This is a genomic window from Pseudoalteromonas sp. PAB 2.2, assembly GCF_001938575.1.
Classification (GTDB): Bacteria; Pseudomonadota; Gammaproteobacteria; order Enterobacterales; family Alteromonadaceae; genus Pseudoalteromonas; species Pseudoalteromonas lipolytica.
This window is the reverse complement of record NZ_LYPI01000024.1, coordinates 1-57,671: the sequence shown is the minus strand read 5'-3', so window position 1 is coordinate 57,671 and position 57,671 is coordinate 1. Positions and strand designations below refer to the sequence as shown.

Annotated in this window: 54 protein-coding genes and 1 rRNA gene; 31 read left to right on the top strand and 24 right to left on the bottom strand. The window is 42.0% G+C overall.

Annotated elements, in window-relative coordinates:
* The first annotated feature begins 61 nt into the window (after positions 1-61).
* Complete coding sequence (locus tag BWD47_RS18940; protein WP_074989751.1) at positions 62-526, top strand: hypothetical protein; 465 nt, start codon at positions 62-64, stop codon at positions 524-526.
* Here BWD47_RS18940 and hemF read toward each other — a convergent pair.
* From hemF to BWD47_RS18910, 6 genes are all read right to left on the bottom strand, one after another.
* The gene (hemF, locus tag BWD47_RS18935; RefSeq protein WP_074989750.1) at positions 523-1,473 is read right to left on the bottom strand and encodes an oxygen-dependent coproporphyrinogen oxidase; all 951 of its coding nucleotides are present in this window, start codon (positions 1,471-1,473) and stop codon (positions 523-525) included. The two genes, BWD47_RS18940 and hemF, sit on opposite strands and share 4 nt — an antisense overlap.
* 2 nt (positions 1,474-1,475) lie before the next feature.
* A complete protein-coding gene (locus BWD47_RS18930) occupies positions 1,476-2,042 on the bottom strand; it encodes an L-threonylcarbamoyladenylate synthase (protein WP_036973653.1) in 567 nt (188 codons plus the stop codon).
* A 35-nt stretch (positions 2,043-2,077) separates the two neighbouring features.
* A complete protein-coding gene (locus BWD47_RS18925; protein WP_036973654.1) occupies positions 2,078-2,647 on the bottom strand; it encodes a type I DNA topoisomerase in 570 nt (189 codons plus the stop codon).
* Positions 2,648-2,754: 107 nt separating this feature from the next.
* Positions 2,755-3,228 carry a DUF494 family protein gene (locus BWD47_RS18920; RefSeq protein ID WP_036973655.1) on the bottom strand — a complete coding sequence of 158 codons (474 nt, stop codon included), beginning with the start codon at positions 3,226-3,228 and terminating at the stop codon, positions 2,755-2,757.
* A complete protein-coding gene (dprA, locus tag BWD47_RS18915; RefSeq protein ID WP_065978271.1) occupies positions 3,221-4,318 on the bottom strand; it encodes a DNA-processing protein DprA in 1,098 nt (365 codons plus the stop codon). Before dprA ends, BWD47_RS18920 begins: the two co-directional genes overlap by 8 nt.
* A 29-nt stretch (positions 4,319-4,347) precedes the next feature.
* Positions 4,348-5,466, bottom strand: coding sequence for a LysM peptidoglycan-binding domain-containing protein (locus BWD47_RS18910; protein WP_036973657.1), 1,119 nt, complete (start codon positions 5,464-5,466; stop codon positions 4,348-4,350).
* Positions 5,467-5,584: 118 nt separating this feature from the next.
* On the opposite strand from BWD47_RS18910, the gene def reads away from it, so the two are divergent.
* From def to trkA, 4 genes are read left to right on the top strand one after another with little or no spacing between them, the layout of a single operon-like run.
* On the top strand, positions 5,585-6,091 hold the full coding sequence (gene def / locus BWD47_RS18905) for a peptide deformylase (protein ID WP_036973660.1): 507 nt from the start codon (positions 5,585-5,587) through the stop codon (positions 6,089-6,091).
* 23 nt (positions 6,092-6,114) lie between these two features.
* On the top strand, positions 6,115-7,068 hold the full coding sequence (gene fmt, locus BWD47_RS18900; protein WP_075594481.1) for a methionyl-tRNA formyltransferase: 954 nt from the start codon (positions 6,115-6,117) through the stop codon (positions 7,066-7,068).
* Positions 7,061-8,350: a 16S rRNA (cytosine(967)-C(5))-methyltransferase RsmB gene (rsmB, locus tag BWD47_RS18895; protein WP_036973662.1), complete on the top strand. Its 1,290-nt coding sequence runs from the start codon at positions 7,061-7,063 to the stop codon at positions 8,348-8,350. The genes fmt and rsmB overlap by 8 nt, the downstream gene beginning before the upstream one ends.
* Positions 8,351-8,359: 9 nt before the next feature.
* Entirely contained in the window at positions 8,360-9,736 is a 1,377-nt protein-coding gene (gene trkA / locus BWD47_RS18890) for a Trk system potassium transporter TrkA (RefSeq protein ID WP_036973666.1), read from the top strand.
* A 90-nt stretch (positions 9,737-9,826) separates the two neighbouring features.
* On the opposite strand, the gene BWD47_RS18885 is transcribed toward trkA, so the two are convergent.
* The 9 genes from BWD47_RS18885 to BWD47_RS18845 form a co-directional block, all read right to left on the bottom strand.
* On the bottom strand, positions 9,827-10,045 hold the full coding sequence (locus BWD47_RS18885) for an EF-hand domain-containing protein (RefSeq protein WP_036973668.1): 219 nt from the start codon (positions 10,043-10,045) through the stop codon (positions 9,827-9,829).
* Between the two features lie 71 nt (positions 10,046-10,116).
* Positions 10,117-10,332: a calmodulin gene (locus tag BWD47_RS18880; protein WP_036973670.1), complete on the bottom strand. Its 216-nt coding sequence runs from the start codon at positions 10,330-10,332 to the stop codon at positions 10,117-10,119.
* 146 nt (positions 10,333-10,478) lie between these two features.
* Positions 10,479-10,691 carry a calmodulin gene (locus BWD47_RS18875; RefSeq protein WP_036973671.1) on the bottom strand — a complete coding sequence of 71 codons (213 nt, stop codon included), beginning with the start codon at positions 10,689-10,691 and terminating at the stop codon, positions 10,479-10,481.
* Between the two features lie 64 nt (positions 10,692-10,755).
* The gene (locus BWD47_RS18870; RefSeq protein WP_036973672.1) at positions 10,756-10,968 is read right to left on the bottom strand and encodes an EF-hand domain-containing protein; all 213 of its coding nucleotides are present in this window, start codon (positions 10,966-10,968) and stop codon (positions 10,756-10,758) included.
* A 470-nt stretch (positions 10,969-11,438) separates the two neighbouring features.
* Positions 11,439-12,101 carry a flagellar brake protein gene (locus BWD47_RS18865; protein ID WP_075594480.1) on the bottom strand — a complete coding sequence of 221 codons (663 nt, stop codon included), beginning with the start codon at positions 12,099-12,101 and terminating at the stop codon, positions 11,439-11,441.
* A gap of 37 nt (positions 12,102-12,138) precedes the next feature.
* Complete coding sequence (locus BWD47_RS18860) at positions 12,139-13,590, bottom strand: TrkH family potassium uptake protein (protein WP_036973674.1); 1,452 nt, start codon at positions 13,588-13,590, stop codon at positions 12,139-12,141.
* A 97-nt stretch (positions 13,591-13,687) separates the two neighbouring features.
* Positions 13,688-14,305, bottom strand: coding sequence for a YigZ family protein (locus BWD47_RS18855; protein ID WP_036973675.1), 618 nt, complete (start codon positions 14,303-14,305; stop codon positions 13,688-13,690).
* A 57-nt stretch (positions 14,306-14,362) separates the two neighbouring features.
* The gene (pepQ, locus tag BWD47_RS18850; protein WP_036973676.1) at positions 14,363-15,685 is read right to left on the bottom strand and encodes a Xaa-Pro dipeptidase; all 1,323 of its coding nucleotides are present in this window, start codon (positions 15,683-15,685) and stop codon (positions 14,363-14,365) included.
* Positions 15,686-15,783: 98 nt separating this feature from the next.
* Positions 15,784-17,670: a transglycosylase SLT domain-containing protein gene (locus BWD47_RS18845; protein WP_075594479.1), complete on the bottom strand. Its 1,887-nt coding sequence runs from the start codon at positions 17,668-17,670 to the stop codon at positions 15,784-15,786.
* A 194-nt stretch (positions 17,671-17,864) separates the two neighbouring features.
* Between BWD47_RS18845 and fadB the strand changes: the two genes are divergently transcribed.
* The 3 genes from fadB to tusA all read left to right on the top strand — a co-directional run bounded on the left by fadB (position 17,865) and on the right by tusA (position 21,590).
* On the top strand, positions 17,865-20,024 hold the full coding sequence (gene fadB, locus BWD47_RS18840; protein WP_065978276.1) for a fatty acid oxidation complex subunit alpha FadB: 2,160 nt from the start codon (positions 17,865-17,867) through the stop codon (positions 20,022-20,024).
* Between the two features lie 4 nt (positions 20,025-20,028).
* On the top strand, positions 20,029-21,195 hold the full coding sequence (fadA, locus tag BWD47_RS18835) for an acetyl-CoA C-acyltransferase FadA (RefSeq protein WP_036973680.1): 1,167 nt from the start codon (positions 20,029-20,031) through the stop codon (positions 21,193-21,195).
* A 155-nt stretch (positions 21,196-21,350) separates the two neighbouring features.
* Positions 21,351-21,590 carry a sulfurtransferase TusA gene (gene tusA / locus BWD47_RS18830; RefSeq protein ID WP_036973681.1) on the top strand — a complete coding sequence of 80 codons (240 nt, stop codon included), beginning with the start codon at positions 21,351-21,353 and terminating at the stop codon, positions 21,588-21,590.
* Between the two features lie 118 nt (positions 21,591-21,708).
* Here the strand turns inward: tusA and BWD47_RS18825 are convergent, their stop codons facing one another.
* The 7 genes from BWD47_RS18825 to dnaA form a co-directional block, all read right to left on the bottom strand.
* Positions 21,709-22,158, bottom strand: a complete 450-nt coding sequence (locus BWD47_RS18825; RefSeq protein WP_036973682.1) for a hypothetical protein — start codon at positions 22,156-22,158, stop codon at positions 21,709-21,711.
* 61 nt (positions 22,159-22,219) lie between these two features.
* Positions 22,220-24,289 carry a glycine--tRNA ligase subunit beta gene (glyS, locus tag BWD47_RS18820; RefSeq protein ID WP_075594478.1) on the bottom strand — a complete coding sequence of 690 codons (2,070 nt, stop codon included), beginning with the start codon at positions 24,287-24,289 and terminating at the stop codon, positions 22,220-22,222.
* 8 nt (positions 24,290-24,297) lie between these two features.
* On the bottom strand, positions 24,298-25,197 hold the full coding sequence (glyQ, locus tag BWD47_RS18815; RefSeq protein ID WP_036973766.1) for a glycine--tRNA ligase subunit alpha: 900 nt from the start codon (positions 25,195-25,197) through the stop codon (positions 24,298-24,300).
* 142 nt (positions 25,198-25,339) lie between these two features.
* Entirely contained in the window at positions 25,340-27,766 is a 2,427-nt protein-coding gene (gyrB, locus tag BWD47_RS18810) for a DNA topoisomerase (ATP-hydrolyzing) subunit B (protein WP_036973684.1), read from the bottom strand.
* Between the two features lie 12 nt (positions 27,767-27,778).
* Entirely contained in the window at positions 27,779-28,873 is a 1,095-nt protein-coding gene (gene recF, locus BWD47_RS18805; RefSeq protein ID WP_065978278.1) for a DNA replication/repair protein RecF, read from the bottom strand.
* A gap of 6 nt (positions 28,874-28,879) precedes the next feature.
* Entirely contained in the window at positions 28,880-29,983 is a 1,104-nt protein-coding gene (gene dnaN / locus BWD47_RS18800; protein WP_075594477.1) for a DNA polymerase III subunit beta, read from the bottom strand.
* A gap of 13 nt (positions 29,984-29,996) precedes the next feature.
* Positions 29,997-31,385, bottom strand: a complete 1,389-nt coding sequence (gene dnaA / locus BWD47_RS18795; RefSeq protein ID WP_036973688.1) for a chromosomal replication initiator protein DnaA — start codon at positions 31,383-31,385, stop codon at positions 29,997-29,999.
* A 506-nt stretch (positions 31,386-31,891) separates the two neighbouring features.
* Here dnaA and rpmH point away from each other — a divergent pair.
* The 4 genes from rpmH (at position 31,892) to yidC (ending at position 34,496) form a co-directional block, all read left to right on the top strand.
* Complete coding sequence (rpmH, locus tag BWD47_RS18790; RefSeq protein WP_008488847.1) at positions 31,892-32,026, top strand: 50S ribosomal protein L34; 135 nt, start codon at positions 31,892-31,894, stop codon at positions 32,024-32,026.
* A gap of 5 nt (positions 32,027-32,031) precedes the next feature.
* On the top strand, positions 32,032-32,454 hold the full coding sequence (gene rnpA / locus BWD47_RS18785; protein WP_036973690.1) for a ribonuclease P protein component: 423 nt from the start codon (positions 32,032-32,034) through the stop codon (positions 32,452-32,454).
* A 129-nt stretch (positions 32,455-32,583) separates the two neighbouring features.
* A complete protein-coding gene (yidD, locus tag BWD47_RS18780) occupies positions 32,584-32,856 on the top strand; it encodes a membrane protein insertion efficiency factor YidD (RefSeq protein WP_036973693.1) in 273 nt (90 codons plus the stop codon).
* Positions 32,857-32,864: 8 nt separating this feature from the next.
* Entirely contained in the window at positions 32,865-34,496 is a 1,632-nt protein-coding gene (gene yidC / locus BWD47_RS18775; RefSeq protein ID WP_036973695.1) for a membrane protein insertase YidC, read from the top strand.
* 56 nt (positions 34,497-34,552) lie between these two features.
* Here yidC and BWD47_RS18770 read toward each other — a convergent pair whose 3' ends face one another.
* Together BWD47_RS18770 and BWD47_RS18765 are read right to left on the bottom strand one after the other, a co-directional pair.
* A complete protein-coding gene (locus BWD47_RS18770; RefSeq protein ID WP_075594476.1) occupies positions 34,553-35,758 on the bottom strand; it encodes a PepSY domain-containing protein in 1,206 nt (401 codons plus the stop codon).
* A 9-nt stretch (positions 35,759-35,767) separates the two neighbouring features.
* Positions 35,768-37,903 carry a TonB-dependent siderophore receptor gene (locus tag BWD47_RS18765; RefSeq protein ID WP_065978281.1) on the bottom strand — a complete coding sequence of 712 codons (2,136 nt, stop codon included), beginning with the start codon at positions 37,901-37,903 and terminating at the stop codon, positions 35,768-35,770.
* A 208-nt stretch (positions 37,904-38,111) separates the two neighbouring features.
* Here BWD47_RS18765 and mnmE point away from each other — a divergent pair, with 208 nt between their 5' ends.
* The 19 genes from mnmE to BWD47_RS18670 all read left to right on the top strand — a co-directional run.
* Positions 38,112-39,476, top strand: a complete 1,365-nt coding sequence (mnmE, locus tag BWD47_RS18760) for a tRNA uridine-5-carboxymethylaminomethyl(34) synthesis GTPase MnmE (protein ID WP_065978282.1) — start codon at positions 38,112-38,114, stop codon at positions 39,474-39,476.
* Positions 39,477-39,621: 145 nt separating this feature from the next.
* Positions 39,622-40,401 carry an isocitrate lyase/phosphoenolpyruvate mutase family protein gene (locus BWD47_RS18755; RefSeq protein ID WP_074989745.1) on the top strand — a complete coding sequence of 260 codons (780 nt, stop codon included), beginning with the start codon at positions 39,622-39,624 and terminating at the stop codon, positions 40,399-40,401.
* A 547-nt stretch (positions 40,402-40,948) separates the two neighbouring features.
* On the top strand, positions 40,949-41,395 hold the full coding sequence (mioC, locus tag BWD47_RS18750; RefSeq protein ID WP_065978284.1) for an FMN-binding protein MioC: 447 nt from the start codon (positions 40,949-40,951) through the stop codon (positions 41,393-41,395).
* A 428-nt stretch (positions 41,396-41,823) separates the two neighbouring features.
* Positions 41,824-43,713: a tRNA uridine-5-carboxymethylaminomethyl(34) synthesis enzyme MnmG gene (gene mnmG / locus BWD47_RS18745; RefSeq protein WP_074989744.1), complete on the top strand. Its 1,890-nt coding sequence runs from the start codon at positions 41,824-41,826 to the stop codon at positions 43,711-43,713.
* Between the two features lie 15 nt (positions 43,714-43,728).
* A complete protein-coding gene (gene rsmG / locus BWD47_RS18740) occupies positions 43,729-44,349 on the top strand; it encodes a 16S rRNA (guanine(527)-N(7))-methyltransferase RsmG (protein WP_036973708.1) in 621 nt (206 codons plus the stop codon).
* A 13-nt stretch (positions 44,350-44,362) separates the two neighbouring features.
* Positions 44,363-45,148, top strand: a complete 786-nt coding sequence (locus BWD47_RS18735; protein ID WP_036973709.1) for a ParA family protein — start codon at positions 44,363-44,365, stop codon at positions 45,146-45,148.
* Between the two features lie 20 nt (positions 45,149-45,168).
* A complete protein-coding gene (locus BWD47_RS18730; protein WP_036973710.1) occupies positions 45,169-46,080 on the top strand; it encodes a ParB/RepB/Spo0J family partition protein in 912 nt (303 codons plus the stop codon).
* A 160-nt stretch (positions 46,081-46,240) separates the two neighbouring features.
* The gene (locus tag BWD47_RS18725) at positions 46,241-46,621 is read left to right on the top strand and encodes an ATP synthase subunit I (RefSeq protein ID WP_036973711.1); all 381 of its coding nucleotides are present in this window, start codon (positions 46,241-46,243) and stop codon (positions 46,619-46,621) included.
* 15 nt (positions 46,622-46,636) lie between these two features.
* Entirely contained in the window at positions 46,637-47,494 is an 858-nt protein-coding gene (gene atpB / locus BWD47_RS18720; protein WP_036973712.1) for a F0F1 ATP synthase subunit A, read from the top strand.
* A gap of 55 nt (positions 47,495-47,549) precedes the next feature.
* Positions 47,550-47,783 (top strand): F0F1 ATP synthase subunit C, encoded by a 234-nt coding sequence (gene atpE, locus BWD47_RS18715; RefSeq protein WP_004335261.1) that lies wholly within the window; start codon positions 47,550-47,552, stop codon positions 47,781-47,783.
* A gap of 42 nt (positions 47,784-47,825) precedes the next feature.
* Positions 47,826-48,296, top strand: a complete 471-nt coding sequence (gene atpF / locus BWD47_RS18710) for a F0F1 ATP synthase subunit B (protein ID WP_036973713.1) — start codon at positions 47,826-47,828, stop codon at positions 48,294-48,296.
* Positions 48,297-48,312: 16 nt separating this feature from the next.
* Positions 48,313-48,846, top strand: a complete 534-nt coding sequence (gene atpH / locus BWD47_RS18705) for a F0F1 ATP synthase subunit delta (RefSeq protein ID WP_036973714.1) — start codon at positions 48,313-48,315, stop codon at positions 48,844-48,846.
* Positions 48,847-48,860: 14 nt separating this feature from the next.
* Entirely contained in the window at positions 48,861-50,402 is a 1,542-nt protein-coding gene (atpA, locus tag BWD47_RS18700) for a F0F1 ATP synthase subunit alpha (protein ID WP_036973715.1), read from the top strand.
* A gap of 59 nt (positions 50,403-50,461) precedes the next feature.
* Complete coding sequence (gene atpG / locus BWD47_RS18695) at positions 50,462-51,322, top strand: F0F1 ATP synthase subunit gamma (RefSeq protein ID WP_036973716.1); 861 nt, start codon at positions 50,462-50,464, stop codon at positions 51,320-51,322.
* 32 nt (positions 51,323-51,354) lie between these two features.
* Positions 51,355-52,740 (top strand): F0F1 ATP synthase subunit beta, encoded by a 1,386-nt coding sequence (gene atpD, locus BWD47_RS18690; RefSeq protein ID WP_036973717.1) that lies wholly within the window; start codon positions 51,355-51,357, stop codon positions 52,738-52,740.
* Positions 52,741-52,753: 13 nt separating this feature from the next.
* On the top strand, positions 52,754-53,176 hold the full coding sequence (locus BWD47_RS18685) for a F0F1 ATP synthase subunit epsilon (RefSeq protein ID WP_036973718.1): 423 nt from the start codon (positions 52,754-52,756) through the stop codon (positions 53,174-53,176).
* Between the two features lie 377 nt (positions 53,177-53,553).
* On the top strand, positions 53,554-54,915 hold the full coding sequence (glmU, locus tag BWD47_RS18680; RefSeq protein ID WP_065978286.1) for a bifunctional UDP-N-acetylglucosamine diphosphorylase/glucosamine-1-phosphate N-acetyltransferase GlmU: 1,362 nt from the start codon (positions 53,554-53,556) through the stop codon (positions 54,913-54,915).
* 138 nt (positions 54,916-55,053) lie between these two features.
* On the top strand, positions 55,054-56,838 hold the full coding sequence (locus tag BWD47_RS18675; RefSeq protein WP_036973720.1) for a choice-of-anchor I family protein: 1,785 nt from the start codon (positions 55,054-55,056) through the stop codon (positions 56,836-56,838).
* 605 nt (positions 56,839-57,443) lie between these two features.
* Positions 57,444-57,671, top strand: a 16S ribosomal RNA gene (locus BWD47_RS18670); the annotation flags it as partial.

Genomic DNA, 57,671 nt, shown 5'->3' with positions numbered 1-57,671 from the left:
GCACTTTATGCACAACTGATAGAGTAGAGAACACTATTTCGCGACAGATATGGACGTTTAAATGAAATATACCCCTACTCTTTTAGTGTGTGCAGGTTTAGTGTGTGCTGGGCTTATTGCCGTTTTGTATGCTTCATTCTCTCGAGACTCACATCCCTTCACTGAAACGGCCTACTCAAACGACCTGCTTTACCACGATGATATTCAGTTTATTGCCAACTCACTGCTTACTTCAGATAAAACAACTAAAAGTGATGATTATGAACAGCTCATTATAAAAGGCTTTGACACATTGATTCAGCACCCTGAATTTTATGAAGTGAAGCTCGACTTTTATGCGTGTGATAACACAAAGTGTCTAACGCAAATCAGTGCTCCCATTAAGACTTCTGAGCATGAGCTGGCTATTTTGAAAAGCGAAATTTTATTTAGCATTTTGGCAGAGCTGCCAAGCAGAAAAAACGTTGTCACCACCGTAGATAATGACAACGCAAAGTTGTTTAGAGTTATTTCAGCACTCGATTAAAGCTGCCACTGACGAGCAATAAGCGCTTCTTCTGTTGTGTTAAGCCATGCTTGTGGGCGTAAATAATATTGATATAGCTTCGCTTCAGGACTATCCACCGCAGGTGCATAGTTATATTCCCAGCGCGCTAATGGTGGCATCGACATCAAAATAGACTCTGTACGCCCGCCGGTTTGTAAACCAAATAAGGTGCCTCGGTCCCACACTAAATTAAATTCGACATAACGGCCGCGGCGATAAAGTTGAAAATCTCGCTGTTGCTCTGTTGTTGGTGTCTCTTTTCGACGCTCAATAATAGGTAAATAAGCGTCTAAGAACCCATTACCAACGGCTTGCATGAAAGCAAAGCTTTGCTCAAAGCCAAGCTCATTTAGGTCATCAAAAAATAAACCACCTACTCCGCGAGTTTCACTGCGGTGCTTTAAGTAGAAATAATCATCACACCAGGTTTTATATTTATCGTAAACACCGTCACCGAACGGCTGACATAAATCATGCGCAACTTGATGCCAATGCTGTACATCTTCAAAAACAGGGTAATAAGGTGTTAAATCAAAACCACCACCAAACCACCAGATAGGCGCTTCCCCGTCTTTTTCAGCAATAAAAAAGCGTACATTAGCGTGACTAGTTGGAATGTGTGGGTTTTTTGGGTGGATCACCAGCGATACACCACACGCATGGAAACTACGACCAGCAAGTTCTGGACGATGAGCCGTCGCTGATGCTGGCATCGAAGCACCAAATACATGCGAGTAGTTGACTCCTCCTTGCTCAATAATATCTCCCCCTTGAATCACCCGCGTACGACCACCGCCGCCTTCTTCGCGCTGCCAATTATCTTCAACAAATGTTGCTTTGCCATCGGCGTTTTCAAGGCCCTTACAAATGCTATCTTGTAGGGCCATTAGGTATGTTTTTACTTGTTGGAGTAGCTCGCTTTGCATGTTTATCCTCTGAATACTTTGCCGGTCATTGCATCTTTAATCACACTAGGTTGACTATTGCCACCGAGTGGCTCATCGACATAAAAATCAACACGATCAGCGAACTCACTTTTAGCGTGCGTAATACTCATCACTGTAGGCTGGCCGGTTAAGTTTGCGCTGGTTGAAACCATTGGTTTACCAAACTGCTGGCAAAGGGCTTTAACAGTTGGATGATTAGTGACACGTACAGCAATACTATCAAACTGGCCTGTTAACCACTTAGGTGTCTCTTTTGCCGCTGGCATGACCCATGTAATTGCACCCGGCCACTGCGAAAAAATATCAGCACGTTTATCCATCGGGATCTTAGCATCATCAACATACTTTAATAACTGACCATAATTATCAGCAATTAAAATTAAGCCTTTTTCAACGGGGCGTTGTTTGATTGCTAGTAGCTTTTCTACAGCAGCTTGATTATCAGGGTCACAGCCAAGACCGAATACTGCTTCGGTTGGGTAAACAATCACACCGCCTTGTTGTAATGCATCAATGGCATTGGCAGGTTGAGCAACAGGATCAGACAAAGAAACTCTCCTAATTTAAGCAAATAACGAGTGTATTAAGATTCTATAAGCTTGTGCATACACGACTTCTGAGGGCATTGTAGCACAACACCCGAGGCCATTTTCTTTTCAGTCATAACAGGCCACTGGCACGCTGGGCATACCTGAGCAACGGGTTTATGGTTCAGTGTGTATTTACATCGAGGGTAGCAGTCACAGGAATAAAAGGTCTTGCCAAATTTATTGCTACGCGCAACCAACTGCCCTTTTTTACACTTAGGGCACGCGGGCAAAGTGGGTGCATCGTCAGCATCTTCATCATGCGCTATGTAGTGACAGTCAGGGTAACCTGTACATCCTATAAACATACCGTAACGACCATTCTTGATCACAAGCGGTCTAGTACACTCGGGACATGCACTGTCTTCGAGTACTTTAATTTGCTGGCTGTCATGATGAGCAAGTGGGCGAATATAGTCGCATTTAGGGTAACTGGCGCACCCTAAAAATGGGCCTGATTTAGAGTGTCGCATAACCAATTCAGAACCACATTTAGGGCAAACCTCATACTCTTTTTCTAACGCATGTTTATCTGCAGAAAAAAGAGAATGGTCGATTTTACTCATAAGATTCCTGTGAGGCTGGCTAATTTTCGCTTAATATACCCAAACTAAGCAAAGATACAAGCAAAGTCGAAAGCGACGAGCCACCATGCTCTGCCAGCGGCAATGCATTAATGAAGCACGTCGGCTGGTTCGTCAAAGATCAGGTCTTCCATTTGCGCATATGCTTGCTCTGAGCCGGGCACATTAAATAGCACCATTAACACCACCCATTTTAAATCTTCTAAATGGATAAATGGTTTATCAAGGGCGCACAATCTATCAATAACCATTTCACGGGTTATTGTATTGATGACACCGATTTGCTCAATAAACATTAAGAAGCCTCGGCATTCTGTGCTCAACATTTGGCATTCGCTATCTGTGTAGATGCGCGTAGCATGTTGTGGCTGCGCATTTAAATAAGGGCACACATCACTTTGTTGCAGATCTGCGAGCTGCTCAAGCCAATCAAGTGCTTTGTAGATTTCAGGTTTGTTAAAACCAGCACGCACCAACTCATCGGTGAGCTCGTTTTCTTCCGTGAAGATTTCAGCTTCGCTATGGATATAGTTTTCAAAAAGATACATGAGGATGTCAAACATATTTATGTCCTCCAAGTCTTATATAACCATCTAGCACTCGTTCGACTTTATCGGCGAGCTCTAGGTCAAGTAACCGAGCTTGTACTTCATCGATTGGTAGTTGGCTGCGTTGAGTTATTACATCCACGCTGGTTACCTCAAACCCTATACTTTTGAACACTGGGCAGTCGAGTTCATCTGCAATAGGCTGTTCTATATTATATAGACTGTTTTCACAAAAAAAGCTCACTTCATCAAGAATGTCACTCACATTTTCAACTAATTTAGCCCCTTGCTTAATTAAAAAATGACTCGCCTCTGAGAGAGGGTTCTTAATTGAACCCGGTACTGCAAACACTTCTTTATTTTGCTCTAAGGCATAACGCACAGTGACTAAAGAGCCGCTTTTTATTTGCGCTTCTACAATTAATACCCCTAATGACAAACCAGAGATAATGCGATTACGACGCGGAAAATTTGTCGCATTGGCAGCGGTTCCTGGCAAAAACTCCGACACCAACAAGCCGCGTTCTGCCACGTGCTTAGTTAATAATTTATGACGTTTAGGGTAGGTAATATCAAGCCCCGTCCCAAGCACTGCAATTGTATTACCACTTCCCGCTAAAGCCCCTTTATGCGCTGATCCATCAATCCCCAGCGCCATACCCGACGTTATCGTCATACCGAGTAATGACAACTGATGCGCAAACTCAGCAGCAATCTCTGACCCCGTAGGGGTTGCATTGCGACTGCCCACTATTGCTATTTGTGGCGACGTTAATAATGCAACGTTACCCAAACAAAATAACAGTAAAGGCGCACTGGCAATGTGTTTCAATAAAGGCGGATAGCAATCATCAAAGTAACAAATTACGGTTAATTGCTGTTGCTTAATAAGGGTTTGGTAATGTTCAACCTGATGCCAATCGGTATTGGTGAGGTTATTAGCTTGGCTTTGTGTTAAGCCTAAACTCTGCAATTGTGCGTTAGTCAGAGCGAAGAGTTCACTCAGTTCGTGTTTTTGGCTTAGCGCTATAAGGGTTTTAACCCCTATCCCTTTACATAAATAAAAGGCAAGCCAGTGAGCTAGCTTGCCTGAATACTGTTCCATGCTCCCTCCTTAGAGCGTCCTCAGAGGAGTTAGTTTATGACGGCATAATCTCCAACTCTAATAGGATGCTGATTTTTTACAATCAGTGCATAACTGACGGTATCGTAAACCTTAAATACCATTAGCTCACCGACTTTCTCCTTTGGCATATGCCATACTTTACTGTCTTCGTCCGCCTCTACACCTAAAAAGTCATTCGTATCAGTGATTAACTTTTCAAGGCTGGTTGAATCTTCGCGATAGCGCGGACCATTTGCGCCATCAAACACTTCTGGAGACTGACGTTGAATATCAAGTACAAAACCAGGTTTAACTTGGTCTGACCCTAAATTTAGCACAACAATATCCATTGTACTAAATTCACGAAGTTCAGTGGCAGACGAAATAATTGTGCCATTCATTGTGGTATCAGGGCGTTTCATTGTGAAGTATGCCGGCAGCAATTGACCATCCATTGCTGGCATCAAGAAATCATTTGGTCTAATTTCTTGTTTAATCAACTCAATTTTCACTGAAGCCGGGATCCCATTAGCAACATCACCGCTTCTAAATGCACGCACAATGGCGACCAACTCTGCTTTATTAGCCAACACTTCTTGTGAAGTCGGGTCAATTAACTCAGAGCCTTTACGATATACTGCATACGCTTCATTTAGGTTTAAGTCCCCTTTTACGTACAGAATATGATCCATCGTGTTCATTTTAGTATTAACGCTGGCACCTAAGATATACGGTTTTTCAGCAATCACATCCGCGCTAATAGCCTGCTCATAACTTAAGTAAGGACGCAATAATTCCAGGGGTAAAGTCGGTACGGCCTGCTTACCTTTCGGAGTTATTCGCCCTTCAGGAGACAGCTTTTTATAGCGCGCATTCTTCACGAGACGCGGATTTCCATCTTTATCGTAGATTAAAGTGAGCGCATCACCGGGGTAGATTAAATGTGGATTAGCAATTTGCGGATTCATTTGCCATAAATCAGGCCACTGCCATGGTTCATTGAGATACACGCCAGAAATGTCCCAAAGCGTATCACCCTTTTTCACAACATATTGTTTTGGAGCATCTTTTTTTATTGTTAACACATCAGCAGATGCTGTAAAAGCGCAGCTAATGGCTAACATAGCCGCAACTAATGGATGTCTCATTTGGCTTCCTTGTGTTGTTTTTAGATTATTATCAACCAAAACCTGTTAAAGGTGAACACGAATGGCTAAAATAAGAGCATACAATACCCTAAATGAATCACAAGTGTAAAAGGTAACTATGGCTAGGTTAGAAGTTTTAAGATTTCCGGATGAGCGTTTACGTACAATCGCGAAAGAAGTACCAGAAGTAAACGACGAAGTTCGTCAAATCGTCAAAGATATGCTTGAAACGATGTATGACGAAAACGGTATCGGCTTAGCAGCTACGCAAGTAGATATCCACCAGCGAATCGTGGTCATCGATGTCTCTGAAGAACGTGACCAACCACTGGTATTAATTAATCCAGAAATAACTCAAAAAGATGGCTCAACAGTGAGCGAAGAAGGTTGTTTATCTGTTCCTTATTCATATGCGAAAGTTGACCGTGCAGAAACAGTCACTGTTAAAGCGCTTAACGAACATGGCGAAGCATTCAGTTTAGATGCTGATGAATTACTGGCTATTTGTATTCAGCATGAGCTTGATCATCTTAAAGGCACCCTGTTTATTGATTATTTATCGCCATTAAAGCGCCAACGTATCCGTAAAAAGCTTGAAAAAGAAGCAAAGCTCGCTGCTAAATAATAAGTTTATCGATAGGAATTTCTGTGACACAACCATTACGCATTATTTTTGCTGGTACGCCAGACTTTGCTGCGCGCCATTTACAAGCACTGATTGATTCAGAGCATGACATTGTTGGCGTGTACAGCCAACCAGACCGCCCTGCGGGTCGCGGTAAAAAACTAAAAGCAAGCGAAGTAAAAGAGCTGGCTGTTGCTCATAATTTGCCCGTTTTTCAACCTGAGTCTCTTAAGTCAGATGAGGCGCTCGCTGAGCTACAAACCCTTAACGCCGACATCATGATTGTGGTCGCGTATGGCTTATTGCTACCTAAAGCAGTTTTAGAGACACCTCGCCTTGGTTGCTTAAATGTTCATGGTTCGATTTTACCGCGTTGGCGCGGTGCAGCACCGATTCAACGTGCAATTTGGGCTGGCGACAATGAAACCGGCGTAACCATAATGCAGATGGATGAAGGCTTAGATACCGGCGATATGCTCCATATTAGTCGCTGTCCAATCGATAGCGCAGAAACCAGCAGTTCACTTTACGACAAGCTTGCGGCACTTGGACCTGATGCGCTCATTAGTACGATAAACCGCCTTGCTGCCGGTGAGATAGTACCTGAAAAACAAGATGACAATCTTGCCAATTATGCGAAAAAGCTCTCTAAAGACGAAGCAAACATTGATTGGACCCAGGACGCAGCACAAATTGAGCGTAATATTCGCGCCTTTAATCCATGGCCTGTTTGCTTTACCCAAATGGCAGGTCAAACGGTAAAGATTTGGCAGGCTGAAATCGTCTCTCACACCGCTGAAGCAGGTAAAATTATCGCCGCTGATAAGCAAGGTATTACCGTTGCCTGCGGTCAAGATGCACTTAAGATCACCCTACTTCAACCGCAAGGCAAAAAACCAATGGCAGTGAGCGATTTTTTAAATGGCCGCAGCGACTGGGTTGAACCTGGCTCAGTATTAGGGCAAAACAATGAGTAATGTTAGAGCACTTGCTGCTGAAACTCTGTATAACGTGGTTGATAAAGGTGCATCGTTAAACCAAGAATTGCCCTTTGCAAGCCAAGGTTTATCGCCAAAAGATAAAGCCTTACTACAACAAATTTGCTACGGTGTGCTGCGTTATTTACCTAGCCTCGAAAATTACTGTCAGCAACTTTTAGATCAACCGCTAAAAGGCAAGCGCCGTATTTTTCAGTTCTTGCTGTATGTGGGCATTTACCAACTTCAGCATATGCGTGTTCCACCGCATGCCGCTATCAGTGAAACCGTTAATGCATTACAACAAATGCGTGCGCTAGGTTTAAAAGGCTTAATCAACGCTATTTTACGAAGTTTCCAACGTGAACAAGCCGAGCTTGAAGAAAAAGCCAAGCAAATCCCTGTTTGCCAATACAACCACCCAGGGTGGTTTATTAAGCACGTTACAGCAGCCTACCCTGATAACTGGCAAGATATTCTTGAAGCAAACCAACAACAAGCTCCAATGTGGTTACGTGTAAATCAAGCACAATATAGCACGCAAGAATACAGCGACATGCTCAAAGCAAATGACATTGAACACAGCCTCAATGCTGATTTTCCAGATGGTATTAAACTTGCCAAGCCATGCGATGTATTTTCTTTACCTGAGTTTGAAACAGGTGCATGCTCTGTTCAAGATGCGGCGGCGCAGTTAGCAGCACGTTTTTTAGATCCACAAGATGATGAGCTGATTCTTGATGCCTGTGCAGCGCCAGGCGGTAAAACCTGCCATATTTTGGAGCTTGCTGATGCCGATGTATTAGCACTAGATAGCGACAGTGAACGCTTAGAGCGTGTAAAGCAAAATTTAGTACGTATTGGCCTTGCCGCTGATTTGCAGTGTGCCGATGCATCACAGCCGCATATTTGGTGGGACGAAAAGCAGTTCGATCGAATTTTACTTGATGTGCCTTGTTCTGCCACCGGTGTTATTCGTCGCCACCCTGATATTAAATGGTTGCGTAGAGCATCAGATATTGAAGACCTTGCACACTTACAAGGTGATATTCTCAACAGTATCTGGCCTCTGCTTAAACCGGGTGGTACGTTAGTGTATGCAACCTGCTCAGTGTTACCACAAGAAAATCAGCAACAAGTTGCCACGTTTCTTGCTAACAACAGCAATGCAGAGCATATACCACTGCATGAAAACGATACTCCAACGTTACCTGGCTTGCAATTGCTACCGGGTGAGAGCGATGGTTTCTACTATGCAAAGCTAGTTAAAAAACATTCATAAGAATACACCATGAAAATAATCATACTCGGTGCCGGACAAGTCGGCGGCACATTAGCAGAAAACCTCGTTGGTGAGCAAAACGAGATCACAGTGGTTGATATCGACGGTAACCGCTTACGCGAGCTGCAAGATAAGTACGATCTACAGGGGGTTACTGGTCACAGTGCTCACCCAGATGTACTGCGTCGCGCAGGCGCAGAAGACGCCGATATGATTATTGCGGTAACCAGTTCTGATGAAGTGAACATGGTTGCCTGCCAAGTCGCCTACAGTATTTTTAATACGCCCACCAAAATTGCGCGTATTCGCTCAGAGCAATACTTAAAGTACCGCGAAAAGCTGTTCCATAATGACGACTTACCGGTTGATCACTACATTGCTCCAGAAGCCTTAGTGACTAAGTATATTCGTCGATTAATAGACTATCCGGGTGCTTTACAAGTGCTGCAGTTCGCTGATGGTATGTTATCACTGGTTGCAGTAAAAGCTTACTATGGTGGCTTATTAGTTGGGTATGCGCTGTCGGCATTGAAAGAACATATTCCCAATGTAGAAACCCGTGTAGCAGCAATTTACCGACAAGGTAAAGCAATTAAACCACTCGGCACAACCGTGATTGAGGCTGACGATGAAGTGTTCTTTATCGCCGCAACAAAACACATTCGAGCGGTCATGAATGAGCTGCAAAAACTTGAACGCTCATACAAGAAAATCATGATTGCAGGTGGGGGTAATATTGGTGCAGGTTTGGCGCGCTCACTAGAAAAAAATCACAGTGTTAAACTTCTTGAGCGTAATAAAGAACGTGCGGCACAGCTCTCTGAGTTACTCGACAATACCGTTGTGTTCTGTGGTGACGCCTCTGATCAAGAACTGCTCTCAGAAGAGCACATTGAACAAGTTGATGTGTTCATTGCTGTTACAAACGACGACGAAGCAAACATTATGTCGGCCATGCTTGCTAAACGCATGGGCGCACAAAAAACCATGGTGCTGATCCAACGCGGCGCCTATGTTGACCTCGTTCAAGGCGGTGAAATAGATATTGCCATTTCACCACAACAAGCGACTATCTCAGCTCTGTTAACGCATGTTCGCCGCGGTGATATCGTTAACGTTTATTCATTACGTAAAGGCGCGGCTGAAGCAATTGAAGCCGTAGCCCATGGCGATGAACATACATCGAAAGTTGTTGGCCGCGCGATTGCCGATATCAAGCTACCCGCAGGCACCACTATTGGTGCAATTGTGCGTAATGACGATGTACTCATTGCTCATGATGATACGGTGATTCAGTCGGGTGACCATGTGATCATGTTCCTAATCGACAAGAAACACATCACGGTTGTTGAAAAGCTGTTCCAAGTCAGTGCTATTTTCTTATAGACCAAAAACATGAAAATAAAAAAGCAGCCATGACGGCTGCTTTACGACTCTTGAAGTGAAAGTAGTTAACCAGAGTCTCTGGTTACGAACCTATTGAATCTGTGCGAACTCTTCTTTTGAAAGCTCTCCGTTACCATCGCTATCAAGCTCAGGAAATAGTTTTTCAAGCTGCATATTTACTGATGCTTCTTCTTTGCTGATCACGCCATCGCCGTTGGTATCAAATGTAGAAAAACTGACGCCTTGAGCAAACGCTGCTGATGACGTTGCTAATGCTAAAATAGCCAATGTTGTGTTGATGTGTTTCATAATAACTGCCTCAAAATTTGAAAAGAGTGAAGTCCGTTTCTGAGATCCCTGTTTAGTGGAAATTGGCTTTGTTACTCGGCCGCTGAAAATTCTGTTTCAGTCAGTACGCCATCACCATCGACATCCAGTGTTTTAAATTGTGACATGATTTTTGCGTCGACTGATGCTTCACTTTTGCTTATCACGCCATCGCCATCTACATCCAATGTATCAAAGTCAGTGGCAGCAAAAACAGCTGAAGAAGATGCAAGTGCAATTAGGGCTAGTGTTTTATTTACTGTCTTCATAATCATATTCCTTCAATATTTAACTAAAAAAGTGTTAGCTGATCACACGCTCCTGGTTGTTCTTTGTCATGGATTCCCTTATCCATTTAGGCTGTCTTTGGCAGCTCAGAACTAATCAGCTAGATAACTTGGCTTGCTTAATTTCATTAAGCTTTTGAAAATTCTTGTTTTGATAACTCACCGTTACCGTCAGTGTCTAATTCGCTAAACTTACTCATTAGCTCTGCATCGACGGATGCTTCGCTTTGGCTAATAACGCCATTGCCATCAACGTCTAGCGTTTCGAAATCGCTCATCGCAAATGCGGCTGATGAAGAGATAAGTGCCACAAGGGCTAATGTTTTATTTACTGTGTTCATAATGTAATCCTTCAAATAGTAGCTTTAAGTAAGAAGTCCTTTTCAATGTGTCCTTACACTGAAATTATGCTTTCGCGAACTCTTCTTTTGATAGTTCGCCATTACCGTCGGTATCAAGCTCTTTAAACTGGCTCATTAACGGTGAGCTTACAGATGCTTCGCTTTTACTGATTGCTCCATCGCCATCGACATCTAGCGTTTCAAAATCCACCGCTGCAAATGCAGTTGATGAAGCGACAAGGGCGATAAGTGCACATGTTTTGTGTAACGTTTTCATAATCACTATTCCTTCAATGTTGTCTAAACTGCGATAGAGGACTAATTCCTAAATCAACTTTCTCTGTGTTCGCTTTAACTATTTCAACTTCAATGCCAAAGTTTAAAAAACGCCATAAATCATGAGGTTAAATTTATTTTTTAGTAAATTAGGGGAAAACTGGCTGTTATTTTGTTGCTTTTTAGCAACAAGCAATGAGGTGAGAAAATTTTTTGTCTATTAATCAATAAGTTAAAAAAGCAAAAACAGAGACATCTGCCGTTTTTTGTCACTAAAACAGAGAAAATATTGCGTGTGGGGGCTAAACCGTAGATGAATGGCAACACGCCTCAAAAAAAATAAAAATATTTTTAACGCTTAATCATCTGATTTAAATAGGTTTTATATATTTATATCGATTATTTTTGATTAATTTTTAGAGAAAAAGTGAAAAACAGTCATTTTGTTGCAAAATGGCGAATCAATGCTCGTTAACTCGTTATCTCTAATACCGAAAGGTCTATGAGGTGCTCTTTCATAAAGACGTTCATTTCATTTTCACTGGTATTGAGCTGCACACCCAACTGATAGCCCGACTCTCGTTTGCGGACTCTGCATACCTTGCCTGTAAATTCACGTTTACTGAGCACCACCTGACACGCTTGTGCTTTCAAATGACTAAGGTCGGCCTCGCTGTTAATCTCAAATTGCACACCGGCAAGTGAAATGTCTTTAATTACGCCTTCATATACCTGTTCATCTATAACAAGCTTGGCGGGAAACAAGGTGGGGATCCGCGCTTCGCTGCGCAAGCTAAAGAGTTGTACTTGTTGGGGAAAATGTAAAAATATCAATCGACAAGGGTGTGAAGCAACGGCTTTTATCTGCTGACGAAATGCAATAACCTGCCCACCCCCGCTTTCTAAAACAGCCCGAACAATCACCATAACCCCCTCTTTGATAAAGTCACCCGCATTCGGCAAACGTTTTGCAGGGGGATAGTTAAGTATGATGTACTGCTCGTTAAGTAAACCAATAAATTCAATTTTGACACGCTTACTTTCTGTCGCAGTTATTATTTCAACATCGACCACACTCCCTGCGGGTATATAGGTTAGTTTTTCTAAATTAAGTTGCTGCTGCGTTTTTGGCATTGTTTCTCTACTCCTTGAAAAATAACCAAATAAAACCTTAACCGCGCCAGAATGTTGGGGTAAATAAAACTAATAAAGTGAATATTTCAAGACGACCAAACACCATCGCAATTGTTAACAACCACTTTGCCGTATCAGATATCGCGCCATAATGCGCCGCGACTTCACCCAAACCTGGGCCTAAGTTGTTTAAACACGCCGCCGTCGCTGAAAAAGCACTTATATTGTCCATGCCTGTGCCCATTAAGGCCAGCATGATAATAACAAAAACCAGTGCATAAGCAGAAAAGAACCCCCAAACGGCTTCGACCACTTTATCGGGGAGCGCTTTACGACCGAGCTTTATAGAGTATATAGCCCGCGGGTGAACTAAGCGGTTTAATTCACGTATCCCTTGCAAGTACAGAAGGAAAACCCTTACAACTTTCATACCGCCGCCCGTCGAGCCCGCACAGCCGCCGATAAAGCTCGAAAAAATAAGTAAGATAGGTAAGAACAATGGCCAAGCAGAAAAATTATCTGTCGCAAAGCCCGCGGTAGTACTCATAGAGACAGCTTGAAACATTGCTTGATCGAGCGTTTCATCACCATCTGCATAAATATTATTAGAAGAGAGTACCGTAAAACAAATAATCACTAGCGCTAACTGAATAAGTAAAAACACTTTAAATTCAGGGTCGCGCAAGTAAACACGAATACTGCGCGAGGAGACCGCAGCGTAGTGCAACGAAAAGTTAATCGCCGCAATCAGCAAAAACACCACACAAATAAAGTTTATTAATGGGCTGTCAAATTGCCCCATAGACGCATCGTATGTAGAGAATCCCCCAATTGCGATGGTTGAGAAAGCATGACAAATCGCATCAAACCAATCCATACCCGCTCCCCAATAGGCAAGCGTACATGCGATGGTCAGCGACACATAAATGTACCAAAGGTGTTTGGCGGTATCGGCAATCCGCGGGGTCATTTTCGAGTCTTTAACAGGCCCTGGAGTTTCAGCACGGTATAACTGCATACCACCAACACCTAGCATCGGTAATACAGCGACGGCCAATACAATGATCCCCATACCACCTAGCCACTGCAGTTGTTGACGATAAAAAAGCACTGATTTGGGTAAGTATTCAATCCCCGTTAAAACGGTTGCTCCTGTGGTAGTCAGCCCCGAGAAGGCCTCAAATACCGAGTCAGCGAGAGATAGGTTTGGTTCCTGTAAGAACACTAAAGGCACAGCGGCAAAGCTGCCAAGTACCAGCCAGAACAACACCACAATTAAAAAGCCTTCGCGGGCTTTTAAATCACCATGCTCATGACGGTTTGGGTAATATGCAGCTAAACCAATAACAACGCTAAAAATAAACGCAAGAACGAACGGCACACCCCCACCGTCTTTATAAATTAAAGACACCAGTGCCGGTGGGACCATCGTGATACTAAATAACGCCACCAGCTGGCCGAGAATTTTTATTATGGTACGAAATTGCATCTAGGCGTATCGCTTTCTTATTAAATGATTTAGCTAATACAGTTTATTGTCTTACAGGCTTAATTGTAAGTAAACGCTATGTATTTATTTTCCTTACTCATCCTTTTCCCATTTTTAGCTCAACGGCGCCATGAGTAAGTTCGTGTACATCAGTGATTGCCTGCTCTGCTTGGCGGCTATCAATGGTAATGTGCCAAGTAATGTTCTCGGCAAATTGCTTGTCTATTTTTAACACCTGATATTGGCTTTTTAATAACTGCTCGATTGCACCTTGTGCGCTATAGTCACTTTGCCCTATAAGTTCAACACTCGGTACTTTAGTCACAGTTTTTAGCTCGCGCATAGCGTTATTTAAACTGCCACCGTATGCACGCACAAGTCCCCCCGTACCAAGCTTAATTCCCCCAAAGTAGCGTGTTACTACCGCAGTAATTTCACCGATACCTGAACCTGTCAGCACATTAAGCATGGGTTTGCCCGCCGTACCATTGGGCTCACCATCATCCGAAAAGCCATAAACATGACTCCCGCCAGGGTTTCCTGCAACATGTGCCCAGCAGTTATGACGCGCGTCACTGTATTTATCTTGTATTTCTTTAATAAACGCTTTTGCACACGCGAGGTCTGGAGTATGCGCAATGTGCACTATAAATGTACTTTTCTTTATTTCTTCTTGATAAAAAACCGGTTCGGCCGGGTATTGATATTCAGGCATATTGTTTTATCTAAAAAAATGGGGCCATGTGGCCCCTATACTCTATTTTGCTCGCCGTTAATCTAAGTGTAGATCACGGGTCATATTTTCGAGACTGTCTTCATGAACGATAATATTATCTTCAATTCGGATACCGCCAAATGGCTTAAATTCTTCAACTTTTTCCCAGTTAATAAACTGTTTATTATCGGTTTGAGCAAGGTCGCCCAATAATGAATCGATGAAGTATAAACCAGGCTCAATCGTAAATACTTGGTTCTTCTCAATTAAACGTGTGCAACGAAGGAATGGATGACCTTCAGGCGGAGCTTGGTGCGTCCCTGATTCGTCAGCCATAAAACCACCCATATCATGAACTTGTAAGCCAAGGTGATGACCCAATCCGTGAGGGAAAAACGTTGAAGTAATACCGCGTTCAACAATGTCAGCAGCTGGTAATTTTACAATATTAAAATCACTCAGTACTTGTGCGACACGTTGGTGACACTCTAAATGTAACTCGCCGTATAAGAGACCGGGTTTCAATGCCTTACCTAAGGCAATTTGATGCTCAGTCATAACCTGAATGAGATCGCTAAACTCACCTGACTTTTTAAAATCATAGGTACGAGTAATATCCGCAGCATAGCCGTTAAAGTTTGCACCTGCATCAATTAAAAATGAGTGATGTGTATGAGGCGCAGTTGGCTCGAAATGCGTGTAATGTAAAATGGCGCAATTTTCATTCAGTGCAACGATATTTCCGTAAGGCATCTCGTTTTCACTTTGGCGTGTAGCCATTAGATAAGCGTGCTGAATATCAAACTCAGAACCACCATTAAAGAACGTATCACGCGCCGCTTTATGACCCTCTACAGCGATACGGTTCGCTTGGCGAAGACACTCAAGTTCGTACTGCGTTTTATAAGCTCGATGGAAATGTAAGTAGTTCATCACTGGCTCAGGATTCATAATGCTGAAACCCAGCGCTTGTGCGACCTCTAAGTACTCACCGATATATGCATAATTTGCTTTATCATAAGGGAGTAGTTTTTCAACCTGATCAGGTTGTACTAAAAGCTCAATATCAAAATACTCAGCCCAAAAATCACGCGGCTCATCAGGCACTTTATGCCAAAAATCCACTGGACGATAAAAAATTAGCTTCGGCTTAGATGCACCGTCGACGACAATCCAACAATGCGGATTATCAATTACAGGTAACCAAGCTTTAAATTGCGGATTCACTTTAAACGGATAATACATGTCATCTAAGAACTGACGCTTAGCTTGGCCTGAGTGAATTACGAGCCCTTCTAAACCCTCACGTTCAGTAATAGTACGAGTACGCTGTTGCAAGGTTGCAATATGTTCGGCATATAACACCGCTAATTTATCCATAGTAAACCCATCTCTAGTAAATTTAACTTACTTGCAGTCTATCATAGTCGGCCATAACCCCCAACTGAGGGGGATATGAGCCTCGTTTGTATTTTAATTTAGCCACCCATTTTCATATCGAGAATGGGCGCAAGTACATTACCATCTCGACCAAGGCGGGTGTGATATACCTGCCTGTAAGCGAACACATTTTTAACGTAGTTACGTGTTTCAGTGAAGGGGATCAGTTCAATCCACAACTCAGCAGGCATTGCTTGCTCTGGTAGCCAGCGCTTAATGCGATGATAGCCAGCATTGTAAGAGGCCGTCGCTAAAATTTCATTACCATGATTTTTTTTCTTCAAATACTTCAGGTATTCACTACCAAGACGAATATTAGTACGAGGCTGATAAAGTACACTACGTGACACCGTGCTTTTATTCATATATTTGGCTGTGCTAGGTAATAACTGCATTAAGCCATGAGCATTCGCATGTGAACGAGCATCTGGCGCAAACGAGCTTTCACGACGAGAAATGGCAATACTCCATGCAACATCGATATGACTGCGGTTACTGTAGTTTTCGAACAAGTTCCGAAACGCGAACGGAAAACGTAAATCAACGTAATCCCACTCTTTAATTTGTGCCAAGGTATAAATAGTGCTGTCGTACCAATCAAGATCTGCTGCAAGCATTGATGCAGCCAGTTTTTCTTCTTTGGTTGAGGTATCGGTTAAATAATTCCATTCGCGACGAGCTGCAGTAAAACGATCTAATTCATACAAAGCACGGGCACGCTTAAAGCCTGGCGCATTCGCAACCTCAAGCTTGAGTTTATCGCTAATATTCAGCTCTTTATTATTTAAACTAACAGGTATACCTAATCGCGCAGACGCAAGAAAACCATAGTAATCACGCTCTTTGGCCACCGTTTGCCAAATTTGTCGCGCGCGCTCTACTTCACCACGCTGATTCAAGCTATAAGCTAACCAGTATTGCTGCCCTAGCGTTAAATTTTCTTTGCCGGTAAAAAAAGCCACAATGCCAGACCAATCTTGTAGCTCAAGCATGTTTGCTAATTGCCACTGCATAAGCTTGCTAGTTTGGCGGTCTTTCGGCACCTTATTTAGCCAAAAGCGAGCTTCTTTGTGACCACTAGATGCTAAAGATAGTGCAAAATTGTAATACACATCAGCCTTTTGCTCGTCAGTGTAGGAGAACATTTTTTCAATCTTTTCCCACGCTCTAAGCGCGAGTTCTTTGTCGCGCCACACCAAACGTCTTACGCCATACAACGCAATTTGCCCTTCTTTGGCTGATTTTTTCTTATAGCGGTAAAGTCCAGCAGACGCGCTCGGGTCTTTGCGAACTTTTAAATATAAGTCAGCTAAATATTGCTCATGTTCGGGTAATAAGGTTTTTAAATAAGGCAATAAACTCGACGTACCGCCTTCTGCGGCCAGTGTGACTCGTTGCCATACGCGATCAGGAGTTTGGTACCCCTTTTTCTTCCACTGCGAAAATAAGCTATCGCACTCTTTAGGTTGCGATTTACCGACCACCCATAAGTCGCTTACTTGATTCATGATGGCATTTTCAGGTGCCCCTAAATCTAATTGAAAGCTTAAATAGGGACACGTCAGCTCATTATTGCTGGTTTCACGATAATTACGAATATACGCCGCTTTTTTATTCTGCTTCTTTAGGTATTCAAGCCACGCTTTTCGAACAGGCCATTCAAGTGGCGTATTTTGATAGACGTTTAAATAGTTTTCGATTTCAGTTTGGTGTTGCAGACTTGGGTTACGCTGCCAATAGGCTTTTTCGACATAAGGTTTTAAGGGATGATCAAGCTCCCCTGTCACCTTTTTCATGTCTTCATAGTCACCGTACCGCGCCTTTTTTTCAGCTTTTAAAAAAGCGTCATGTTTATCGTTGGCACCAGCTGCAAAAAAAGGAAAAAGTAATGCGGCAGCCGTCCAACCAAGAAATTGTTTTTTCATGATGGCCTTTAACAAAAATTAAAGAATTAATAATAAAAACTTCCCCTACACCTTAGCAGCAAACCAGCTATATTTTAACCAATCGCGATAAAGCGCAGTAAATTTTTCGTTGCATTTTTATTTTAAAGCAAGCACACTGATTGAAATGCAAACTCATCGTACCAGTCTTAGTTAATAAACTAGGGAGAATAATAATGTTATATAAAAGCGATTCATTTGAAGTTGCTTTCATCAAGGACAACATCGCCGAGTTTAAGTTCTGTGCTGATGGCTCAGTAAACAAACTTTCTCAGCAAACCTTGCAAGATTGCGCTTCGGCATTAAAAGAATTAGCAGCAAACTCAGATATCAAAGGCATGGTGTTCACCAGCGATAAAGATCACTTTATTATCGGCGCCGACATCTTCGAATTTTTACCGACTTTCACTAAACCTCAAGAAGAATTGGTTGCATGGATCAAAAATGCAACAGACGTTTTTGACGCAATTGAAGATTTACCTTTCCCAACGTTAAGTGCTGTAAACGGCATGGCGCTTGGCGGCGGGTGTGAGTGGGCACTTGCTACCGATTACCGCGTTGCTAGTACTGAGGCTAAAATTGGCCTTCCTGAAGTAAAATTAGGCATTATGCCTGGTTTTGGTGGCACTGTTCGTCTTCCACGCCTGATTGGCGCTGATAATGCGATGACATGGATCACGACAGGCAAAGAAAACCGCGCGAATGATGCACTCAAAGTAGGTGCATTTGATGCGGTAGTTAGTACTGACAAACTTTTAGAGTCAAGTATTGCAACACTTGAGCAAGCTATTTCTGGCAAGCTAGATTGGCAAGCAAAACGACAAGTAAAATTACAACCACTGAAAATGAACCGTGTTGAGCAAGGTATGAGCTTTGCAATGGCCGAAGGCATGGTAATGGGTCAGACTAAAGGTCACTACCCAGCACCTGTTATGGCTGTAAAAACCATTAAAGCAGCGGCAAACTGTGAACGTGCCGAAGCGATGGCAATTGAGAACACGAACTTTGCCAAACTTGCCGCAACGAGCGAAGCTGCTGCACAAACAGGTATTTTCTTAGCCGACCAATACATCAAAGGTAAAGCGAAGAAACAAGCCAAAAACAGCGAGCTTAAAATTAAACAAGCGGCTGTATTAGGCGCAGGTATTATGGGTGGCGGTATTGCATACCAGTCTGCTTATAAAGGCACGCCGATTGTCATGAAAGACATTAATCAAGATGCGCTTGATTTAGGTATGGGCGAAGCCTCTAAATTACTTGGCAAAAAAGTACAACGTGGCCACATGGCAATGGACAAGATGATTGCCACGTTAGGTAAAATCAAACCGACGCTAAACGATGCTGACCTTCAAGGTGTTGATATTGTAGTTGAAGCCGTGGTTGAAAACCCTAAGGTGAAACAAGCTGTTTTATCGGGCCTTGAAAAAGACCTACCAGAGGGCACTATTTTAACGTCAAACACATCAACTATTCGTATAGATGAGTTAGCCTCAGCGCTTGAAAAACCAGAAAACTTCTGTGGCATGCACTTCTTTAACCCAGTGCCAAAAATGCCACTTGTCGAAATCATCCGTGGTGAAAAGACATCAGAAGCAACAATCAATGCAGTGGTTGATTACGCCTTAAAACTAGGTAAATCACCTATTGTTGTAAACGACTGCCCAGGTTTCTTTGTTAACCGCGTATTGTTCCCTTACTTTGCAGGCTTCAGCAAACTTGTTGTTGAAGGCGCTGATTTCGCCAAAGTCGATAAAGTAATGGAAAACGTGTTTGGCTGGCCAATGGGTCCTGCATATCTGCTTGATGTTGTGGGTATTGATACGGCTTACCACTGTACTGGCGTTATGGCTGATGGTTTCCCTGAGCGAATGGCTCGCCAAGAGAAAGATCCCGTTTCTGTATTTGCTAATGAAAAACGTTTTGGTCAGAAAAATGGGGCTGGTTTTTACCAATATGCACCAGACCGCCGTGGTCGCTTGAAAAAGGCACACGATGCAAAAGCGGTTGAACTTTTAAGTGCTATTACCGATGCACCTAAAGACTTCGACAAGCAAGAAATCATTGACCGTTGTATGGTACCGATGATCAACGAAGTACTACTTTGTCTTCAAGAAGGTATTGTAGCGTCGCCGCAAGAAGCAGATATGGCGCTCATTTACGGTATTGGTTTCCCTCCATTTAGAGGCGGTGCATTCCGTTACTTAGATCAAACTGGTTTAGCAAACTTTGTTGCAACTGCAGACAAATATGCTCACCTAGGTGCGATTTACCAAGTATCAGATGAAACTCGCAAATGGGCCGAAGAAGGCCGTGTATTCTATAAGGTGGAAGGATAAGAACATGAATAATCCAGTAATCGTAGATTGTATCCGCACACCAATGGGCCGTTCAAAAAACGGCGTATTCAAACATAAACGTGCGGAAGATTTAAGTGCTCACTTAATGAAAGGTTTGTTAGAGCGCAACCCAGCCGTAGACCCAGCATCGATTGATGATATTTACTGGGGTTGTGTGCAGCAAACTCTCGAGCAAGGTTTTAACATTGCCCGTAACGCAGCATTATTAGCCGGTATCCCACACTCAGTACCTGCAGTAACGGTTAACCGTTTATGTGGCTCATCAATGCAAGCATTGCACGATGCGGCACGCGCTATTATGACGGGTGCGGGTGATACTTATATCATCGGGGGTGTTGAGCATATGGGTCATGTACCGATGACTCACGGTAATGATTTCCACCCTGGTTTATCAACGTCTGTTGCACAAGCTGCAGGTGTTATGGGCTTAACAGCTGAGTACCTTGCAACGCTTCACGGCATTAGCCGTCAGCAGCAAGATGAGTTTGCTTACCGCTCACACCAACGCGCACACGCTGCGACTGTTGAAGGTCGTTTCCGTCGCGAGATCCTACCGATGGAAGGTCACGACGCAGACGGTTCATTAATTCTTGTTGAAGACGATGAAGTAATTCGCCCAGAGACAACTGTTGAAGGTTTATCTCAGCTTCGTCCTGTGTTCAACCCTGCATCAGGTAGCGTAACAGCAGGTACTTCATCTGCACTGTCTGACGGTGCATCAGCCATGCTGGTAATGAGCGAAGAAAAAGCCAAAGAACTTGGTTTACCTATTCGTGCGCGCATTAAATCAATGGCGGTTGCAGGTTGCGATCCTTCTATTATGGGTTACGGCCCAGTTCCAGCATCACAAAAAGCGCTTAAACAAGCGGGTATCACAATTGATGATATCGATGTTGCTGAGCTTAACGAAGCGTTTGCAGCACAATCACTACCGGTATTAAAAGACCTCGGTCTGATGGATGTAGTAGATGAAAAAGTGAACCTTAATGGTGGTGCAATCGCGCTTGGTCACCCACTTGGTTGTTCAGGCTCTCGTATCAGCACAACGCTTGTTCACCTAATGGAAGACAAGAATGCAAAATACGGTTTAGCAACCATGTGTATTGGTCTAGGCCAAGGTATTGCAACTGTATTTGAGCGCGTTGAATAACACGCTCATTAGCCGAACATCTTGGTGATAAAAAGGTGTACTGACACGCGCAGTACACCTTTTTTATTTGCTTTGAATTCGGTTATTGAAACCAGTAGTGATTGAAAGCTAAAATAGCCCCTTACTATTCGTTACTTTCATTTTATAGGTCTGCCATGAGCTTTGATAATCCCGATCACCAATTAGATGCACTTGGCCTTCGTTGTCCAGAACCGGTGATGATGGTGCGTGGTGCTGTGCGCAAAATGAAAGATGGCGAGACTTTACTTATCATCGCTGATGACCCATCAACCACCCGCGACATTCCCAGTTTTTGTACCTTTATGGATCACACACTCGTTGCTAAAGAAGTAGAGCAAGCACCGTATCGATATTTAGTGAAGAAAGGATTGTAGGCTACGAGCTACGAGCTACGAGCTACGAGCTAAAAAATAAAATCAGAGTGGGCTTTGTCAACTTTGAAGTAAATAATCAATCACCCACTCAACACTTAGCGTCACTCAACTCTTAGCGTTATTTTTTCGTGACTGTTACTTTTGGTTGATTGCTATTGCGGTAATCAAAACTCACTACATAAACCCCTTTTGCCGCAGGTTTAAAGCTGAAGTAGTTATAGATTGTGTTGCAATCGGCGCTTGCAGCCTCACCTAAAATGAGTGCTTGACCTGCTGGGTCGGTATCACTGAAACCACAGTTATAGCCTTGGCTGAAATCAGCATCGGCGACTTTAAACTCATACACTTTGCCAGGTGTAGAAAACTTCACATCCGTTTGAAAAATCCCCGGAGCAACTTGGTAAAATTGGTACTGAGGTTCTGCATCCCACAAGGTAAAGTCACCCCGTAAATACATGGTACGGTCTAAGTCTTTACTGGGCAGAATATCATCGATATTCGGCATTTGAATTTGGCTAGAACATGCCGTTAATAAACCAGCCAAAGCTAAAGTTAGTATACGTTTCATAACTGTTCCTCTTTTACAAAAAAGCCAGCACTGAGCTGGCTTTTATTAACGTGTGTATTACTTACTTCTGCAACACAGAAATATCAGCAATATCTAAAAACAGGCGGCTTAACTGGCTTAATAATGCTAAACGGTTTTGCTTAACCGCGTCGTCATCGGCCATTACCATGACGTTATCAAAGAAGTTATCGACACTCTCACGGATACCCGCTAGTTGTGATAACGCTTCTTGATAATCGCTGTTAGCATAAAGTGGTGCAAGCTCCACAGAGAACTTAGCAACATGAGACGCGAGTACTTTTTCTGCGTCATCACTTAATAGGCTCTCATTTACATCACCTTGCGTTGTGATGTCATTCTTAGCCAAGATATTACTAACACGTTTATTTGCGGCTGCAAGCGCTTCTGCTGCGTCTAATGTACGGAAGTGACTTACCGCTTTAACACGGCGATCGAAGTCAACCGGTTTAGTTGGACGACGCGCGAGCACAGCTTGAATAACATCAACCTCAATCCCTTCATCTTGATACCATGCACGGAAGCGACCTAGCATAAACTCAAACACATCCGTTGAAACATTTAGGTTTGTTAGCTTTTCACCAAACAAGCTTTGTGATTTAGCAACAAGGTCTAGAATGTCCAGTGGTAGTGACTTTTCAACCATGATACGCAACGCACCAATGGCTGCACGGCGAAGTGCAAATGGGTCTTTGTCACCTTTCGGTGCTTGGCCAATGCCAAAAATACCCACTAGCGTGTCGAATTTATCAGCAATAGCAACAGCACAACTAATTACATTCGTTGGTAGGTTGTCGCCTGCAAAACGTGGCATATATTGCTCATTTTGCGCCAGTGCAACTTCTTCGGCCTCACCATCGTGACGTGCGTAATGCATACCCATTACACCTTGTACGTCAGTAAACTCCATGACCATTTCAGTCATTAAATCTGTTTTACTTAAAAGACCAGCACGTTTTGCAAGTTCTGCATCAGCACCTAACTGCTCAGCAATGTAACCAGCAAGTTCACTAATACGCTCTGACTTGTCTTTAAGTGTACCAAGTTGCTTTTGGAATAATACCGTGTCTAATGATTCTAAACGGCTCTCAAGTGTTTTCTTTTTATCGGTTTCAAAGAAGAACTGTGCATCGGCTAAACGTGGACGAACCACCTTTTCGTTACCGGCAATAACCACACTTGGATCTTTACTTTCAATATTAGAAACAAACAGGAACTTGTTAAGTAAGTTGCCTTCTTGATCTAGTAGTGGGAAGTATTTTTGATCATCCTTCATGGTGTAGATAAGCGCTTCAGCGGGTACATCTAAAAAGGCTTCTTCGAAGGTTGCTGTTAGCGTTACTGGCCATTCAACAAGTGACGTTACTTCTTCAAGCAAGTCTTCATCCATCGCAACTTTTGCGTTGACAGCAGCCGCTGCAGCTTCAATTTGTTCACGAATTTGTGCTTTACGCGCTTCGAAGTCAGCCACGACATACGCAGATTTTAGTACATCAAATACTTCGTCAGCGTGATTGATAGTGACCTTTTCTGGGTGGTGGAATCGGTGACCTTGTAGTTGGTTACCTACTTGCTTACCAAGGATTTCACCTTCGATTAGTGTATTACCAAATAAAATCGTTGCCGTATGTACAGGGCGAATAAATTGCGTTTTATTCGCGCCCCAACGCATTGGTTTCGGGATCGGTAATTTAGCAAGCGCTTTGTTTACCGCATCACTCATTAGCGCGGTGGTTGCTTGGCCTTCAACGTGTGCTTTATGAAGTAGCCATGCCCCTTTGTCTGTTTCAATGGTTTCGGCGTCGCTTACATCAATACCACAACCACGTGCCCAACCCATTGCTGCTTTGGTTGGGTTGCCATCGGCATCAAATGCTGCCGCAACAGCAGGACCACGTTTTTCTACAACCTTGTCACTTTGTTTTGCTTCAAGTGCTGTAACGCGTAAACCTAAACGGCGCGGTGAGGCATACCAATTTACGCCTTGATGGGCTAGCTCTAAACTTGCAAGCTCTGCTGTTAAGTTTTCAGCAAACGACTCAGCAAGTTTACGAAGTGCTTTTGGTGGCAATTCTTCAGTGCCAATTTCTACTAATAAATTTTCTGCTGACATGCTAATTCTTAATCCTTACAAAGCGGGAAACCAAGTGCTTCACGTGCATCATAGTAACTCTGTGCGCACGCTTTAGATAAAGCACGTACACGTAAGATATAACGTTGACGTTCGGTTACTGAGATAGCGTGGCGCGCATCTAATAAGTTAAACGCGTGTGACGCTTTCATTACTTGCTCGTAAGCAGGTAGCGGTAAGCCAGCTTCAATTAGCTTTTGACTTTCTTTTTCGCAGTGATCAAATTGAGAGAATAAGAATGCAACGTCAGCTTGTTCGAAGTTATACGCTGATTGCTCAACTTCATTTTGATGAAATACATCACCGTATGTAACACGGCCCATTGGACCATCTGCCCATACTAGGTCATAGATACTATCTACGCCCTGAATATACATCGCTAAACGCTCAAGACCATAAGTAATTTCACCTGTTACTGGAGAACACTCAAGGCCACCTACTTGTTGGAAATAAGTGAACTGAGTCACTTCCATGCCGTTTAACCAGATTTCCCAACCAAGACCCCATGCACCCAGTGTAGGTGATTCCCAGTTGTCTTCTACGAAGCGCACTTCATCAGTTAGCGTATCAATTCCCACAGCAGCTAACGAGCCTAAGTAGAGCTCTTGAATGTTTTCTGGTGATGGCTTTAATACCACTTGGAATTGGTAGTAATGTTGTAAGCGGTTTGGGTTCTCACCATAACGACCATCAGTTGGGCGACGGCATGGTTGAACATACGCGCTCGACATTGGCTCTGGGCCAATCGACTTTAAGAAAGTTAACGGATGAAATGTCCCTGCTCCCACTTCCATATCGAGTGGTTGAGCAATCACACAGCCTTGCTGTGCCCAATAGTCCTGTAAAGCCAGGATCAAACCTTGAAAGGTTTTAACGTCATATTTTTGCATATTTGGCTTATAGTATCTGGTGCGTTTAGTCTGAAAATTGCTCTCAGTATACCTTGTGTGCAGTAAGGTTTTAAGCAGTTTGTGCTTTTTCAGCAATAAAAAAAGGAGCCAATAGGCTCCTTTCTTCATCATGTGTTTTAGCTTATACGTCTAGGTTTACTACACGTAGCGCGTTCGTTTCAATAAACTCACGACGCGGCTCAACTTGGTCGCCCATTAATGTTGCGAATAATTGGTCAGCAGCAACGGCATCTTCAATTGTTACTTTCAACATACGACGAGCACTAGGATCCATGGTTGTTTCCCATAACTGATCTGGGTTCATCTCGCCCAGTCCTTTATAGCGCTGGATATACAAGCCACGTTTAGACTCACTGATTAACCACTCTAATGCATCGACAAAGTTATCAACTGGAATTGTTTTTTCTCCACGTTGAATATAGGCGCCTTCTTCAAGGATATTAGCAATGTTTACACCTGTTACAGCGATACGCTTATAATCACGTGAAGTAATGAAGTCGTAGTTTAATACGTGTGCTTTATCTACGCCGTGCTGACGAATATTCACTACAGGGTAATATAAATTACGCTCAGCATCATGTTCTGTTCCAGCATGGAAAATAGTCGCATCTTCATCGCGAGCAATTAAGTCATCAACTAATATGTTAGTCCACTCTTTTACTTTCGCTTCATCTGCAAGGTCAGCTTCTTTTAACTCACTTTGATAGATTAAACGTTCCATAACCGTGTTCGGGTATTTACGTTTTAAGCGCTCAATCACTTTTACCGTGTTTTGATAATCGTGAACAATAGACTCTAATGCTTCACCTTCGAGTGCGGTTGCACCCTCACTTGTGTATAGCGCAGCGTTATTTAACGCCAATGATGTTAAGTAATCAACAAGTGCTGGATCGTCTTTTATATAACGCTCTTGCTTACCTTTTTTCACTTTATAAAGTGGTGGTTGTGCAATATAAATATAACCACGTTCTACAATCTCTGGCATTTGACGGTAGAAGAAAGTAAGTAATAGTGTACGAATGTGAGAACCATCCACGTCCGCATCGGTCATGATAATGATACGGTGGTAACGCAGTTTTTCTGGATTGTATTCGTCACGGCCAATACCACATCCTAATGCGGTAATAAGAGTCGCAACTTCTTGCGAAGATAGCATTTTATCAAAACGTGCTTTTTCAACGTTTAATATTTTACCTTTCAATGGCAAGATTGCTTGGTTTTTACGATTACGACCCTGCTTAGCTGAACCACCCGCAGAGTCACCCTCCACTATGTATAATTCAGAAAGTGCAGGATCTTTTTCTTGGCAGTCTGCTAACTTACCCGGTAAACCAGCTAAATCCATAGCGCCTTTACGACGAGTCATTTCACGTGCTTTACGCGCTGCTTCACGCGCTCGTGCTGCATCAATAATTTTGCCAACAACAGTTTTAGCATCAACAGGGTTTTCTAATAAAAACTCTGTTAGTTTTTCTGCCATGGCTTGTTCTACAGCAGATTTAACTTCGCTTGATACTAATTTATCTTTCGTTTGTGATGAGAACTTTGGATCAGGAACTTTAACACTCACAACGGCTGTTAAACCTTCACGAGCATCATCACCCGTGGCGTTGCTTGTTGTTTTAGCTTTTTTATTAAAGCCTTCTTTTTCCATGTAATTGTTTAGTGTACGCGTAAGTGCAGCTCTAAAGCCAGCTAAGTGCGTACCACCATCACGTTGTGGAATGTTATTTGTGAAACAGTAGATGCTCTCTTGGAAACCATCGTTCCATTGCATAGACACTTCAACATTTATGCCGTCTTCTTCACGCTCATGCGTAAAGTGGAAAACACTTTTATGGACAGGTGTTTTATTGCGATTTAAATACTCAACAAAGGCTTGAATACCCCCTTCGTATTTAAAATGGTCTTTTTTCGCTTCTTCACGCTCATCGGTAAGAATAATACTTACGCCCGAGTTCAAGAAAGACAGCTCACGTAAACGCTTCGCTAAAATATCGTAGTGGAAGTTTAGGTCAGTGAATGTTTCACCGCTTGGCCAAAAACGTAATTCAGTGCCTGTATCAGTCGCGTCACCAATAACAGCTAATGGTGCATCTGGCACACCCATTGTATACGTTTGTTGATGAAGTTTACCTTCGCGACGGATAGTTAACTTTAGCTTTTCCGATAAAGCATTTACAACAGAAACACCTACACCGTGTAAACCGCCCGATACTTTATAAGAGTTATCATCAAATTTACCACCAGCATGAAGTACCGTCATGATAACTTCAGCAGCTGATACACCTTCTTCTTCATGGATTGAAGTAGGAATACCACGACCGTTATCTCTTACAGAGACTGAACCGTCTAAGTGAATCGTTACATAAATATCATCACAATGACCAGCTAAGGCTTCATCGATAGAGTTATCAACAACCTCAAACACCATATGGTGTAAGCCTGTACCGTCATCGGTGTCCCCTATATACATTCCAGGACGCTTTCTTACTGCGTCTAATCCTTTAAGCACTTTAATACTCGACGAATCGTAATTCTCAGACATGGTTAATCCCACTTATCTTGTTATTAGGTTGCCATGTTTCACGTGGAACATTTTTAGTTCTCGTTGCATGGGTTCCACCACAGCAGAAATACTTTCAGATAAAATAGATGAGATAAAAAGTTGTGAATCGCAATGCGATAAAAGCTGACCCACTTTTTCCTTTGTATCTTCACCTAACTCCGAAGGTAAGTCATCTATTAGCAATATAGATTGCTTATCAGTTTCTGATTCAATTAAGCTATTTTGCGTTACTTTCAACGCATAAAGCAAGAGCTTCAATTGACCGCGTGAAAATGTATTTTCCACACTATTACCAGAAACGCTAAAACTAAAATCAGCTTTATGCGGGCCTTTGCTTGTGAAACCCTGTTTGGCATCACGTTCAAAGCTCTGTTCAAGAGCCTCTGAGAGCGATTCGCTCTCTTTCCAACCCGCGTTAAAGCTAATTTCTAAATCGCGTATAAGCGTTAATTCTGCACACATTTTATCAAAAAATTGCTGCTTAAACCTACTTATATACGCGATTCTTAAATTATTTATTTGTTCTGCTAGTCTAACAAATTCTTTGTCCCAAAACTTGATCTGCTCGAAATAATTCCTAGGTTTACTCTTCAGCAATGCATTACGTTGTTTTAATACTTTATTGAATGATTGCCATAAATAAAAAAAGTCATGTTCCACGTGGAACAATCCTAAATCTAAAAATTTTCTACGCTCTTTTGGTCCACCGAAAAATAAAGAATAGCTTTCAGGTGTAATCACTTGCACAGGAATTAGCTGCGCCAACTCTGAGATCTTTCGACTCGTTTTACCCTGGATCTTTAATGATGTTTCACCCGCTTGGTTTTTACTTATACCAATCGGAATCGACAAGTCATGTAATGCCTTACGACCATGAATAACAAACTTGTCTTGCTGATGTTGAATGATACTTTTATGCTTGGCGGTTCGAAATGATTTACCATGTGAAAGGAAATAAATAGCCTCTAAAAGGCTGGTTTTTCCGCTGCCATTTTCGCCATAAATAATATTAATTCCATTTATCGGCTCAAGTGTCAGCGCCTCAATATTACGAAAATTATTGAGGCTTAAATGACTTAAACTCATAAAAGGTTATAAGCGCATCGGCATAACAACATACATCGCTTCTTCGTCACCAGCACCTTCTATTAGCGCGCTACTGTTTGAATCTGCAAGGGTAAAAGTGACATCTTCTGTTTTTAATGTATTCAAAACATCGAGTACATACGAAACATTAAAACCAATTTCCAGCTCACCACCTTGATACATAACCTCAACCACTTCTTCTGCTTGCTCTTGCTCAGGGTTATTGGCAGTTATTTTCAACAAGCCATCAGAAAGATTTAAACGCACACCACGAAATTTCTCATTCGATAAAATAGACACACGTTGAAATGCGCTGCGTAACCATTCTCTATTGGCAGTAATAACTTTATCGCCACCACGTGGTAATACTCGGCGGTAATCAGGAAAACGACCATCTACCAATTTACTTGTAAACGTAAACTCGGTATCAATAATACGAATATGATTAGCGCCAAATTGAATTGTTACTAACTCATCATCAGCCACCATTAAACGCATGATTTCTTGCACACCCTTGCGTGGAATAATAAGCTGACGCTGTGTATTAAGCGACTGAGCTAACTGCTTTTGTGCAATCGCTAAACGGTGACCGTCTGTTGCCACTGTTTTAATGTCGGCATTGTCGACTTCAAACGACATACCATTTAAATAATAGCGTACGTCTTGGTTCGCCATTGAAAAATGAGTACTTTCAAGTAGTTTACGTAACTCTACACGGGTTAACTGAAACTCAACTTCGCCATCCCATTGTTCAAGATTCGGAAAATCTTCTGCAGCTAATGTGGTCAATGAAAAGCGACTTTTACCACTGGTTAGTAATAACTGATGATCTTGGCTACTTAAAGTAAGTTCAGAGCCATCGGGTAAACTTTTACAAATATCGAGTAACTTTTTAGCTGGCAAGGTTAATTTTGTATCTGCGGTGTCTTCACCTACAAATACGCTTGCTACTAACTCAATTTCAAGATCGGTACCCGTCATTGATAGTTGTCCATTTTCTACAACTAACAGTACGTTCGATAAAATCGGTAAGGTGTGCTTGCGTTCAATCGCACCCGACACTTGAACTAAAGGTTTTAAAAATTGCTCTCTTGATATTGTTATTTGCATAATAAAGTCAGCCTTAAGATGACAAGGTTCTTATTAAGTTTTGATAATCTTCTTTCACCTCGTGACTTTCATCACGCAGTGATTTAACTTTACGACAGGCATGCAGTACCGTTGTATGGTCACGCCCGCCAAACGCATCACCAATCTCAGGTAAACTGTGATTAGTGAGCTCTTTAGATAAAGCCATAGCAACCTGGCGCGGTCGTGCTACAGAACGACTGCGGCGCTTAGATAATAGGTCTGAAACACGAATACGGTAATACTCTGCGACTGTGCGCTGAATGTTATCGATGGTTACGAGCTTATCTTGCAATGCGAGTAAGTCGCGCAACGCTTCTTTTACAAAATCGATTGATATTGGACGACCGGTAAAGTTCGCATTTGCAATCACACGGTTTAATGCCCCTTCTAACTCACGCACATTTGAACGTAGTTTCTTGGCAATAAAAAAGGCTACTTCATGCGGTAAATTAATTTTACTCTGCTGCGCTTTTTTCATCAAAATAGCAACGCGCGTCTCAAGCTCAGGAGGCTCAATGGCAATCGTTAACCCCCATCCAAAGCGAGACTTAAGGCGATCTTCAACCCCTTCTATCTCTTTTGGATAGCGGTCTGAAGTTAATATAATCTGTTGATTTCCTTCAAGTAATGCATTGAAGGTATGGAAAAATTCTTCTTGAGAACGTTCTTTATTAGCGAAAAATTGGATGTCATCAATCATCAATGCATCAACGCTTCGGTAATAACGTTTAAACTCTTCTATTGCGTTATTTTGAAGTGCTTTAACCATGTCTTGGACAAAACGCTCGGAATGCATATAAACAATTTTTGCATCCGGTTTATTCGCCATGATGCCATTACCTACAGCATGCAATAAATGCGTTTTACCTAAACCTGTACCGCCATAAATAAACACGGGATTAAAGGCAGACCCTGGGTTGTCTGCAACTTGAGTTGCGGCTGCTTTTGCTAGCTGGTTTGATTTACCTTCAACAAAACTATCAAACGTATAATTTTCTTTAATGTTTGATTTATAACCCGATTTTGGTGCAGGTTCTACATTCGCTTTTTCAGGTTTAGGCTGTTGTTTCTCAGATGTGTGTTGAGCACTAACAGGAGCACTCGCAGCTGGCACGGCGGCTTGCGCATTTAAAATAGGTTTACTGCCTACGTCAAAACGTAACTCGGGCGCTTCATCACCACAAATTTCAACGAGCAGTTCATTTATACGGTTTAAATACTTTTCTCTCACCCAATCAAGAACAAAACGATTCGGCGCATATATAGTTAACGTATCTTCGGTACTTTCTGCTTGTAGTGGTCTTACCCACATACTGAACTGCTGTGACGGCAGTTCATCTTGCAATACATATAAACAACTTTGCCAAACCGACAGATACACTATTAAACTCCCAGAGATTTAATTATTATTCCCGTTCATCTTTAATGATGGAAAATCATACATTTATTACTAATCTTTGACCAATTTTCTTGGCCTAGACCGAGTATTATGAAGGCACTTTATCCACAAGTACAAGATTGATTTTTCTGAAAAATATGATCTCGTCTTCACAAAAAGACAACCACATGATTTTTATAGGGTTTATTTTTTACATCCGAATAGTGATCATAGCAAATTCGCAGCTAGATCGCGATTAAATTCTACGATCTAATTTGCTTTTCCCAAGCTTTTATTCACTTTTTATACAGAGGCTGTGGAAAACTTCTTATTTATGATGATCCTATATGATCGAGCGACAGGATCCTTTATAATTACTGTGTTAGCCGTGTAATTATGATTGACTTTTGTTGTCTTCATCTATAATATCTCGCGCTCGCAATGGCACCTGTGCCAGGATCGCGACCTGCATAGGATGTTTTAACCTTAACCGATCGGATGGAATTGTTATGAAAAGAACTTTTCAACCTAGCGTTTTAAAACGCAAACGTACACACGGTTTCCGTGCTCGTATGGCAACAGCAAATGGCCGTAAAGTATTAGCTCGTCGTCGTGCTAAAGGCCGTAAAGTTCTTTCTGCTTAATATAAGTGGAAGACTTTAGCTTCAGCAGGGAGTTACGTTTGTTAACTCCCTCGCATTACTCTCGTATATTTAATGAACCAGCTCGCGCTGCGACTCCTTTCTTTACCTTATTAGCAAAACCCAATGACCAAACAAGTCCTCGACTAGGTCTTACTGTCGCTAAAAAACGTGTTAAAAAAGCCTGCCAACGTAATCGTATTAAACGACTTGCTCGCGAAAGTTTTCGTTTAAATCAACACAAAATCGATAACATTGATATTGTGCTTATGGTTAAAAGTGGCATTGATGAGCAGTCAAACGAAGAGTTAACAAAACAATTAAATAAATTGTGGCGAAAAATTAACGAACGCTGCAAGCCGGGTGCACCAAAACCACCCCCTTTCAAAAAACGCCCTAATAAATCAGCAAAATCTAATAAACAAGCCTGATATCAATAGAATTACGGGCATAATTAAGGTATCTTTAGCTCACCTTTTAATCATGCATTTAAAATTCTATCTTGGGAATTTAAATTCATGGTATTCCATTGACTAAATTAACGCAGGGGCAGACACACCATGAGGTTACTTAAACCACTTGTTGCTATTCCAAAGCGCTGTTTAGTCATGCTAATTCGTGGCTATCAAAATTGGATAAGCCCGCTATTAGGTCCACATTGCCGCTTTAATCCAAGCTGTTCTCATTATGCTATTCAAGCAATTAATTTGCATGGAAGTGTAAAAGGCAGTTGGTTAGCAGTTAAACGCATATTAAAATGTCACCCTTTACATGCAGGTGGGGATGATCCCGTTCCTGCAAAAAATCATATTAACCACCAACACGAGAAATAAGAGCTGTTATGGAATCGCAACGCACGTTTTTATTAATCGGCTTGATGCTTGTGTCGTTTTTATTATTCCAAGAGTGGAATAACGACTACAATGCACCAAAAGCTGATCCAAGTGCCACAACACAAACACTAGGCGCAACAACATCAGAGTCAGATGACTTTATTCCAGCATCATCTGACGGTGAAGTTCCTGTTGCTACAACAGCAAAGCGCTCAGTTATTGATGTAACAACTGATGTCTTCACTGTAAAAATTGACACCCGCGGTGGTGACATTATTGAAGCAGACTTACTTCAATACGAAGAGACAAAAGGCAGTGATACACCTTTTATGCTACTTGGTGAGTTTGACGGTAATCAATACTTCTCACAAAGTGGCTTAATTGGTTTAAACGGCCCAGATGCAACTGTTGCTGGTCGCCCTGTTTATAAAACCACACAAAAATCGTTCACCTTAAATGGCGATGAGCTTCGTGTACCACTCGAGTTTACCGACAGCAAAGGTGTGACATTTACCAAAACTTATATCTTCAAGAAAGGCGACTACGCTGTAGATTTAGAGTACACGGTAAATAACGTAACAGCGGATCCGATTCAAGTGCAGCTTTACACGCAAGTGAAGCGTACAGTACAAGATAAAGGTAGCTTAGTTGATCAAAACTACTTAGGGGCTGCATACGGTACTGAAGAAGAGCCTTACGAAAAATACAGCTTCTCTGATATGGCCGATAAAAACCTAAATGTTACGACGGCTGGTGGTTATATTGCGTTTATTCAACACTACTTTGTAAGTGCATGGGTTCCACAGCAAGACCAACAAAATACGCTATACAGCAAATTAGTGGCTGGCAATGCTGCCATTATTGGTACTAAAGGTGAAGCTGTTAACGTACAAGCTGGCACACAAACAACCCTTGCTTCGACTTACTATATGGGCCCGAAAGAGTCTGATGTACTTGAAGCAATTCACCCAGACTTAGACCTTACGGTTGATTACGGCTGGTTATGGTTCATCTCGCAACCATTATTCGTGCTACTTAAATGGTTGCACAGTATCCTAGGTAACTGGGGTCTAGCTATCATCGCTATTACTGTCATTGTTAAATCTGCAATGTACCCACTGACAAAAGCACAATACACGTCAATGGCGAAAATGCGCGCATTACAACCTAAAATGGCCGCACTAAAAGAGAAATTTGGCGATGATCGTCAAAAGTTCGGTCAAGCTATGATGGAAATGTACCGCAAAGAGAAAGTAAACCCGATGGGTGGCTGCTTACCGCTTTTACTACAAATGCCAATCTTCTTAGCACTATTCTACGTATTCTTAGAATCAACAGAATTGCGCCATGCTGAGTTTGTATTATGGTTAACTGACTTATCAGCGAAAGACCCATACTACGTATTACCAATTTTATTTGGTGCAAGTATGTTCATCACACAAAAGCTGCAACCGATGACGGTTCAAGATCCAATGCAGCAAAAAATGATGACGTTTATGCCGGTAATCTTCTCTGTATTCTTCTTATGGTTCCCATCTGGCCTTGTACTTTACTGGTTAGTATCGAACCTTATCTCTATCGCGCAGATGCTTATCATCTACCGTGGAATGGAGAAAAAAGGCATTAAAGTAAGAGGCTAAAACCCTTACGCACAAAAAAGGCGACTTAGGTCGCCTTTTTTAATGCCCAGTTATTTTTAACCGAGTACAGGTGCATAAAGCTGCTTTGGCACGCTACGTTCACTAACGCTAACGCTTGTTATTACCACAGAGCCTATAACCAAGCCTATGGCTATATAACCTGATACACCTAACCAGCTAGAAACGGTTGCTTTGCGTTTAACTCTCAGCCAGCTCATGTAAATTCCAACACCACTAACACCGCTCATCAAGCTACCAAAAATAGCCCAAATAAACTTTGTGCCTAGACCTGCAAAGTTTCCAAAATGCAGTGGATCAGCGGTGTCTTTTATACGTGGAACAAACGGCAAGTCTTGCCCTTTTTGAATGCCTAACACGGCCCCTGTGCTTGCATTTATATAGACGCGATTAGCGCGTAAGCGCAGTAAAATATCGTTATTATAGCCACGAACTTCGATAGGCTGTGCTGCTTTTTGTCCGTAACCAATGTAACGAATATCTAAACTAGGAAAAGCCTGTTGTGCTGCTTCGTATGCGGCCGTTAAAGATATTGGCATCATATTACTTGTCGACGCGCTTTGTTTTAGCGCAATAACCTTTGTAGGTTCTGCAACATAATGATCTACTTTGGCTGTTTGCAATCCATGCTCTATCAGATACCAAAGACCCGTTACCGCCATAACAGCAATAAACCACGTACTCCAAAGTCCTACAAGCTTATGCCAGTCTGCCCAACCATTGCGTTTATGCAATAAAAGTGGGGCTGGCTTTTTAAGAAAGCCTTGCCACCAGCGTCGGTAAACAAAAAAGCTCGAGACCAGTAATATAAGTACTAAGATACTTAAGCTTGTCACAATCAACTTACCAGTCCAGCCCATGGATAAATTCATATGCCAGTTACGTAAAAACCGCGATATTCGTGCCCACTCTCCTTCTCCTAATACTTCTCCTGAGGCAGCATCAAGATAAACAAACCGAAATGTATCATTTATTTTTAGCGCAACTTCTGTGGCTAAATAATCTTGCTTATGACGATGGATATACAGTACTTGTGCATTGGGATAATGCTTATTAAGACTGGATTCTATCGCGGGATAGTTAGTCATGGGTGAAGAGCTTAAAGCACGATATTTACTCTCAGTCAGGTACTCTATCTCGTGACTAAGGGTTGCTAACGTACCGGACACACAAATAACAAAAAGCAGGACCCCAACAACAAGTCCTGCCCACGAATGTAAGTTAAACCACTGCTTAGCGCTCACACGCCACCATTAAAAGCTGTATTTAGCACTTAAATAAACACGGCGTGGCTCACCGGGAAAATGCCCCGTACGTTCAATAAAGCCACTGCTTGCATATTCTTTATCAAACACATTTTTAACTGATAGCTGCCATTGCCAGTTATTTAAGGTCGTTTGCCATGCCATATTGTAGATAGTGTAAGGTTGAACACGTTGTCCGCCCAAGCTAAGCTGCTCATCAACATAGTCTAAACCTGCAGAAATAGATGACGATACGCGAGGTAGTTCATAGCGTGTCCAAATACCCAGGGTATTTTGCGGCGCATTGGCAAACTTATCACTGTTAGGAATTTGATTACGTATGCTGTCATTGGCTTTAGTGATACGGGTATCATTATAGGCATAACTTGCTGTCACAACCCAACGCTCGGTAATATCACCAACCACTTCGAGTTCAAACCCTTTACTTTGCACTTCGCCGACGGCCACTAAATCATCAACCCCATCGCCTGCAACATCACCCAACAAACTGGGTTGCAGAATATTTTTGCGCACAATGTCATAAGCGGCCATATTCACAGCTAAGCTATCATCAACAAGCTTCGTTCTTAAGCCCACCTCATTTATACGACTTGTTTCAGGAGCAAAAGGTCCGCCCTTGGCTGTTTCTTGATCGCTGGCACTTTGTGGTACAAAACCAGTACCATATAAGGCGTAAGGAAAGAAAGTATCATTAATATTGTAACTGGTGCCGACACGATAAGTGACATCGCTATCAGAAAACTCGGTCTGATTTAACTCATCTTTGTCTTCAAAGCGATCGTATCTTAACCCTGCGGTTATGCTCCAGTTGGCAGTGACATCAAGTTGGTCTTGCACATAAGCACCAAAGCGTGTGCTATGAGTACTGCCAAGTCTGGGTGTAATAGCATTGAGATCATAATCATCGCGAGACGTTAAACCATACTCGGGATCTTGAAGGTCAAGCCCAGGGACAGGCCCTCCTTTACTTTGTTGCGTAGCTGTGCGGTAAACACTTTCGAAATCATGCTCATACCAATCACTACCAAATAAGACTTGGTGTTGCATATTAGCAAATATAAACTCAGCTACCGCATTAGCGGTTAAGCTAAACCCTGTATTTTCACGAAGTTGATCACGAAATTCGCGGTGACTCCAATCAACAATGCCATCGCCATTGGTATCCACAAGCCCTCTCGGCTCATGGTAATTTTGCACTTCTTTATTATCAAAATAACGTGCTGTAATATCCGTACGCCATACATCATTAATGTCGTGTTTTAAAATAGCTTGATAAACATGCGCCTCAACATTTTGGAAATCAGTCGCTTCATTATGATTCCAGCTAATATCCGTAATAAAATGCCCATTATCATCAGCAGGCACCCCACGAAGGCGTGCTCCTCCTAATTCTTGCTCTATATACGTATATTGCGTTGTAAGCTCTGTTGCGCTGCTTATCAGCCAAGTATAACCAAGATCAACAATCGTATTATCACTGCTGGTATTAGCGCGAAATGGCTTTTCTGAATCACGATACAAACCAACACGATAAGCATGATTATCTAATGAGTCACTCAAGGGCCCTGTACTTTCTAATGCGCCACTAATAAAGTCATCATTACCAAGCTCAACTTCAATACTGTGCTTTTCAGTAAAGGTTGGCTTCTTGGTTACATAATTAATAATACCACCTGGATTACCGCTACCGTATATAGCACCCGCAGGCCCTTTTAACACCGCAACTTGTTCAATATTAAATAATTGTGGAACAGCAAAGCCGTTGAATGGATCGCCTTTGACACCATCATATAAAATTTCATCTTGGCGAAAACCACGAAATGTTACACCTGAATAACTAAAACCATTTACACCGGCAATATTACTGTATAAATCGGTAATCTGTCGGGCAGCCTGATCGTTAATCAGCTCCTGTGGCAAAATTTGAATAGACTGTGGGATCTTTTCAATCGGCGTATTAGTGCGGGTCCCGAAGCTTGACTCGGTTGGTCGATATAAAGAAAAAGCACGCCCTATTACATCGATTTTTTCGATTTCATTTTGATCTGACGTTTGTTGATTCTCAGCAACTGAAAAACCAGAAAAACTCGCGAGAACAGCTAATAATAAAGGAGAATAGCGCATATATTTTTAAATTATAAAGTAAGATGCAAATACCTTAATGAATATAATTATCATTTGCAATTAGTGTTTATTATTTATTAATGTTGAATAAAGTAAAACTAATAGCAACGACTAAGTTGGTATTTTTATACACCGCTATTCGCATGAAATTAAGCCATAGGTTACAATACAAACCAGCATCATTTTCAATATTGGCAATACTAAAAGCATGATTAATCAAGATACAATTGCAGCGCAAGCGACCGCACCCGGACGAGGTGGCGTTGGTATTATTCGCGTTTCTGGCAGCTTAGCCAAAACGGTAGCAGAGCATATTATTGGTCGCTGTCCTAAAACACGTTACGCAGACTATGTGCCTTTTAAGAGCTTAGACGGCGCACAGCTAGATCAAGGTATTGCCCTTTTCTTCCAAGGACCAAATTCTTTTACCGGTGAAGATGTACTTGAACTACAAGGACATGGCGGTCCTGTTGTACTCGATATGCTATTAAAAGAAATTAGCCATATTGAAGGTGTACGGTTAGCAAAACCAGGGGAATTCTCAGAACGTGCATTCATGAATGACAAGCTTGATTTAACACAAGCCGAAGCAATTGCCGACCTCATTAACGCAACCAGTGAGCAAGCTGCAAAAAGCGCCCTGCAATCTCTTCAAGGTGAGTTCTCAAAACACATAGAGATGCTGGTGGAAAAAGTCATTCATTTACGTATGTATGTTGAAGCAGCCATAGATTTTCCAGATGAAGAAATCGATTTTCTGACAGATGGAAAAGTAGCAAATGATCTCGATGCCATCATTCAACAACTTGATAATGTCACGCAACAAGCAAAGCAAGGGACGATAATGCGCGAAGGTATGCGTGTAGTCATTGCAGGTCGACCGAATGCGGGTAAATCAAGTTTATTAAATGCGTTAGCGGGTCGTGATGCAGCCATTGTTACCGACATAGCCGGCACCACACGAGACGTACTGCGAGAACATATTCATATAGATGGTATGCCGCTTCACATTATCGACACAGCCGGCCTTCGAGAAAGTCCAGACAAGGTAGAGCAAATTGGTATTGAACGCGCCTGGGAAGAAATTAATCAAGCCGATCGCGTGTTATTTATGTTAGATGGCACCGACACCGACGCTACAGATCCACATGCTATCTGGCCAGAGTTTATGTCTAAGTTACCACAAGGCATGGGCGTCACGGTGATCCGAAATAAAGCCGATATTTCGGGTGAAAATGTCGGTATGGATGAACATGATCAATACCCTGTCATTCGATTAAGCGCCAAAAATGCTGAAGGTATAGAGTTAGTTCGTACTCACTTAAAAGCATGTATCGGTTTTCAAGGCGCAACCGAAGGTGGCTTTATGGCCCGTCGTCGTCATCTCGATGCACTACACCATGCAGCGCATCATCTGCATACAGGTAAAGAGCAACTTGAACAGCATATTGCCGGTGAAATATTAGCTGAAGAGTTACGCTTAACTCAGCAGTTCCTAAATGAAATTACAGGTGAATTCACGTCTGATGATTTGCTCGGCAAAATATTTAGCTCGTTCTGTATCGGTAAATAAACGCCGGTCATCATTATTAGAAAAGAGTCGCAAGACTCTTTTCTTGTTCATAAACAGCACTTTCATTAACAGGTTCAGTGCCGAATACAGCCAGCAATAAATCTTACACTCATTAATCTATTGATGTCATTTATAGGAGGACATCATGGATAAATATCACATTTTTCATCAATTACATAAGCAACAAACAGGCTTTGTATTACCTAATGCATGGGATCTAAGCTCAGCGCAATTTATTCAAGCTTCAGGAGCAAAAGCCCTTGCAACAACAAGTTGGGGAATTGCCGCAAGTTATGGCTTACAAGATGGTGAGAAGATCCCATTTAGTTACCTACTATCGCTGGTCAAAACACTCATCAATCACCTCACTATCCCTTTATCTGTAGACATTGAGTCAGGCTATAGTAACGACGCACACGTAATTAGCCAGCATGTACTTAGCTTAGCCAAGTTAGGGGTTGTAGGTATAAATATAGAAGACTCTGACAAAGTAACATCACAGTTAAGATCGCTTGATCAACAGTGCACTATTATAGAGAAAATAAAGCAAACTCTGGATGAAAATGGCTTCGAAAAGCTCTTTATTAATGCCAGAACCGACACATATTTAATAGAAAAAGATCCCTATGAGCTGACATTAGCACGAGCAAAAGCCTATGAAAATGCAGGAGCAGACGGTGTGTTTGTACCTGGACTTTGCAAAATTGAACAGATAAAAATGCTGGTTAACGCACTTAATATTCCAATAAATGTGATGGCAATGGCAGATTTTAACTGCCCAAAAATAGCATTTGCTGGTGGGGTTAAACGATTTTCTTTGGGGAATTCTCTATATGATCTTGTTGGTGAAACGCTAAAAAAACACTTAACACAGCTTGGAAATAACGAGCCACCAGCCATAAAGCTGATCTTAAATACAATTTAGATCGGCGATTGGTAAAAATGTTATCCACATTTGGCCTGTTTTTAGATCTAAACAGCTAAACGATCACTATTTATCACTGTCATTTTTGTTATTCAGAGTAAATATGGCAGTTTTTTAGAGGTTTTTACCTTTAAAAACTAATTTTTTCGTTTATTTTTCGTTTTTTTCGATCGAATTTACCGATCGAAAAATACAATTCGATCGTTATCAACAAGCGATCTATCCACAAAACGATCTCACCAAATACCTCCCCCCGATCTGAGCGATTCTTTCAATTCAGATATTTAAAGATCAATCACTTAGCAAAGTTATGCACGTCTAGAAAATAGCCTTGATCAGAACTTTCCCCAAATTTACTAACAGCTTGATCAACGACTTTAAATTAGCGAAATAAATTAAAAACATTATAAATCAAAAACTTAAAACAAAATAAAAATTAAAGAGTGATTTTTGAACATAAAAACTTATTCAGATCGTAATTCAACACTTTACTCACACTACAAGTTCGTTATTATGTGCCCACTTAACTCATTACACGATCAACGACATGCAATCAGTAAATATCATTGTGGGTAGTCAAATGGGATCTGCCGAATATGTTGCAGAGCAGCTCGCTGAATCCCTTGAACAACAAGGGATTCAAGTAAAGCTTCATGAACAACCCGTTTTCAATGATATCGATCAACAAGACACTATCTGGCTATTATGCACATCGACTTATGGTGCCGGTGATTACCCTGAAAACTTACTTCCTTTTATTGAATCAGTTAACCAACAAATTGATTTAAAAGGATTAAAGTACAGTGTTATAGGTTTAGGTGACACCAGTTACGACACATATAACTACGCAGGCCGTCATATTGATGATTTATTTATAAGTAAAGGCGCAAGCCGCGTAGCAGAACGTTTAGAGCTAAATATATTAGATGAACAACTGCCAGAAGATACGGCCTTAGCCTGGCTACCCAGCTGGATCAAGTCTGTGGGTCTTTAAAGTATAGAGTGGCAAGATCTATTAAAAAAGTTACCCACAATTTACTGATAATTTAGATCAGATTGTGGATAAACACTGATTTACCTGCGTTTTTAACCTAGTTTATCCATTGGATAAGATCCATTCGATATTGCCCTGTGTATAAATAGGTCTTTTGATCAGAGCTTGTTAGCGGTTAGATCCGATCATATTAACACCTTTGGATCTGACTTAAGATCATGTTTTAAATATAGAACTAAACATTATCAACAGAAAACCGCTTCAGTAGTAGTAAGAGTAATAAAAGATCTCTTTAAAAGATCCTTTATATTATTAGAGATCACCCACTTAGATCTTGAGCACTGTTTAATCATTTATCTTCTCTAAATTTCTAGGTAGAATACGCTCCCTTTACAAAGTTTTGCTGGTCGATTAAGTAGGATCCATAAATGATTTTTCACGAAAGTTTTGATGTTATTGTTGTCGGTGGTGGACATGCAGGTACTGAAGCCGCATTAGCCTCTGCTCGCATGGGTATGAATACCCTATTGCTAACACATAATATGGATACCCTTGGTCAAATGTCATGCAATCCAGCTATTGGGGGCATTGGCAAAGGTCATTTGGTTAAAGAAATTGATGCACTCGGTGGTGCAATGGCACAAGCCATTGACAAAGGCGGTATTCAATTCCGTACTTTAAATTCATCAAAAGGCCCTGCGGTTAGAGCAACTCGTGCACAAGCTGATCGTGCTTTGTATAAAGCGGCTATTCAACATACTTTACAACACCAAGAAAATTTAAAGATCTTCCAGCAATCATGTGATGATCTTATTGTTGAAGGTGAACGTGTACTCGGTGTTGTTACCCAAATGGGACTTCGCTTCAGCGCCCCTACTGTTGTGCTTACAGTGGGCACTTTCTTAGGTGGCCAGATCCACATCGGTTTAGAAAACTTTAAAGGGGGTCGCGCAGGTGATCCACCATCAATTGCACTGGCACAACGTTTACGTGAATTACCTTTTAGAGTCGATCGTTTAAAAACGGGGACACCTCCACGTATTGATGCGCGTACTGTTGATTTCAGTAAAATGCAAGAACAACCAGGTGATACACCAATACCCGTGTTTTCATTTATGGGTAAGCAATCGGATCATCCACAGCAGATCCCGTGTTATATCACTTATACGAATGAAAAAACGCATGACGTGATCCGTAATAACTTACATCGTTCACCTATGTATTCAGGTGTTATTGAAGGTATTGGCCCACGTTACTGCCCTTCTATTGAAGATAAAATTGTTCGTTTTGCTGATAAAGACAAACACCAAATTTTTGTTGAACCTGAAGGTTTAACATCATACGAATTATACCCAAATGGTATTTCTACCAGTTTACCGTTTGATGTTCAGCTTGAAATTGTGCAATCAATTACTGGCTTTGAGAATGCACATATTTGTCGTCCTGGTTACGCAATTGAATATGACTTCTTTGACCCTCGTGATTTGAAACAATCATTAGAAACTAAATTTATCAACGGGTTATTCTTTGCTGGCCAAATTAATGGCACCACGGGCTATGAAGAAGCGGGTGCTCAAGGGTTGATTGCTGGTATGAACGCCGCATTGCAAGTACAAGGTAAAGAGCCTTGGACTCCGCGTCGTGATGAAGCATACACAGGGGTATTAATTGACGATTTAGCGACGCTAGGTACAAAAGAACCCTACCGTATGTTTACTAGCCGTGCTGAATACCGATTATTACTTCGCGAAGATAATGCTGATATTCGTTTAACTGCAAAAGGCCGTGAATTAGGCTTGGTTGATGATGCTCGTTGGGCTGCATTTAATGAAAAAATGGAGATTATCGAGAAAGAATCGCAACGCCTAAAAGAAACGTGGATCCATAAGGATCATGTTGCGGTTGATCAAGTAAACGCATTATTAAAAACGCCACTGACACGTGAAGCGAGTTTAGAGGATCTGATCCGTCGCCCTGAAATTCGTTATAACGATTTAATGGCCATTGAAGGATTAGGATCTGAATTTAATAACCAAGCTGCGCTTGAGCAAGTTGAGATCCATACAAAATACGCAGGCTACATTGCTCGTCAGCAAGACGAGATCAATAAACAATTGCGTCATGAGCAAACTGTATTACCAAAAGACTTTGATTACTCAACGGTTTCTGGTTTATCAAATGAAGTTGTTGCTAAATTAACAGATAGTCGTCCAGACACGATTGGTCAAGCGTCACGTATTTCAGGTATCACCCCTGCTGCTATTTCGCTATTATTAGTATATCTGAAAAAGCAAGGCTTACTACGTAAGACTGCGTAGTTGGTAAGGAATACAGTGTTACAACAACAATTAACGTCACTGTTAGCGCAAACTGATATTGCGCTAACAGAAAAACAACAGCAGCAACTCGTTCAGTATGTTGAATTATTAGACAAGTGGAATAAAGCGTACAATTTAACATCGGTGCGCTTACCTGAAGAGATGATGATTAAGCATATTATGGATAGCTTAGTTGTTGCGCCACACCTAAAAGGCAAACATTACATTGATGTTGGCACCGGTCCGGGTTTACCGGGTATCGTATTAGCCATTGCTTTACCTGACACACAATTTATTTTGTTAGATAGTTTAGGTAAGCGAGTACGCTTTTTGATGCAGGTAAAACACGCACTGGGTCTTGAAAATGTAACCCCAGTACAGTCTAGAGTTGAAGAATATCAACCAAGTGTTAAATTAGATGGTGTATTAAGTCGTGCATTCGCCTCTTTGCAAGATATGGTTGACTGGTGTTCGCACTTGATTGATCATTCGGGTAAATTTATCGCCTTAAAAGGTGTATTTCCGAGCGACGAACTTGACTCATTACCAGCGGGTATAAAGTTTGACGAAAAAATTAGCTTGGAAGTACCTGAGTTAGATGCGCAAAGGCATTTAATTATTCTATCTAAAGACTAGGGATCAGAGCACTGTGGCAAAAGTCATCGCATTAGCAAACCAAAAAGGGGGGGTTGGTAAAACAACCACCGCTGTAAATCTTGCGGCTTCTATGGCCGCGACAAAGCGTAAAGTGTTATTAATCGATCTTGACCCACAAGGGAACGCGACCATGGGCAGCGGTGTCGATAAATACGGTGACGTTGCAACTATTTATGACTTATTGATAGAAGAAACCCCAATCGAAGAAGTAATCAATAAAGAAACGTCAGGTGAATATCATTTAATTGCAGCTAATGGCGATGTCACAGCAGCTGAAGTTAAATTGATGGAATTATTTGCCCGTGAAGTGCGTTTACGTAATGCCCTTGAAAAAGTGCAAGACCAATACGACTTCATTTTTATTGACTGCCCACCTTCACTGAATATGCTAACGGTTAATGCGATGGCAGCAGCTGATTCTATTTTAGTGCCTATGCAATGTGAGTATTATGCCCTTGAAGGTTTAACTGCATTAATGGACACCATTACTCAGCTGTCGAAGTTGGTCAATCCGGCGTTAACAATTGAAGGTATTTTACGCACCATGTATGATCCGCGTAATCGCCTTGCAAATGACGTATCTGAACAATTAAAACAACATTTTGGCGATAAAGTTTATCGTACCGTTATCCCACGTAATGTCCGTTTAGCAGAAGCGCCGAGCTTTGGTGCCCCTGCCATGTATTATGACCGCGCATCAAGTGGTGCAAAAGCATACTTAGCCCTTGCCGGTGAAATGTTACGTAGAAAAGAGAAAACATCTTCAGCAGTAGCCTAACTTTGAGGTAAAAAAATAACATGTCTGCTAAAAAACGCGGTTTAGGCCGAGGACTCGACGCTTTATTAAGTTCATCAAAACCTGCCCCAAGTGCAGATAATCAGCAACAAAATGCAGTAACAACAGAGCCTGTATCAGATGCTGTGGCAGAGCAAAATAAAGGTGAACTGCAAAAATTAGCGATTGAGTTTTTACAGTCAGGTAAATATCAACCACGTAAAGACATGTCTGAAGAAGCATTGGAAGAGCTTGCAAGCTCGATTCGTGCGCAAGGCATAATTCAACCTATTGTTGTGCGCCCTATTGGTGCAAATAAATACGAAATTATTGCTGGTGAACGTCGTTGGCGTGCTGCTCAATTAGCTAAATTAGATAGCGTACCTTGTATTATCAAAGACGTACCTGATGAAGCGGCTGTTGCTATTGCACTTATTGAAAATATTCAACGCGAAGATTTAAATGCAATGGAAGAAGCCATTGCACTTAATCGTTTATTGAATGAGTTTGAGCTTACTCATCAGCAAGTGGCCGAAGCTGTTGGTAAATCTCGTACCACAGTGACTAATTTACTACGCCTAAATAATCTTAACGAAGATGTTAAAATACTGTTAGAGCATGGCGACATTGAAATGGGTCATGCACGTTGTTTATTAGCACTTGAAGGTGAAGCGCAGTCAGATGCGGCGCGATTAGCTGTCGCAAAAGCGTTAACTGTGCGTGAAACTGAAAAGCTTGTTCGTTCAATTTTAGAGCCCGCACCTCAAAAAGAAGTGCTCGAAAAAGATCCTGATGTCAAACAGTTAGAGCAAAAACTTGCCGAGAACTTAGGGGCTAAAGTAGAAATTAACTACAACAAAAAAGGCAAAGGCAAGCTGGTTATTTCGTACACAAGCTTTGATGAGTTAGATGGCATTTTAAGCCGTATAAATTAAGACTATTCCCGTCATTAATTAATAACATGTCCAAAAAGAGACATTTGTGGTGTTTTTGCGCTACAAAGGGTCGACTCAAGTTGCAAAACTGGTAGGAATCAGTATAATTTCGCCAGTTTTCATACCCTGACAATATGAACGTTCTTAAGGTTAATAAAACGTGACTAATAGGTTAGCAAAGCCATATAGGCTTGCCGCATTTAAATTAATTTGTCTTCAGGGTATCGTAGCGATAATCGCTGCAGTAATTGTTTTTGTAGGTTGGGGAGTCAATGCCGGCCAGTCAGCGCTAGCTGGCGGAGCTGTTGCACTACTCCCTAATTTTGTATTTGTCGTTTATGCATTCAGATATATGGGTGCAAGTCGGACAAATCAAGTGTATGCCTCGCTAAAGCGCGGCAACGGATTAAAATTTATGCTAACAATTGTGTTGTTTGCACTGATACTGAAGTCTTACACGGTCGTTTTATTACCGTTTTTTTGTGTGTATGTATTGGTGTTATTTAGCGGATTGTTCGCACCCGTTTTTTTTAATCATTAACTTTTGGGATATAACATGGCTGCAGAAGAAGTAACTCTATCAAGCCATATTCAGCACCACTTAACCAATGCTAAGATGTGCTCGACCGACGCTGGTCTAGCCTTCAATAAAGCGTGTGCGGACAGTGGCTTCTGGACATGGAACATAGATACCCTCGCATGGTCAATCGGTTTAGGTCTTGTATTTTTATGGATCTTCCGTAGTGCCGCTAAAAAAGCAAATACCGGTGTACCTGGTAAATTTCAATGCTTCATTGAAATGATCGTTGAATTCGTTGGCGACAACGTACGCGATACTTACCACGGCAAAAGTAGTTTAATTGCTCCATTAGCTCTAACGATTTTCGTTTGGGTGTTCTTAATGAACTTAATGGACTTGATCCCGGTTGATTTCCTACCTGCATTCGCTGGCTTCGTTGGTGAGCAAGCATTTGGTATGGACTCTCACGACGTATACATGAAAATTGTACCGACAACAGACATCAATATGACTGCTGCACTTGCTATTGGTGTATTCATTCTGATGATCGGTTACGCAATTAAAATCAAAGGGATTGGCGGTTTCTTAGCGGAACTAACACTGCACCCATTTAGCTCTAAAAACAAGCTGATGATGGTGTTCTTAATCCCATGTAACTTATTACTAGAAACAATCGCTTTAGTTGCTAAGCCGTTCTCGTTAGCACTGCGTTTATTCGGTAACTTATATGCTGGTGAGTTGATTTTCATCTTGATCGGCGCTGTTGGTTTAATGCAACTACCGTTGCACTTTATTTGGGCCGCATTCCACATCTTAGTAATCGTGCTACAAGCATTCGTATTTATGATGCTTACAATCGTTTACCTAAGCATGGCAAGCTCAGATAATCACTAATTTTTACACTTTTAAAATTTAATTTTAATTTACAATTGAAACTTTGGAGAAAAAAATGGAACTAGTATTAGGTCTTAAGTATATCGCTGTTGCTCTACTTATCGGCTTCGGTGCAATCGGTACTGCTATCGGCTTCGGTAACATGGGTGGTAAATTCCTAGAAGCATGTGCGCGTCAACCAGAGCTTGCACCTTCACTACAAGTTAAGATGTTCATCCTTGCTGGTCTAATCGATGCCGTAGCTATGATCGGTGTTGGTATCGCAATGGTATTGTTGTTCGTACTTTAATATTATTTTTTGAACAGCTTACTATTTTAAGGAGGAGCGGTCGTGAACTTAACAGCCACTCTTATCGGTGAATTAATTGCATTTACGGTATTCGTACTTTTCTGTATGAAATACGTATGGCCACCACTAAATGGTGCAATTGAAGCTCGCCAGAAGAAAATCGAAGATGGTTTAGCTGCCTCTGATAGAGCCGAAAAAGACTTAGAACTTGCGCAAAAGAAAGCTGCTGAGCAGCTTAAAGAGGCAAAAGCTCAAGCGGCTGATATCATTGAACAAGCTAAAAAGCGTGCCACGCTTATCGTTGACGAAGAAACTGTTCGTGGTCAACAAGAGCGTGAAAAAATTATTGCTCAAGGGCACTCTGAAATCGAAGCAGAGCGTAACCGTGTAACAGAAGAGCTACGTAAGAAAGTAGCAACTCTGGCCGTGGTTGGTGCTGAGAAGATTCTAGAGCGCGAAATCAATCAAGCCGCACACAGTGACATCGTTGAAAAACTTGTCGCTGAGCTGTAATTAGGAGGGTATGAGCATGTCTGAATTGGCTACTATCGCTCGCCCATACGCTAAAGCGGCTTTTGAACTTGCTGTTGAAAAAGGCACTGTTGAAAGTTGGAACGACATGCTGTTCTTTGCTGGCCAAGTTGCCAGCAACGAGCAAGCCGCTGCTGCGCTAGCTGGATTGCCTACTGCTACTGAAAAAGCAGGTCTTTTTATTAAGATCTGTGCAGAGCAGCTCAACGAACAAGGCCAAAACCTAGTTAAGGTAATGGCTGAAAATGGTCGTTTAGTTGCACTGCCTGCTGTTGCAGAGTTATTCGCTGAATTAAAAGCGGATTACGATAAAGAAACCGACGTAGACGTGGTTTCTGCAACACCGCTTTCTGCTGAGCAGCAAGCAACATTGGTAGCGGCACTTGAAAAACGTTTCGCACGCAAAGTTAAGCTGAATTGTAGTGAAGACGCTACAGTTGTTGGCGGCCTTATTATTAAGGCGGGTGACACTGTAATTGACGGCTCAGTACGCGGCAAGTTAGCCCGCTTAGCTACATCACTACAATCGTAATTGGGAAAAAGAGCATGCAACTTAATTCCACTGAAATTTCAGATCTGATCAAACAACGTATTGAGCAGTTCGAAGTTGTAAGTGAAGCTCGTAACGAAGGTACTATCGTATCTGTTACTGACGGTATCATCCGCATCCACGGTCTAGCTGACTGTATGCAAGGTGAGATGGTTGAGCTTCCTGGCAACCGTTATGCTATCGCACTAAACCTTGAGCGTGACTCAGTAGGTGCAGTAGTTATGGGTCCATACGCAGACCTTAAAGAAGGCGTAAAAGTTAAATCAACTGGTCGTATTTTAGAAGTTCCTGTTGGTCGTGGTCTACTTGGTCGTGTTGTTAACACTCTAGGTGCCCCTATCGATGGTAAAGGCGCTTTAGATAACGACGGTTTTGAACCTGTTGAGAAAATCGCACCAGGCGTAATCGAGCGCCAATCAGTAGATGAGCCAGTTCAAACTGGTTATAAATCTATTGATGCGATGATCCCAGTTGGTCGTGGTCAGCGTGAGCTTGTAATCGGTGACCGCCAAACAGGTAAAACTGCTTTAGCTATCGATGCAATCATCAACCAGAAGAACACAGGCGTTAAGTGTGTGTACGTAGCGGTTGGTCAAAAAGCATCTACAATTGCTAACGTAGTACGTAAATTAGAAGAGCACGGTGCACTTGAAAACACAATTATTGTGGTTGCATCGGCTTCTGAATCTGCGGCACTTCAGTACCTAGCACCATTTGCTGGTTGTACTATGGGTGAATACTTCCGTGACCGTGGTGAAGACGCATTAATCGTATATGATGATTTATCTAAGCAAGCTGTTGCTTACCGTCAAATCTCATTGCTACTTAAGCGTCCACCAGGCCGTGAAGCATACCCAGGTGACGTATTCTACCTTCACTCTCGTCTTCTAGAGCGTGCATCACGTGTAAACGCTGATTACGTTGAGAAGTTCACTAATGGTGAAGTGAAAGGTAAAACAGGTTCACTGACGGCATTGCCAATCATTGAAACTCAAGGCGGCGACGTTTCTGCGTTCGTACCGACAAACGTTATCTCTATCACCGATGGTCAGATCTTCTTAGAAACTGACTTATTCAACTCAGGTATCCGTCCAGCTGTTAACGCTGGTATCTCGGTATCGCGTGTTGGTGGTGCAGCGCAAACTAAAATCGTTAAGAAACTAGGTGGTGGTATCCGTCTAGCGTTAGCTCAGTACCGTGAATTAGCTGCGTTCTCGCAGTTCGCGTCTGACCTTGACGATGCAACACGTTCTCAATTAGAGCATGGTGAGCGCGTAACAGAGCTAATGAAGCAGAAACAGTACGCACCAATGTCTGTTGCTGAAATGTCTCTGTCGCTATTCGCAGCTGAAAAAGGCTACCTAAAAGACATCGAAATCGCGAAAATCGGTGACTTTGAAGCGGGCTTAATTTCTTATGCAAACAGCACATACGCAGAGCTAATGGCTCAAATCAATGAAACTGGTAACTACAACGCTGAGATTGAAGCGCAACTTAAAGAACTTCTAGAGAAGTTCAAGTCGACGCAAACTTGGTAATTTAGTTATGAATGGTGAGCTTTAGGCAACTAAAGCCCACCTGATTCGGAGAGAGAGTCATGGCCAGCGGAAAAGAGATTAAAAGCAAGATCGGGAGTATCAAGAATACTCAAAAGATCACCAGCGCAATGGAAATGGTTGCTGCGTCTAAAATGAAAAAGGCGCAAGAACGTGTGGCATCAAGCCGTCCATACGCTGAAAACTTACGCAAAGTGATTGGTCGTGTTGCTCAAGCAAATCTTGATTTTACTCACCCTTTTTTAGAAGAGCGTGAAGTAAAACGAGTTGGTTATATTGTTATCTCTACTGACCGTGGTCTATGTGGTGGCTTGAACTCTAACGAGTTCAAAAAAGTTGCCCTAGACGTGAAAGCGTGGAAAGAAAAAGGCGTTGATGCTGAATTTACTACTTTAGGTAGCAAAGCAGCAGGCTTTTTCCAACGTTTCGGCGGTAAGTTAGTCGCTAAAAAGGCGAACTTAGGAGATACACCTTCATTACAAGACGTTATTGGTCCTGTAAAAACGATGCTAGATGCATACTCTGAAGGCAAAATTGACCGCTTATACGTCGTATTTAACAAGTTTGTTAATACGATGAAGCAAGAGCCAACAATCGATCAGTTACTCCCTTTGCCAAAAGCTGAAGAAGAAGTATCTCAACATTCTTGGGATTACTTATATGAGCCAAACCCAGAAGCTATCTTAGAAGCTCTGTTAGTACGCTTTATTGAGTCTCAAGTATACCAAGGTGTAGTTGAGAACGCTGCCTCTGAACAGGCTGCCCGTATGGTTGCAATGAAAGCTGCAACTGATAATGCTGGCGACCTTATGGATGAGTTACAGCTTGTTTATAACAAGGCTCGTCAAGCTGCAATCACACAAGAAATCAGTGAGATTGTTGGCGGCTCGGCAGCAGTTTAACGCTTCGGCAAAGTTTAATGAGAGGAATAGACATGAGTTTAGGTAAGGTCGTCCAAATTATCGGCGCCGTTGTGGATATCGAATTTCCACAAGACAACGTGCCAGCCGTATATGACGCACTAAAAGTAACAGATGGCGACTTAGCGGGTTTAACTTTAGAAGTTCAACAACAGCTAGGTGGCGGTGTGGTACGTGGTATCGCACTTGGTACTACTGACGGTTTACGTCGTGGTACATCAGTAGAAGGTACAGGTCAGCCAATCCACGTTCCAGTAGGTACGAAGACACTAGGTCGTATCATGGACGTACTTGGTAACCCTATTGATGAAGCTGGTCCAATTGGTGAAGAAGAGCGTATGTCTATTCACCGTGCAGCGCCTTCTTATGAAGAACAATCAAGTTCAGTTGAACTTTTAGAGACGGGTATCAAGGTAATCGACCTTGTATGTCCATTCGCTAAAGGTGGTAAAGTTGGTCTATTCGGTGGTGCCGGTGTAGGTAAAACCGTAAACATGATGGAACTTATCCGTAACATCGCAATCGAGCACAGCGGCTACTCAGTATTCGCAGGTGTTGGTGAGCGTACACGTGAGGGTAATGACTTCTACCATGAGATGAACGACTCAAACGTACTAGATAAAGTATCACTAGTATACGGTCAAATGAATGAGCCACCGGGTAACCGTTTACGCGTAGCGTTAACAGGTCTTACGATGGCAGAGAAGTTCCGTGACGAAGGTCGTGACGTACTTTTCTTCGTTGATAACATCTACCGTTATACACTAGCGGGTACAGAGGTATCAGCACTTCTAGGTCGTATGCCATCAGCGGTAGGTTACCAGCCTACACTTGCTGAAGAAATGGGTGTACTTCAAGAGCGTATCGCATCAACTAAGACGGGTTCAATCACATCAATCCAAGCGGTATACGTACCTGCGGATGACTTAACTGACCCATCTCCAGCAACAACGTTTGCTCACTTAGATGCAACAGTAGTACTTTCTCGTGATATCGCGTCACTTGGTATCTACCCTGCGGTAGACCCACTTGATTCATCTTCACGTCAACTTGACCCATTAGTAATTGGTCAAGAGCACTACGATACAGCGCGTGGCGTTCAAACAGTTCTTCAACGTTATAAAGAACTGAAAGACATCATCGCAATCCTAGGTATGGACGAGCTTTCTGACGAAGATAAGCAAGTTGTATCTCGTGCACGTAAAATCCAGCGTTTCTTATCTCAGCCGTTCTTCGTTGCTGAGGTATTTACAGGCGCGCCTGGTAAATACGTGTCACTTAAAGACACAATTGCTGGCTTCAAAGGTATCTTAAACGGTGAGTTTGATGATATGCCAGAGCAAGCGTTCTACATGGTTGGCTCTATTGAAGAAGCTCAAGAAAAAGCCAAAAGCATGTAATTAGGAGGGTAGTATGGCGGCTATGACTGTACATCTTGACGTAGTAAGCGCAGAAGAGAGCTTGTTCTCTGGTCTGGTTGAATCGATTCAAGTAAGTGGTAGTGAAGGTGACCTTGGTGTTAACTATGGCCACGCTCCATTATTAACTGCCCTAAAACCTGGTATGGTACGTTTAGTTAAGCAATTTGGTCACGAAGACGTGATGTATGTTGCTGGCGGTACGCTAGAAGTTCAACCTGATCGTATTACGATTCTTGCTGATACAGCAGTACGTGGTGAAGATCTGGACGAGCAAGCGGCTGAAAAAGCGAAACGTGATGCTGAAGAGCAAATGGCGAATACGTCAACTGCTGAGTTAGATTATCAACAAGCTGCAGTGCAACTTGCTGAAGCAATCGCTCAACTTCGCGTAATTCAACAATTACGCAAAAAGTAAGCCTACTCGGTTTTGTAAAAGCCCACTTAATGTGGGCTTTTTTGTGCCTGTAATTTACTCAACATTTATGTAATATCAATCCGCAATAATACTGAATCATTTTGAGTGATTAAGTATTATTATAGACCACTTAATTAAGCACAATGGTATAAGCAAACTCGTTTAAAGCGCCCTATTCTTCGTTTAGTACTTATATCCTTCATCAAAGCCCGTTACAATGTGGTGTATTAAATGTGAATAAGTATTTCATCTAAGGTTCAGTCCTCTTTATTAGGATTGAGTATTTGCACATGACGTGACTTACCTAACCAAGGTTGACTTACTTATTACACTCATTAACAGCTCAACTAAAACAAAGAAAGAAGGATATTGTTTTAATGTCTCTGACAACCGTTATTCTCGCTGCGGGTAAAGGTACTCGTATGCGTTCAGCACTTCCAAAGGTGCTTCATAAAGTGGCTGGAAAGCCGATGGTGCAACATGTAATTGATAATGCCACGGCCTTAGGCGCACGTGAGACCAACTTAGTTTATGGCCACGGTCGCGATCAATTACAAGCCGCCCTTTCTCATAATCAAGTAAATTGGGTGCTACAAGAAGAACAACTTGGTACTGGCCATGCTGTCGCGGTCGCTAAAGAGCATATCGCTGATGATGATACCGTGTTGATTTTATACGGTGATGTTCCCCTTACAAAACGTGCGACGTTAGAAAAGTTACTTGCTGTTACGCCTAAAAACGGACTTGCAGTATTAACAGTAACATTAGACGACCCATCTGGTTATGGGCGTATGCTGCGTGAAAATGGCAAATTAGTCGGTATTATTGAGCAAAAAGATGCGACCGCTGAGCAATTAGCGATTAAAGAAATCAACACTGGCATTATGGCTGCCAATGGTGAATTACTGAAACGTTGGTTAAGTAACCTATCGAATAACAATGCTCAAGGTGAATACTACCTAACAGATATTGTTGCCATGGCTCACAGTGAAGGCGTTGAAATCACCTCTGCACAACCTGAGCATCCAATGGAAGTTGAAGGCGCAAACAACCGTGTACAACTAGCGGCACTTGAGCGTGCTTATCAAGCATGGCAAGCAGAGGAGCTGATGTTAAACGGTGCCACCCTTGCCGACCCTGCACGCATTGATGTACGCGGTGAAGTAACAACGGGTGAAGATGTACTTATTGATGTTAATGTTATTTTTGAAGGTAAAGTAACACTGGGTAATAATGTACAAATAGGTCCTAATTGCGTACTTAAAGACTGCACCATTGGTGATAACGTTATTATTAAAGCCAATTCATTAGTCGAAGAAGCAACTGTTGCGACTAAATGTACTTTAGGTCCATTTGCACGACTGCGTCCTGGTGCCATTATGGAAGAAGATTCTCACATTGGTAATTTTGTCGAAATGAAAAAGACCCGCTTAGGTAAGGGCTCAAAAGCAAACCACCTTACTTATTTAGGTGATGCTGAAATCGGCGAAAAGGTAAATATTGGTGCGGGTACCATTACCTGTAACTACGACGGTGTAAATAAATCAAAAACCATCATCGGTGATAACGCCTTTATTGGTTCAAACTCATCGCTTGTCGCTCCTGTGAATATTGGTTCAACAGCAACGATTGGTGCGGGCTCTGTGATCACTAATACTGTTGAAGATGAACAACTGGCGGTAGCGCGTGGTAAACAGCGTAATCTCAGTGGTTGGAAGCGCCCTGTTAAAAAACAGTAAGCTGCATTATACCTAATTGAAAAAGGCGAGTTCACACTCGCTTTTTTTATGCCCGGATTTTGTCCACATAAAAATGCCATATTGTTGTCATGCCTGTGTGTTGTTATGTAGTAAATACAACACAAAGGAAAAATAATAATGTTAAAAAGATCAATGCTTGCTCTGTCACTGTTGTCTATTCTTACGGGTTGCTCATTAGAGGGAGATGATGGAAAAGATGGTTTACAAGGTGAGCAAGGTCCCGCAGGGCAAGATGGTGTTAATGGCACTAATGCACATTCACCTTTAAATATTCATCTTATTGGCCGTGCAGTATTAAATGCACAAAGCCCAGAAGGTGCCGCAGAGATTGTGGCCTATCAAGCGGCTAAAAAAAGAATTTTTGCAATTAATAGTTCGGGTGATTCTGCAGTGGTTAATATCATTCCGGCTGATAGCTTTGACAGAGCTGCGCTCGTAAAGGATAACGAAGGCGTTGTAAACGGCACTAATTTAGCCTCTGCAATTACCGTGTCTCTTAATGAGCACAGTGCGGGTGATGCAAACAGTATCGCCATCGATGAAAATAACGAATTACTTGCTGTAGCTATGGCTGCAAAAACAACGGGTGATGCAGGGCTTATCGCATTTTATGATATTAGTGGCGACGAGCCTCAGTTTATTAAGAATGTATCTGTAGGCGCCCTGCCCGACATGGTTACCTTTAGCCATGATGGTAATAAAGTACTGGTTGCAAACGAAGGCGAACCGAATGGGGATTACAGTATTGATCCTGAAGGCTCAATTAGCATCATTAACATCAATGATGGCGTGATTGCTGACACTGCTATTAGCATCACCTTCGCAGCCTATAACGATAAACAAGCAGAGCTTGAAGAATTAGGGATTGTTTTTGCTAATCCGACAGGTCGTACAATCAACGGCAAGCTAATTAATACAACCGTAGCTATGGATTTAGAGCCTGAGTACATCAGCATCTCTAAAGACAATAAGTTTGCCTACGTTTCACTACAAGAAAATAATGCCCTGGCTATCGTTAATTTGGAAAATAATAGCTTAGAGCTAAAAGGGTTAGGCTTCAAAGACTGGTCTAATTTACTCATTGATGCATCAGATAAAGATGGAGGGGTGAACTTTAAATCATACCCAGGCTTATATGGTATGTATCAACCCGATACTATCGCTAGTTTCAGCTGGAAAGGTGCAAATTTCATCGTTACAGCTAACGAAGGCGATGCACGAGAATACTTCTTTGACACAGCCGACGAAGCTGATTGTATAGCAAAAGGTGGTCTTGACTATGATGAAGATGATGGCTGCTTATCTTATATAGATGAAACCAGAGCTAAAGACTTAACGCTGGCAAGCAATTTTGATTATCTGAACAACGACAACACTGATATTGGCCGCCTAAAAGTGACCACAGTTAAAGGTGATGAAGATAACGATGGTGAATACGAGTCACTCTATGCGTACGGAGCCCGCTCATTTTCTATTTGGGATAGTAATGGCATGGTGGTTTTTGATTCTGGTGACCAAATTTCACGTATTACCGCATCAGTTCACGGCGAAGCATTTAACAATAATGAAGATGAAAATGCCGGTGATACCCGCTCAGATGACAAAGGGGCTGAACCTGAAGCATTAGCACTGGGTACTATTGGTGAGCGTACATTTGCATTTATTGGTTTAGAGCGTATGGGTGGCATTATGGTGTTTGATATTACTAATCCATACAATGTGACATTCCAAGATTACTTTTTTAACCGTGGCTTAGAAGCCGGTGCAGAAATAACCGGTGATCTTGCCCCTGAAGGGATGGCATTTATACCTGCAGAACAAAGTGCAACGAATGAAGCATTACTTGTCGTAGGTAATGAAATCTCGGGCTCAATCGCTGTGTGGGAAATTTCCACTAAGTAATCCAACTAGTAAAATAAAAGCGATAGACTGATTTTAAAGTATATCGCTTTTTCATTTGCCCTTTAATGAACATAAAAGTGACTGATTTTTGAGCTGAAATACTCCTGCAGCCCTTTGTTTGTATGATTATTGTACAAAATTGAAATTAATTAAATAAAACTGAAATAAAGCGTTGACGGCCTCCAGATAATCCCTATAATGCGCATCCACTGACACGGCGGGCAGCAACGAAAGACGCTGAACAACGTAGCAGAGAGTTAAGTAAAACTTCGGTTTTAAGTCTTCGAAAGAAAGTTTAAAATTAAGTGTTGACTCGAAAAATTAAGGATGTATTATACGCATCCCTCGAGACGCGAAAGCAACTCGAAACGTTCTTTAACAATATAAAGCAATCATCTGTGTGGGCACTCGTACAGATTGAGTTCTAACAGTCGAGCTACTTAGGTAGTAAGACAAAAAAATTTAGAGTCTCAATTTAAACTGAGTGACCAACAGAAATAAGTTTACTTATTTCAGCACAGTCAATTCAACATCGAAAAATGTTAAATAAATTCAGAATTCATTGAGCATGTCCGCTCCCTTATGGGAAGGACAGAAAAAACTTTTAATTGAAGAGTTTGATCATGGCTCAGATTGAACGCTGGCGGCAGGCCTAACACATGCAAGTCGAGCGGTAACAGAGAGTAGCTTGCTACTCTGCTGACGAGCGGCGGACGGGTGAGTAATGCTTGGGAATGTACCTTATGGTGGGGGACAACAGTTGGAAACGACTGCTAATACCGCATAATGTCTTCGGACCAAAGCGGGGGACCTTCGGGCCTCGCGCCATAAGA

Coding starts and splice junctions, on each gene's coding strand:
- rpmH (WP_008488847.1), top strand. CDS start 31,892: ATGAAAAGAACTTTTCAACCTAGCGTTTTAAAACGCAAACGTACACAC.
- BWD47_RS18885 (WP_036973668.1), bottom strand. CDS start 10,045: ATGAAACACATCAACACAACATTGGCTATTTTAGCATTAGCAACGTCA.
- atpH (WP_036973714.1), top strand. CDS start 48,313: ATGTCTGAATTGGCTACTATCGCTCGCCCATACGCTAAAGCGGCTTTT.
- BWD47_RS18685 (WP_036973718.1), top strand. CDS start 52,754: ATGGCGGCTATGACTGTACATCTTGACGTAGTAAGCGCAGAAGAGAGC.
- atpB (WP_036973712.1), top strand. CDS start 46,637: ATGGCTGCAGAAGAAGTAACTCTATCAAGCCATATTCAGCACCACTTA.
- atpG (WP_036973716.1), top strand. CDS start 50,462: ATGGCCAGCGGAAAAGAGATTAAAAGCAAGATCGGGAGTATCAAGAAT.
- mioC (WP_065978284.1), top strand. CDS start 40,949: ATGCAATCAGTAAATATCATTGTGGGTAGTCAAATGGGATCTGCCGAA.
- BWD47_RS18675 (WP_036973720.1), top strand. CDS start 55,054: ATGTTAAAAAGATCAATGCTTGCTCTGTCACTGTTGTCTATTCTTACG.
- atpA (WP_036973715.1), top strand. CDS start 48,861: ATGCAACTTAATTCCACTGAAATTTCAGATCTGATCAAACAACGTATT.
- BWD47_RS18880 (WP_036973670.1), bottom strand. CDS start 10,332: ATGAAGACAGTAAATAAAACACTAGCCCTAATTGCACTTGCATCTTCT.
- mnmE (WP_065978282.1), top strand. CDS start 38,112: ATGATTAATCAAGATACAATTGCAGCGCAAGCGACCGCACCCGGACGA.
- gyrB (WP_036973684.1), bottom strand. CDS start 27,766: ATGTCTGAGAATTACGATTCGTCGAGTATTAAAGTGCTTAAAGGATTA.
- BWD47_RS18765 (WP_065978281.1), bottom strand. CDS start 37,903: ATGCGCTATTCTCCTTTATTATTAGCTGTTCTCGCGAGTTTTTCTGGT.
- BWD47_RS18860 (WP_036973674.1), bottom strand. CDS start 13,590: ATGCAATTTCGTACCATAATAAAAATTCTCGGCCAGCTGGTGGCGTTA.
- mnmG (WP_074989744.1), top strand. CDS start 41,824: ATGATTTTTCACGAAAGTTTTGATGTTATTGTTGTCGGTGGTGGACAT.
- glmU (WP_065978286.1), top strand. CDS start 53,554: ATGTCTCTGACAACCGTTATTCTCGCTGCGGGTAAAGGTACTCGTATG.
- def (WP_036973660.1), top strand. CDS start 5,585: ATGGCTAGGTTAGAAGTTTTAAGATTTCCGGATGAGCGTTTACGTACA.
- fadB (WP_065978276.1), top strand. CDS start 17,865: ATGTTATATAAAAGCGATTCATTTGAAGTTGCTTTCATCAAGGACAAC.
- fadA (WP_036973680.1), top strand. CDS start 20,029: ATGAATAATCCAGTAATCGTAGATTGTATCCGCACACCAATGGGCCGT.
- tusA (WP_036973681.1), top strand. CDS start 21,351: ATGAGCTTTGATAATCCCGATCACCAATTAGATGCACTTGGCCTTCGT.
- BWD47_RS18910 (WP_036973657.1), bottom strand. CDS start 5,466: ATGAGACATCCATTAGTTGCGGCTATGTTAGCCATTAGCTGCGCTTTT.
- trkA (WP_036973666.1), top strand. CDS start 8,360: ATGAAAATAATCATACTCGGTGCCGGACAAGTCGGCGGCACATTAGCA.
- BWD47_RS18730 (WP_036973710.1), top strand. CDS start 45,169: ATGTCTGCTAAAAAACGCGGTTTAGGCCGAGGACTCGACGCTTTATTA.
- dnaN (WP_075594477.1), bottom strand. CDS start 29,983: ATGCAAATAACAATATCAAGAGAGCAATTTTTAAAACCTTTAGTTCAA.
- dprA (WP_065978271.1), bottom strand. CDS start 4,318: ATGGAACAGTATTCAGGCAAGCTAGCTCACTGGCTTGCCTTTTATTTA.
- BWD47_RS18755 (WP_074989745.1), top strand. CDS start 39,622: ATGGATAAATATCACATTTTTCATCAATTACATAAGCAACAAACAGGC.
- glyS (WP_075594478.1), bottom strand. CDS start 24,289: ATGTCAGCAGAAAATTTATTAGTAGAAATTGGCACTGAAGAATTGCCA.
- pepQ (WP_036973676.1), bottom strand. CDS start 15,685: ATGGATAAATTAGCGGTGTTATATGCCGAACATATTGCAACCTTGCAA.
- BWD47_RS18825 (WP_036973682.1), bottom strand. CDS start 22,158: ATGAAACGTATACTAACTTTAGCTTTGGCTGGTTTATTAACGGCATGT.
- hemF (WP_074989750.1), bottom strand. CDS start 1,473: ATGCAAAGCGAGCTACTCCAACAAGTAAAAACATACCTAATGGCCCTA.
- glyQ (WP_036973766.1), bottom strand. CDS start 25,197: ATGCAAAAATATGACGTTAAAACCTTTCAAGGTTTGATCCTGGCTTTA.
- recF (WP_065978278.1), bottom strand. CDS start 28,873: ATGAGTTTAAGTCATTTAAGCCTCAATAATTTTCGTAATATTGAGGCG.
- yidD (WP_036973693.1), top strand. CDS start 32,584: ATGAGGTTACTTAAACCACTTGTTGCTATTCCAAAGCGCTGTTTAGTC.
- atpE (WP_004335261.1), top strand. CDS start 47,550: ATGGAACTAGTATTAGGTCTTAAGTATATCGCTGTTGCTCTACTTATC.
- BWD47_RS18875 (WP_036973671.1), bottom strand. CDS start 10,691: ATGAACACAGTAAATAAAACATTAGCCCTTGTGGCACTTATCTCTTCA.
- yidC (WP_036973695.1), top strand. CDS start 32,865: ATGGAATCGCAACGCACGTTTTTATTAATCGGCTTGATGCTTGTGTCG.
- rsmB (WP_036973662.1), top strand. CDS start 7,061: ATGAGTAATGTTAGAGCACTTGCTGCTGAAACTCTGTATAACGTGGTT.
- BWD47_RS18940 (WP_074989751.1), top strand. CDS start 62: ATGAAATATACCCCTACTCTTTTAGTGTGTGCAGGTTTAGTGTGTGCT.
- BWD47_RS18925 (WP_036973654.1), bottom strand. CDS start 2,647: ATGAGTAAAATCGACCATTCTCTTTTTTCTGCAGATAAACATGCGTTA.
- BWD47_RS18870 (WP_036973672.1), bottom strand. CDS start 10,968: ATGAAAACGTTACACAAAACATGTGCACTTATCGCCCTTGTCGCTTCA.
- BWD47_RS18920 (WP_036973655.1), bottom strand. CDS start 3,228: ATGTTTGACATCCTCATGTATCTTTTTGAAAACTATATCCATAGCGAA.
- BWD47_RS18865 (WP_075594480.1), bottom strand. CDS start 12,101: ATGCCAAAAACGCAGCAGCAACTTAATTTAGAAAAACTAACCTATATA.
- BWD47_RS18855 (WP_036973675.1), bottom strand. CDS start 14,305: ATGCCTGAATATCAATACCCGGCCGAACCGGTTTTTTATCAAGAAGAA.
- atpD (WP_036973717.1), top strand. CDS start 51,355: ATGAGTTTAGGTAAGGTCGTCCAAATTATCGGCGCCGTTGTGGATATC.
- BWD47_RS18845 (WP_075594479.1), bottom strand. CDS start 17,670: ATGAAAAAACAATTTCTTGGTTGGACGGCTGCCGCATTACTTTTTCCT.